This is a genomic window from Streptomyces sp. RK62, from assembly GCF_018070255.1.
Classification (GTDB): Bacteria; Actinomycetota; Actinomycetes; order Streptomycetales; family Streptomycetaceae; genus Streptomyces; species Streptomyces nigra.
The window spans coordinates 1-56876 of record NZ_JAGPYD010000007.1 but is presented as its reverse complement, the minus strand read 5'-3'; the positions used below and the strand labels follow the sequence as shown (position 1 = coordinate 56876).

At 72.1% G+C, this 56876-nt stretch carries 49 protein-coding genes, 9 tRNA genes and 1 riboswitch (1 of these 59 running past the window's edge); of the genes, 21 read left to right on the top strand and 37 right to left on the bottom strand.

Annotated features, from left to right (window positions below):
* Together KBY32_RS14820 and KBY32_RS14815 are read left to right on the top strand one after the other, a co-directional pair.
* Positions 1–1160, top strand: partial view of a N,N-dimethylformamidase beta subunit family domain-containing protein gene (locus tag KBY32_RS14820; protein ID WP_210980389.1) — the 3' portion only. 331 nt of this gene lie to the left of the window's left edge; 1160 of the gene's 1491 nt are visible here — the last part of the coding sequence; the start codon falls outside the window, past its left edge; it ends in the stop codon at positions 1158–1160.
* Between the two features lie 103 nt (positions 1161–1263).
* Entirely contained in the window at positions 1264–2163 is a 900-nt protein-coding gene (locus KBY32_RS14815; protein WP_055624910.1) for a phosphoribosylaminoimidazolesuccinocarboxamide synthase, read from the top strand.
* A gap of 7 nt (positions 2164–2170) precedes the next feature.
* Here KBY32_RS14815 and KBY32_RS14810 read toward each other — a convergent pair whose 3' ends face one another.
* The 9 genes from KBY32_RS14810 to KBY32_RS14770 form a co-directional block, all read right to left on the bottom strand.
* Positions 2171–2614: a glutaredoxin domain-containing protein gene (locus KBY32_RS14810; RefSeq protein ID WP_210980388.1), complete on the bottom strand. Its 444-nt coding sequence runs from the start codon at positions 2612–2614 to the stop codon at positions 2171–2173.
* A 68-nt stretch (positions 2615–2682) separates the two neighbouring features.
* Positions 2683–2758 (bottom strand) — tRNA-Gly (locus tag KBY32_RS14805).
* Between the two features lie 22 nt (positions 2759–2780).
* A complete protein-coding gene (locus KBY32_RS14800; protein WP_115509286.1) occupies positions 2781–3395 on the bottom strand; it encodes a response regulator transcription factor in 615 nt (204 codons plus the stop codon).
* Positions 3392–4618 carry a sensor histidine kinase gene (locus tag KBY32_RS14795; RefSeq protein ID WP_210980387.1) on the bottom strand — a complete coding sequence of 409 codons (1227 nt, stop codon included), beginning with the start codon at positions 4616–4618 and terminating at the stop codon, positions 3392–3394. Before KBY32_RS14795 ends, KBY32_RS14800 begins: the two co-directional genes overlap by 4 nt.
* A gap of 251 nt (positions 4619–4869) precedes the next feature.
* A complete protein-coding gene (locus tag KBY32_RS14790; RefSeq protein ID WP_210980386.1) occupies positions 4870–5646 on the bottom strand; it encodes an ABC transporter permease in 777 nt (258 codons plus the stop codon).
* On the bottom strand, positions 5643–6602 hold the full coding sequence (locus KBY32_RS14785) for an ABC transporter ATP-binding protein (RefSeq protein WP_210980385.1): 960 nt from the start codon (positions 6600–6602) through the stop codon (positions 5643–5645). The genes KBY32_RS14790 and KBY32_RS14785 overlap by 4 nt, the downstream gene beginning before the upstream one ends.
* Positions 6603–6738: 136 nt before the next feature.
* Positions 6739–6811, bottom strand: a tRNA-Gly gene (locus tag KBY32_RS14780).
* 80 nt (positions 6812–6891) lie between these two features.
* A tRNA-Gly gene (locus KBY32_RS14775) sits at positions 6892–6963 on the bottom strand.
* Positions 6964–7121: 158 nt separating this feature from the next.
* Positions 7122–7439, bottom strand: a complete 318-nt coding sequence (locus tag KBY32_RS14770) for an Lsr2 family protein (RefSeq protein ID WP_055624916.1) — start codon at positions 7437–7439, stop codon at positions 7122–7124.
* 335 nt (positions 7440–7774) lie between these two features.
* On the opposite strand from KBY32_RS14770, the gene purS reads away from it, so the two are divergent.
* From purS to KBY32_RS14750, 4 genes are all read left to right on the top strand, one after another.
* Entirely contained in the window at positions 7775–8038 is a 264-nt protein-coding gene (gene purS, locus KBY32_RS14765; protein ID WP_055624957.1) for a phosphoribosylformylglycinamidine synthase subunit PurS, read from the top strand.
* Positions 8035–8715, top strand: coding sequence for a phosphoribosylformylglycinamidine synthase subunit PurQ (gene purQ / locus KBY32_RS14760; RefSeq protein WP_210980384.1), 681 nt, complete (start codon positions 8035–8037; stop codon positions 8713–8715). The genes purS and purQ overlap by 4 nt, the downstream gene beginning before the upstream one ends.
* On the top strand, positions 8712–10970 hold the full coding sequence (purL, locus tag KBY32_RS14755) for a phosphoribosylformylglycinamidine synthase subunit PurL (RefSeq protein ID WP_210980383.1): 2259 nt from the start codon (positions 8712–8714) through the stop codon (positions 10968–10970). Before purQ ends, purL begins: the two co-directional genes overlap by 4 nt.
* A gap of 172 nt (positions 10971–11142) precedes the next feature.
* A complete protein-coding gene (locus KBY32_RS14750; RefSeq protein WP_210980382.1) occupies positions 11143–11940 on the top strand; it encodes a maleylpyruvate isomerase family mycothiol-dependent enzyme in 798 nt (265 codons plus the stop codon).
* Here the strand turns inward: KBY32_RS14750 and KBY32_RS14745 are convergent.
* Positions 11930–12661, bottom strand: a complete 732-nt coding sequence (locus tag KBY32_RS14745) for a peptidase E (RefSeq protein WP_210980381.1) — start codon at positions 12659–12661, stop codon at positions 11930–11932. The genes KBY32_RS14750 and KBY32_RS14745 overlap by 11 nt on opposite strands.
* Positions 12662–12774: 113 nt before the next feature.
* On the opposite strand from KBY32_RS14745, the gene KBY32_RS14740 reads away from it, so the two are divergent.
* The 3 genes from KBY32_RS14740 (at position 12775) to purM (ending at position 16289) form a co-directional block, all read left to right on the top strand.
* Positions 12775–13569, top strand: coding sequence for an META domain-containing protein (locus tag KBY32_RS14740; RefSeq protein ID WP_055624922.1), 795 nt, complete (start codon positions 12775–12777; stop codon positions 13567–13569).
* Between the two features lie 72 nt (positions 13570–13641).
* Positions 13642–15171, top strand: a complete 1530-nt coding sequence (gene purF, locus KBY32_RS14735; protein WP_055624923.1) for an amidophosphoribosyltransferase — start codon at positions 13642–13644, stop codon at positions 15169–15171.
* Positions 15172–15203: 32 nt separating this feature from the next.
* The gene (purM, locus tag KBY32_RS14730) at positions 15204–16289 is read left to right on the top strand and encodes a phosphoribosylformylglycinamidine cyclo-ligase (protein ID WP_055624924.1); all 1086 of its coding nucleotides are present in this window, start codon (positions 15204–15206) and stop codon (positions 16287–16289) included.
* Between the two features lie 75 nt (positions 16290–16364).
* On the opposite strand, the gene KBY32_RS14725 is transcribed toward purM, so the two are convergent.
* Positions 16365–16622, bottom strand: coding sequence for a DUF3073 domain-containing protein (locus KBY32_RS14725; protein ID WP_055624925.1), 258 nt, complete (start codon positions 16620–16622; stop codon positions 16365–16367).
* A 316-nt stretch (positions 16623–16938) separates the two neighbouring features.
* The gene (locus KBY32_RS14720; RefSeq protein ID WP_055624926.1) at positions 16939–18027 is read right to left on the bottom strand and encodes a Glu/Leu/Phe/Val dehydrogenase dimerization domain-containing protein; all 1089 of its coding nucleotides are present in this window, start codon (positions 18025–18027) and stop codon (positions 16939–16941) included.
* Between the two features lie 299 nt (positions 18028–18326).
* On the opposite strand from KBY32_RS14720, the gene KBY32_RS14715 reads away from it, so the two are divergent.
* Together KBY32_RS14715 and bldC are read left to right on the top strand one after the other, a co-directional pair.
* Positions 18327–19169: a hypothetical protein gene (locus KBY32_RS14715; RefSeq protein WP_210980380.1), complete on the top strand. Its 843-nt coding sequence runs from the start codon at positions 18327–18329 to the stop codon at positions 19167–19169.
* Between the two features lie 594 nt (positions 19170–19763).
* Positions 19764–19970 (top strand): developmental transcriptional regulator BldC, encoded by a 207-nt coding sequence (gene bldC / locus KBY32_RS14710; RefSeq protein ID WP_003949541.1) that lies wholly within the window; start codon positions 19764–19766, stop codon positions 19968–19970.
* 493 nt (positions 19971–20463) lie between these two features.
* Here bldC and KBY32_RS14705 read toward each other — a convergent pair whose 3' ends face one another.
* The 7 genes from KBY32_RS14705 to KBY32_RS14675 form a co-directional block, all read right to left on the bottom strand.
* On the bottom strand, positions 20464–20703 hold the full coding sequence (locus KBY32_RS14705) for a DUF6274 family protein (protein WP_210980379.1): 240 nt from the start codon (positions 20701–20703) through the stop codon (positions 20464–20466).
* Between the two features lie 230 nt (positions 20704–20933).
* A tRNA-Asp gene (locus KBY32_RS14700) sits at positions 20934–21008 on the bottom strand.
* A gap of 93 nt (positions 21009–21101) precedes the next feature.
* Positions 21102–25103 (bottom strand): ATP-dependent RNA helicase HrpA, encoded by a 4002-nt coding sequence (gene hrpA, locus KBY32_RS14695; protein WP_210980378.1) that lies wholly within the window; start codon positions 25101–25103, stop codon positions 21102–21104.
* A gap of 102 nt (positions 25104–25205) precedes the next feature.
* Positions 25206–25279 (bottom strand) — tRNA-Phe (locus KBY32_RS14690).
* A gap of 24 nt (positions 25280–25303) precedes the next feature.
* Positions 25304–25378, bottom strand: a tRNA-Asp gene (locus KBY32_RS14685).
* A 37-nt stretch (positions 25379–25415) separates the two neighbouring features.
* Positions 25416–25488: transfer RNA gene (locus KBY32_RS14680), tRNA-Glu, on the bottom strand.
* 80 nt (positions 25489–25568) lie between these two features.
* Positions 25569–27131 (bottom strand): metallophosphoesterase, encoded by a 1563-nt coding sequence (locus KBY32_RS14675; RefSeq protein ID WP_210980377.1) that lies wholly within the window; start codon positions 27129–27131, stop codon positions 25569–25571.
* 85 nt (positions 27132–27216) lie between these two features.
* On the opposite strand from KBY32_RS14675, the gene KBY32_RS14670 reads away from it, so the two are divergent.
* The 6 genes from KBY32_RS14670 (at position 27217) to KBY32_RS14645 (ending at position 34297) form a co-directional block, all read left to right on the top strand.
* Positions 27217–27567, top strand: coding sequence for a metallopeptidase family protein (locus KBY32_RS14670; protein ID WP_007493488.1), 351 nt, complete (start codon positions 27217–27219; stop codon positions 27565–27567).
* 97 nt (positions 27568–27664) lie between these two features.
* The gene (locus KBY32_RS14665; RefSeq protein ID WP_115509302.1) at positions 27665–28195 is read left to right on the top strand and encodes a hypothetical protein; all 531 of its coding nucleotides are present in this window, start codon (positions 27665–27667) and stop codon (positions 28193–28195) included.
* A 277-nt stretch (positions 28196–28472) separates the two neighbouring features.
* Positions 28473–30614 (top strand): DEAD/DEAH box helicase, encoded by a 2142-nt coding sequence (locus KBY32_RS14660; RefSeq protein WP_210980376.1) that lies wholly within the window; start codon positions 28473–28475, stop codon positions 30612–30614.
* Positions 30615–30794: 180 nt separating this feature from the next.
* Positions 30795–32918 (top strand): VCBS repeat-containing protein, encoded by a 2124-nt coding sequence (locus KBY32_RS14655; RefSeq protein ID WP_210980375.1) that lies wholly within the window; start codon positions 30795–30797, stop codon positions 32916–32918.
* 127 nt (positions 32919–33045) lie between these two features.
* A tRNA-Lys gene (locus KBY32_RS14650) sits at positions 33046–33118 on the top strand.
* 204 nt (positions 33119–33322) lie between these two features.
* Positions 33323–34297: a helix-turn-helix transcriptional regulator gene (locus tag KBY32_RS14645; RefSeq protein ID WP_247689487.1), complete on the top strand. Its 975-nt coding sequence runs from the start codon at positions 33323–33325 to the stop codon at positions 34295–34297.
* Between the two features lie 34 nt (positions 34298–34331).
* Here the strand turns inward: KBY32_RS14645 and KBY32_RS14640 are convergent, their stop codons facing one another.
* The 9 genes from KBY32_RS14640 to KBY32_RS14600 form a co-directional block, all read right to left on the bottom strand.
* On the bottom strand, positions 34332–35783 hold the full coding sequence (locus tag KBY32_RS14640) for an NAD(P)/FAD-dependent oxidoreductase (protein ID WP_210980374.1): 1452 nt from the start codon (positions 35781–35783) through the stop codon (positions 34332–34334).
* The gene (locus KBY32_RS14635) at positions 35780–36673 is read right to left on the bottom strand and encodes a serine hydrolase (RefSeq protein ID WP_247689486.1); all 894 of its coding nucleotides are present in this window, start codon (positions 36671–36673) and stop codon (positions 35780–35782) included. Before KBY32_RS14635 ends, KBY32_RS14640 begins: the two co-directional genes overlap by 4 nt.
* On the bottom strand, positions 36670–37164 hold the full coding sequence (locus KBY32_RS14630; protein WP_210980372.1) for a hypothetical protein: 495 nt from the start codon (positions 37162–37164) through the stop codon (positions 36670–36672). Before KBY32_RS14630 ends, KBY32_RS14635 begins: the two co-directional genes overlap by 4 nt.
* Before the next feature lie 39 nt (positions 37165–37203).
* Positions 37204–38247 (bottom strand): HTTM domain-containing protein, encoded by a 1044-nt coding sequence (locus KBY32_RS14625; RefSeq protein ID WP_210980371.1) that lies wholly within the window; start codon positions 38245–38247, stop codon positions 37204–37206.
* Entirely contained in the window at positions 38244–38897 is a 654-nt protein-coding gene (locus KBY32_RS14620; protein ID WP_210980370.1) for a DUF5819 family protein, read from the bottom strand. The genes KBY32_RS14625 and KBY32_RS14620 overlap by 4 nt, the downstream gene beginning before the upstream one ends.
* Before the next feature lie 11 nt (positions 38898–38908).
* Positions 38909–39226, bottom strand: coding sequence for a hypothetical protein (locus KBY32_RS14615; protein WP_055624938.1), 318 nt, complete (start codon positions 39224–39226; stop codon positions 38909–38911).
* A 46-nt stretch (positions 39227–39272) separates the two neighbouring features.
* A complete protein-coding gene (locus tag KBY32_RS14610; RefSeq protein WP_055624939.1) occupies positions 39273–39509 on the bottom strand; it encodes a hypothetical protein in 237 nt (78 codons plus the stop codon).
* A gap of 173 nt (positions 39510–39682) precedes the next feature.
* Positions 39683–40327 carry a GTP cyclohydrolase II gene (gene ribA / locus KBY32_RS14605; RefSeq protein ID WP_055624940.1) on the bottom strand — a complete coding sequence of 215 codons (645 nt, stop codon included), beginning with the start codon at positions 40325–40327 and terminating at the stop codon, positions 39683–39685.
* A 123-nt stretch (positions 40328–40450) separates the two neighbouring features.
* Complete coding sequence (locus KBY32_RS14600; RefSeq protein ID WP_210980369.1) at positions 40451–40966, bottom strand: MarR family winged helix-turn-helix transcriptional regulator; 516 nt, start codon at positions 40964–40966, stop codon at positions 40451–40453.
* 123 nt (positions 40967–41089) lie between these two features.
* On the opposite strand from KBY32_RS14600, the gene KBY32_RS14595 reads away from it, so the two are divergent.
* From KBY32_RS14595 to KBY32_RS14585, 3 genes are all read left to right on the top strand, one after another.
* Entirely contained in the window at positions 41090–42223 is a 1134-nt protein-coding gene (locus KBY32_RS14595) for a dihydrofolate reductase family protein (RefSeq protein ID WP_210980368.1), read from the top strand.
* Between the two features lie 163 nt (positions 42224–42386).
* Positions 42387–42460 (top strand) — tRNA-Met (locus KBY32_RS14590).
* Between the two features lie 302 nt (positions 42461–42762).
* Positions 42763–42920, top strand: a riboswitch (cyclic di-AMP (ydaO/yuaA leader).
* A gap of 11 nt (positions 42921–42931) precedes the next feature.
* Entirely contained in the window at positions 42932–43954 is a 1023-nt protein-coding gene (locus tag KBY32_RS14585; protein WP_115509314.1) for a M23 family metallopeptidase, read from the top strand.
* A 98-nt stretch (positions 43955–44052) separates the two neighbouring features.
* Here the strand turns inward: KBY32_RS14585 and KBY32_RS14580 are convergent, their stop codons facing one another.
* From KBY32_RS14580 to KBY32_RS14565, 4 genes are all read right to left on the bottom strand, one after another.
* The gene (locus tag KBY32_RS14580; RefSeq protein WP_210980367.1) at positions 44053–45387 is read right to left on the bottom strand and encodes a PrsW family intramembrane metalloprotease; all 1335 of its coding nucleotides are present in this window, start codon (positions 45385–45387) and stop codon (positions 44053–44055) included.
* Between the two features lie 122 nt (positions 45388–45509).
* Entirely contained in the window at positions 45510–46361 is an 852-nt protein-coding gene (gene trmB, locus KBY32_RS14575; protein ID WP_210980366.1) for a tRNA (guanosine(46)-N7)-methyltransferase TrmB, read from the bottom strand.
* Positions 46362–46884: 523 nt separating this feature from the next.
* Complete coding sequence (lhgO, locus tag KBY32_RS14570; RefSeq protein ID WP_210980365.1) at positions 46885–48093, bottom strand: L-2-hydroxyglutarate oxidase; 1209 nt, start codon at positions 48091–48093, stop codon at positions 46885–46887.
* An 89-nt stretch (positions 48094–48182) separates the two neighbouring features.
* Complete coding sequence (locus tag KBY32_RS14565; protein ID WP_055624946.1) at positions 48183–49607, bottom strand: hypothetical protein; 1425 nt, start codon at positions 49605–49607, stop codon at positions 48183–48185.
* Positions 49608–50343: 736 nt separating this feature from the next.
* On the opposite strand from KBY32_RS14565, the gene KBY32_RS14560 reads away from it, so the two are divergent.
* Positions 50344–52431, top strand: coding sequence for an asparagine synthase-related protein (locus KBY32_RS14560; protein WP_210980364.1), 2088 nt, complete (start codon positions 50344–50346; stop codon positions 52429–52431).
* Positions 52432–52474: 43 nt separating this feature from the next.
* Here the strand turns inward: KBY32_RS14560 and KBY32_RS14555 are convergent, their stop codons facing one another.
* The 5 genes from KBY32_RS14555 to KBY32_RS14535 all read right to left on the bottom strand — a co-directional run.
* Entirely contained in the window at positions 52475–53746 is a 1272-nt protein-coding gene (locus KBY32_RS14555; RefSeq protein WP_210980363.1) for a hypothetical protein, read from the bottom strand.
* Positions 53743–54957: a glycosyltransferase gene (locus KBY32_RS14550; protein WP_210980562.1), complete on the bottom strand. Its 1215-nt coding sequence runs from the start codon at positions 54955–54957 to the stop codon at positions 53743–53745. Before KBY32_RS14550 ends, KBY32_RS14555 begins: the two co-directional genes overlap by 4 nt.
* A 131-nt stretch (positions 54958–55088) precedes the next feature.
* A complete protein-coding gene (locus KBY32_RS14545; RefSeq protein WP_147304391.1) occupies positions 55089–55667 on the bottom strand; it encodes a hypothetical protein in 579 nt (192 codons plus the stop codon).
* An 8-nt stretch (positions 55668–55675) separates the two neighbouring features.
* Positions 55676–56182, bottom strand: coding sequence for a SigE family RNA polymerase sigma factor (locus KBY32_RS14540; protein WP_055624950.1), 507 nt, complete (start codon positions 56180–56182; stop codon positions 55676–55678).
* A gap of 119 nt (positions 56183–56301) precedes the next feature.
* Positions 56302–56876 (bottom strand): NPCBM/NEW2 domain-containing protein (locus KBY32_RS14535; protein WP_210980362.1); only part of this gene is annotated, 575 nt, incomplete at its 5' end.

Genomic DNA, 56876 nt, shown 5'->3' with positions numbered 1-56876 from the left:
TCTACCGCATCGGCCACTACGGCGGGGACGGCGCCGCCAAGATCACCACCAGCCCCCGGCTGTCCGGCATCGTGCAGCCCGCCCCGCTCACCGCCGACCGCACCGTCTCCTGCCACCACTGGTGGCTGTCCTGGCGCCTGCAGATCCCCAGCTACTGGAGCAACGGCGCCTATGTCGCCGTCCTCACCACCCACGACGGCTACCGCTCCCACATCCCGTTCACCGTCCGCGACAACCACCCCGCGGACCTGCTCCTGCTCCTGCCCGATGTGACCTGGCAGGCGTACAACCTCTATCCGGAGGACGGCCGCCTCGGTGCCAGCCTGTACCACGCCTGGGACGAGGACGGCCGGCTGCTCGGCGAGGACGACGCCGCCACGACGGTCTCCTTCGACCGCCCGTACGCGGGCGCCGGCCTTCCCCTGCACGTCGGCCACGCCTACGACTTCATCCGCTGGGCCGAGCGCTACGGCTACGACATCGCCTACGCCGACGCCCGCGACCTGCACGGCGGCCATGTCGACCCGACCCGGTACCGGGGCCTGGTCTTCCCCGGCCACGACGAGTACTGGTCGGTGAACATGCGCCGCACGGTTGAGCTCGCCCGGGAGAACGGCACGTCCCTGGTGTTCCTCTCGGCCAACTCCATGTACTGGCAGGTCGAGTTGGGTCCCTCGGCGTCCGGCGTCCCGGACCGCCTCCTCACCTGCCGCAAGCGCAGGGGCCCCGGCCGCCCGGTGCTCTGGCGGGAGATCGACCGCCCGGAGCAGGAGCTCATCGGCATCCAGTACGCCGGACAGGTTCCCGAGCCCCATCCGCTGATCGTCCGCAACGCCGACCACTGGCTGTGGGAGGCGACCGGCGCCCACGAGGGCGACGAGATCCCGGGCCTGGTGGCCGGTGAGGCCGACCGCTACTTCCCGCGCACCCCGCTGCCCGGCCACGAGGAGCGCATCCTGCTGGCGCACTCCCCGTACGCCGACCGGCACGGGGTGCTGCGCCACCAGGAGACCTCGCTGTACCGCGCGCACTCCGGCGCCCTGGTCTTCGCCTCCGGCACCTTCGCCTGGTCCCCGGCGCTGGACCGGCCGGGCCATGTCGACCCGCGCGTCCAGCGCGCCACCGCCAACCTCCTGGACCGCATCTGCAAGCGTGACTGAGCTCACGCGGCACGCCCCGGGAGGCCCCCGCCCCACCCCCGGTCCACAGCGCGCGTCCCGTACGGGACAATCGACGCATTGGACAGACTTACGGGGAGGAACCGTGTCCGGATTCGTAGAAAAGCCCGAACCGCTTCAGGTTCCGGGCCTGGTGCACCTGCACACCGGCAAGGTGCGCGAGCTGTACCAGAACGAGGCCGGTGACCTCGTGATGGTCGCCAGCGATCGCCTGTCCGCCTACGACTGGGTGCTGCCCACCGAGATCCCGGACAAGGGCCGCATCCTCACCCAGCTCTCCCTGTGGTGGTTCGACCAGCTCGCCGACCTGGTCCCCAACCATGTGCTGAGCACCGAGGTGCCCGCCGGCGCCCCCGCCGACTGGGCGGGCCGCACCCTCGTCTGCAAGTCGCTGCGGATGATCCCGGTCGAGGCCGTGGCCCGCGGCTACCTCACCGGCTCCGGGCTCGCCGAGTACAACGACACCCGCACGGTCTGCGGTCTCGCCCTCCCGGAGGGCCTGGTCGACGGCTCGGAACTGCCCGCGCCGATCTTCACCCCGGCCACCAAGGCCGCCGTCGGCGAGCACGACGAGAACGTCTCCTACGAGGAGGTCGCCCGCCAGGTCGGCGCGGATACCGCCGCCCAGCTGCGGCAGACGACGCTCGCCGTGTACGCGCGGGGCCGGGACATCGCCCGGGAGCGCGGCATCATCCTCGCGGACACCAAGTTCGAGTTCGGCTTCGACGGGGACACCCTGGTCCTCGCCGACGAGGTCCTCACCCCGGACTCCTCGCGCTTCTGGCCGGCCGAGCAGTGGGAGCCGGGCCGCCCGCAGCCGTCGTACGACAAGCAGTTCGTGCGGGACTGGCTGACCTCGCCGGACTCCGGCTGGGACCGGGCGAGCGAGCAGCCCCCGCCGCCGCTGCCGCAGGACGTCGTGGACGCGACCCGCGCCAAGTACGTGGAGGCGTACGAGCGTCTGACCGGCACATCCTGGAGCTGAGCGCCCCTCAGTCCCGGCCCGGCAGGGCGAGCCACTCGCGCACCCGGCGCGGATCCGGGTTGGTGTGCGGGCGCCCGGCGACGACGACCGTCGGCACGGTCTCGTCGCCGCCGTTGGCCGCCCTGACCTCGGCCGCCCCGGCCGGGTCATGCCAGATGTCCACCCAGTGCGCCCGGCGGGCCCGAGGGCCCAGCCGGAAGCGCAGCCGCAGACAGTAGGCGCAGCCCGGCCGCCAGTAGACGACGGGGCGGCCGTCGGCGTCACTGAGCCGCCGCGCCTCCTCGGCGCCGACGGACCGGGGGAAGACCAGCGGGGAGTGCACCACCGCGATCAGCAGGGACACCGCTGCCGCGGTCAGCGCCCCGGTCCGGTCCCCGATCAGGAGGAGCGCGGCCGTCAGGACGGCGCCGCCGAGCGCGAACCGGGCCGCCAGCGTCCACCTGCGTGTCATGGTCACGCACGCTAGCCGCTGCCCCGGCACACGCCAAAGGCCCCGGTCGATGACCGGGGCCTTTGCTGTGGAGCGAACGACGAGGTTCGAACTCGCGACCTCAACCTTGGCAAGGTTGCGCTCTACCAACTGAGCTACGTTCGCATGCGCCGTGGCGCGGGAACCACTATACCCAACCGCGGGAGCGCGCGAGGCGCACCGCCGCGTGCCGGTTCTCGGCGCCCAGCTTCGAGACGGCGGAGGACAGATAGTTCCGCACGGTCCCCTGGGACAGCGCGGCGCGCTCCGCGATCTCCGCCACGGGCGCCCCGTCGGCCGCGAGTTCCAGCACCTCGGCCTCCCGCGCGGTCAGCGGCGAGTCCCCGGCGGCGATGGCGTCGGCCGCCAACTCCGGGTCGACGTAACGGTTTCCGCGGTGCACGGTCCGGATGATCTCCGCGAGCCGCTGGGCGCTGACCGTCTTCGGGACGAATCCGCGCACACCCGCCTCAAGGGCCCGCTTCAGATGCCCGGGCCGCCCATGACTGGTCACGATCAGCACCTGGCACCCGGGCAGTTCGGTCCGCAGCGCTGTGGCGACCTTCACACCGTCGGCCCCCGGCATCTGCAGATCCAGGACGGCGACATCGGGCCGGTGGGCCCGCGCCATGGCGAGTGCCTCGGGTCCGTCGGCTGCCTCGGCGACGATCACGAGGTCGTCCTCCAGGGACAGCAGCGTGGCGAGCGCGCCGCGGATCAGATGCTCGTCGTCGGCCAGCAGCAGCCGTACCGGCTCGGTCATACGACGGCCTCCCGCACACCCGCTCCGGCCAGCGGCACCTCCGCCACCAGCCGGAACACCCCCTCCTCGACCCGGCCGGCCTCCAGCGTGCCGTCCACCGCGGCCAGCCGCTCGCGGAGCCCGGCGAGCCCGGAGCCCCCACCCCCGTCGGAGGCTCCGGCCGCCCCGTCGTTCTCCACCCTCAGCACCACGCGTCTCTCAGCCACCCCTACATCCACCGTGCACCGCTCGGCGTTCCCGTGCCGCAGCACATTCGTGGTCGCCTCCCGCACCACCCAGGCCAGCGCCGACTGCACGTCGACCGGCAGCCCGGCCGCCTCCCCCGTCACCTCGCACGCGATCCCGGCCGCCGTCAACACGCCCTGCGCACCGGTGATCTCGACCTCCAGGTCGGCCTCCCGATAACCCCGTACGACGTCCCGCACCTCGCGCTGCGACTCCTGCGCGATCCGCTGCACCTCGATCATCTGCTCGACGGCCTCGGGCCGCCCGCGCCGCGCCAGCTGCACGGCGAGCTCGCTCTTCAACGCGATGACGGCGAGGTTGCGCCCCATCACGTCGTGCAGATCGCGCCCGAACCGCAGCCGCTCCTCGGCCACGGCGAGCCGCGCCCGGGTCTCACGGGCCTCGTCGAGCTCGTAGACGGCCTTGAGCAGCCAGACGGAGAAGACGGCCGTGAAGGTGATGAAGCCGCAGCAGGCCAGCACGAGCAGCGCGATGACCAGCGCGCCGAGGACGGGCATCCCCGTCAGGACCGCGACGGCGCCCGCGCCGCCCGCGAAACCGGCCAGCAGGGTGTAGACGTGCCGGCGGCTGTCCAGGCCGAGCGCGATGATGCCCACACCGAAGACGATCACGACGCCGATGGCGCTGCCCGCGGCGGACCGGGCCTCCTCACCGCCCGGACCGTGCAGGGCGAGGGCGAGGGCCACGACGGAGATCAGCGCGGTGGCGGCACCGAGCGTCCACAGCGTCCGGACGGGCTGTTCCCGCCGCCCGCACACCCAGTCCACCGCCTGTGACACGGTCAGGGCGCTGATCGCCGCATGCACGCAGACCAGGAGCAACAGCACGGCGCCCGGCCCGCCCTCGATCTCGCGGATCACCGGCACCCCGGCCGCGAGGACCTCCATCACCGCGAAGAAGTGGAACGACCCCCGCGTGTACGCCTCCACCTTCGCCGGGGTGCTCTTGCCCCGCCACCACGTTCCCGGCCCGCGCATCCGCCGCTCTCCTAGGTCGTGTCCGCAAAGTCCCGCCTGCCGTTCGACGCCCGGCACGCTCCCCCAAGCTCTTCGAGCAGGGGGGACCCCCACTCGCCGCACCTGCCGGCCACCCGCGTACAACCAGTACGCGGGAGCCCGTCCGGCACTCCCCCTAGCTCTTCGAGCAGGGGGGACCCCCAGAGCACGCACCGGACGCCGCTCGGCCCGCCCTCCGGGCGGACGACGCGACTTTACGGACACGACCTAGGTCAACGCCGAGGTTCCCAGCGGAACCGTCGCCGTACAGCAAACACGGCCCCGGCCGTCCAGACCAGCGCGACGAGGACCGCGCCCAGCGTCTCGGACGCCGACAGGTCACCGGTCCAGCCACCGCGTATCAGGGTGATCACCGGGGTCAGAGGCAGCAGTTCGCACGCCGACGCCACCCGGTCGGGCAGGACCTCCAGGGGCACCAGCATCCCGGAGAAGATCATGGAGAGGAACACCACGGGCAACGTCGTGACCTGCGCACTCTCCACGCTGCGGGTGAAGGAGGAGGTCACCGCGGCGAGCGTCGCGCACAGCACGAATCCCGACAGCAGGCCCAGCACGGCGAGATGGGGAGCGCGGGGCGCGCCCACATCGAGCAGGACGGTGCAGCCGATCGCCAGCACCACACTCTGCGCGAGGCCGGTGGCCACCGCCGGCAGCGCGGCCCCGGCGAGGATCTCGGTGTCCCGCGGCTCGCCGGTGCGCAGCCGCTTGAGGACGAGTTCCTCGCGCCGGGCGGTGTAGACGCTGACGAGCGTCGCGTACACCGCGTAGAGCAGCGAGAAGCCGATGGAGGCGGGCAGGATCACCGTGCCGAGGGTGAGACCCGCCTCCGCCAGGTCCATCTGCTTCGCCGCCTCGCGTGCGCTCAGCGGCAGGACCAGCGGCACGAACAGCGCCGCGAAGAGGGTGCCCCTGCTGCGTCCGAGCAGGGTCAGCTCGGCCCGGGCCAACGACGTCATACGCCCCATCGGGGTGGTGGTCGCCGTGCTCATGCCGCGTACTCCTTCGTCCCGGCGGTCTCCGCCGCCTCCCGCGCGATGCCGAGGAACGCCTCCTCCAGCGACGCCGACCGCACGTCCAGCCGCCGCAGCTCCACCCCGGCCTGCTCGGCCCACACCAGCAGCCGGGTCGCCGCCCACTGCAGCCGGTGGGTGCGCAGCCGTACGGACCGCCCCTCGGTCTCGTGTCCGCTCACGCCCAGCTCGCCGAGCGGCGGCAGGTCGCCGAGGAAGTAGCCGTCGGGCAGTTCGAAGGTGATCCGTGAGGGCTGGGCCGCGGTCACCTCGGCGGGCGTCCCGGCCGCCGCGATCCGCCCCTCGTGCAGGATGGCCAGCCGGTCGGCGAGGTCCTCGGCCTCCTCCAGGTAGTGCGTGGTCAGCAGCACGGTGGTGCCGTCGTCGCGCAGCGCCCGCACCAACTCCCAGGTGTCCCGGCGTCCTTCGGCGTCGAGCCCGGTCGTCGGCTCGTCGAGGAACAGCACCTCGGGATCGCCGAGCAGCGCGAGCGCCAGGTCGAGGCGCCGCCGCTCCCCGCCGGACAGCTGCTTGACCCGTACGCGGGTCTTCCCGGCCAGCCCGACGAGGCCGAGCACCTCCAGCGGCGAGCGGGCGCCGCTCACACACCCCGCCCACATCCGGGCGGTCTCGGCGACGGTCAGCTCGGACGGGAAGCCGCCCTCCTGCAGCATCACCCCGGTGCGCGGCCGTACGGCGGCCCGCTCGGCGAAGGGGTCGTGCCCCAGCACCCGCACCCGCCCCCCGGCGGGCTCGGCCAGCCCTTCGAGGAGTTCCACGGTCGACGTCTTTCCGGCGCCGTTGGTGCCGAGCAGGGCGAAGACCTCTCCGCGCCGCACGGAGAACGAGACCCCGCGCACCGCCTCGAACCCGCCCCCGTAGACACGCCGGAGGTCGGTGACCTCGATCACGTGCTCGTGTTCGTTGATGTCCATGTCATCAGCGTCCCCGGCCCGGAGACCCGGCAGCAGTGCGCGCTGTCACCGATCGGCATGACAAATGTCAGAAGGACATGCGGAAACACGCGCATACGAAGAAACCCCGGTCCAGTGGACCGGGGTCTTCATCAAGAGCGGACGACGAGGCTCGAACTCGCGACCTCAACCTTGGCAAGGTTGCGCTCTACCAACTGAGCTACGTCCGCATTGCCTCCGACCGGCTCTCACCGATCGGCGCGGGCACCAGCCTACCTGATCCACAAGGATGGTCGGTACGGCGGTGCAGAGCGGGTGACAGGAATTGCACACTGCGCCTTCCCCCTGGAAGGGGGATGTTCTACTACTGAACTACACCCGCATGCTCGGCGAGCTGGACTTTTTCGGCCCCGCCCGCTGGCGTGCTCCAGACATTAGCTGATCAGCAGGGGGGTAGCGCAAGTCGGTTGTCGCACCGGCCGGCCCGCACCGCCCCGAGGGTCCGCCGGCGGGCCCTGAGGACCCGTCCCGCGGACCGGCTCACTGCGCCGAGGCGAACGCCTCGTAGACCTTCTTGGGGATACGGCCGCGGGCCGGCACCTCCATCTTGTTGGCCTGGGCCCAGGCGCGCACGGCCGCGGGGTCGGGGGCGACCTCCGTCTGCTTGTACGCCTTGCCCGACCTCGACCGCTTGCGGCCGGCCTCCACGTAGGGCGCGAGCGCCTTACGCAGTTTCTTGGCATTGGCTTCATTCAGGTCGATCTCGTACGACTTGCCGTCGAGTCCGAAGGCGATCGTTTCCGCCGCTTCTGAGCCGTCGATGTCGTCAAAGAGAGTGACCACGACCTTCTGCGCCACGAATATCGGTCCCTTCGTACGGCACGCTGACAATTCATTTGTACCGTGCCCGACAATGCAATGTGAAGCTCGACTAAATCCTTCCGCGTGTCCAAAAGCAAGAAGGAGCGGAGCGACTTCGAAGGAAGGGTGGTCGGGGGAGAGGGTCGGGCGCAATAGGCATCGGGTGTCGATCCGGGATCTTTTCCGGAACTTTTCACCGGCCGGCCCGGCGGGTGCCCGTCGTGACTGCGGTCACGTAGCTTCCTACAAGTCGACGCGCGTAGAAATTTTGTGCGGGTAGTCTGAAAGCACCTTGCAGGAACCTGCTCAGCACCACACCACCGGGAGTGCACGTGGCACGCGTCGTAGTCGACGTCATGCTCAAGCCGGAGATCCTCGACCCCCAGGGCCAGGCGGTGCAGCGCGCACTGCCGCGACTGGGTTTCGAAGGCATCTCCGACGTACGTCAGGGAAAGCGTTTCGAACTGGAAGTTGACGGACCGGTCGACGATGCCGCGCTCGCCCGCATCCACGATCTTGCGGAATCCTTCCTCGCCAACACCGTGATCGAGGACTTCACCGTCCGCGTCGAGGAAGTCGCGGAGGCGGCCAAGTGACCGCTCGTATTGGCGTCGTCACTTTCCCGGGTTCTCTCGACGACCGGGACACACAGCGCGCGATCCGTCTCGCGGGCGCCGAACCGGTCGCCCTGTGGCACAAGGACAAAGACCTCAAGCAGGTCGACGCCGTGGTGCTGTGCGGTGGTTTCTCCTACGGCGACTATCTGCGCGCCGGAGCCATCGCCCGCTTCTCGCCGGTGATGGACACCCTCATCGAGCAGGCGAAGGCCGGACTCCCGGTCCTCGGCATCTGCAACGGCTTCCAGATCCTCACCGAGGCCCATCTGCTGCCCGGCGGCATGCTCGGCAACGACCACCTGCACTTCATCTGCCGTGACCAGAAGCTGCGCGTGGAGAACGCCGGGACGGCCTGGACGACCGACTACACGGCCGGCCAGGAGATCCACATCCCGCTGAAGAACATGGACGGCCGCTATGTGGCCGACCAGTACACGCTGGACAAGCTGGAGGCCGAGGGCCGGGTGGCGTTCCGCTACCTGGACTTCAACCCCAACGGCTCGCTCAACGACATCGCCGGCATCACCAACGAGGCCGGCAACGTCGTGGGCCTGATGCCGCACCCGGAGCACGCCGTGGAGCCGCTCATCGGCAGCGGTCGCACCGACGGCCTCCCGTTCTTCACCTCGATCCTCAAGAAGCTGGTCAACGCATGAGCCGGACGCCTCTGGACACGGTCGAGCACGCGGCCGCGACCCCCGACGTCGAGCTGCCCTGGGCCGAACTGGGCCTGAAGAAGGACGAGTACGAGCGCGTGGTCGAGATCCTCGGCCGCCGGCCCACCGGTGCCGAGCTCGCCATGTACTCCGTCATGTGGTCCGAGCACTGCTCGTACAAGTCCTCCAAGGTGCACCTGCGCCAGTTCGGCGAGAAGGCCCCCGAGTCCGACGCCCTGCTCGTCGGCATCGGCGAGAACGCCGGTGTCGTCGACGTCGGCCAGGGCTACGCGGTCACCTTCAAGGTCGAGTCGCACAACCACCCGTCGTACGTCGAGCCCTACCAGGGCGCGGCCACCGGCGTCGGCGGCATCGTCCGCGACATCATCGCGATGGGCGCCCGCCCGGTCGCGGTCGTGGACCCGCTGCGCTTCGGCGCCGCGGACCACCCCGACACCAAGCGCGTCCTGCCCGGCGTCGTCGCCGGCATCGGCGGCTACGGCAACTGCCTGGGCCTGCCGAACATCGGCGGCGAGGTCGTCTTCGACGCCTGCTACCAGGGCAACCCGCTGGTCAACGCCGGTGCCATCGGCGTGATGCGGCACGAGGACATCCACCTCGCCAAGGCGTCCGGCGCCGGCAACAAGGTCATCCTCTACGGGGCCCGGACCGGCGGCGACGGCATCGGCGGCGCGTCGATCCTGGCGTCCGAGACCTTCGACGACGCCAAGCCGTCGAAGCGCCCGGCCGTTCAGGTCGGCGACCCCTTCCAGGAGAAGCTCCTCATCGAGTGCACCCTGGAGGCGTTCGCCGAGAAGCTGGTCGTCGGCATCCAGGACCTGGGCGCCGCGGGCCTGTCCTGCGCGACCAGCGAGCTGGCGTCGAACGGCTCCGGCGGTATGCGCGTCACCCTGGACGACGTCCCCCTGCGCGACTCGACCCTCTCGCCCGAGGAAATCCTCATGAGCGAGTCGCAGGAACGCATGTGCGCGGTCGTGGAGCCCGGCAAGGTCGAGCGCTTCCTCGAGATCTGCGACAAGTGGGACGTCATCGCCACCGTCATCGGTGAGGTCACCGACGGCGACCGGCTGGAGATCTACTGGCACGGCGGCAAGATCGTCGACGTCGACCCGCGCACGGTCGCGCACGAGGGCCCGGTCTACGAGCGCCCCTACGCCCGTCCGTCCTGGCAGGACGCCCTCCAGGCCGACGACGCGAACAAGCTGCCCCGGCCGGCGACGTCGGACGAGCTGAAGGACCAGGTCCTGAAGCTGGTCGGCTCCCCGAACCAGGCCAGCAAGAAGTGGATCACCTCGCAGTACGACCACTTCGTGCAGGGCAACACCGTCCTCGCCCAGCCCGAGGACTCCGGCATGATCCGCATCGACGAGGAGACCGGCCTCGGCGTCGCCATCGCGACCGACGGCAACGGCCGGTACGCCAAGCTGGACCCGTACCACGGCGCCCAGCTGGCCCTCGCCGAGGCGTACCGCAACGTCGCCACCACCGGCGCCAAGCCGCTCGCCGTCTCCGACTGCCTGAACTTCGGCTCGCCCGAGGACCCGGCCGTCATGTGGCAGTTCGCGGAGGCCATCCGCGGTCTGGCCGACGCCTGCCAGCAGCTCGGCACCCCGGTGACCGGCGGCAACGTCTCGCTCTACAACCAGACGGGCGAGGCGGCCATCCACCCGACGCCGGTCGTCGCCGTCCTCGGCGTGATCGACGACGTGGCCCGGCGCACCCCGGTCGCCTTCCAGGAGGAGGGCCAGCTCCTCTACCTGCTCGGCGACACCCGCGAGGAGTTCGGCGGATCGGCCTGGTCCCAGGTCGTCCACGACCACCTCGGCGGACTGCCCCCGAAGGTCGACCTGGAGCGCGAGCGGCTGCTGGCCGAGATCCTGATCTCCGCCTCCCGCGACGGCATGATCGACTCCGCGCACGACCTGTCCGACGGCGGTCTGATCCAGGCCGTGGTCGAGTCGGCGCTGCTCGGCGGCAAGGGCGCCCGCCTGATCGTCCCGGACGGTCTGGACGCCTTCACGTTCCTCTTCTCGGAGTCGGCGGGCCGCGCGGTCGTCGCCGTGCCCCGCTCGGAGGAGCTGCGCTTCAACGACATGTGCGGCGCCCGCGGCCTTCCCGCCACCCGCATCGGTGTCGTGGACGGCGACGCGGTCGAGGTCCAGGGCGAGTTCTCCCTCCCCCTGACCACTCTGCGCGAGACGCACGAGGCGACCATCCCGGCGCTGCTGGCGTAGTCGGCTGTACGACATGAAGGTCCCGTCCGGCCGCCGGACGGGACCTTCGTCGTCTCACCGCACGCCAGTGTCGTCCGGGGCAGTCGACGCGGGATGTCTTCCGCAGTCGATCACCCGGACGAGTTATCGAACGCCGATCCGGTCCGCGATCTCCCGCAATAGGCTGCTCCCCATGCCCCCGGCCAAGAAGCGCGCGCGCACCTACGACCCCGTCAAGATCCGCACCGCCGTGCTCGCCCAGTTCGGGCACGTCCGGCAGGCCGTCCGCGGGCTCACCGCCGAGCAGCTCGCCCTGCCGACCCGCCTGGGCGCCTGGACCGTACGGGACCTGGCCGCCCACGTGACCATGGCCGTGGAGACCGTCAGCCGGAACCTGGACCGGGACGAGCCGCGCAAGGCCGGGCTCACCCTCCGCGACTGGCCCTCGGCCACCGCCGCCCGCGCCGGGGACATCGCCGACGACACCCGCGAGCTCGCCGCCGCCCACCCCGATCTCGACGCGCTGTACGCCCGTACCGAGGAACGCCTCACCGAGCGCCTGGCCACCGCGCCCGGCGACCGGCTCCTCGACACCCGCACCGGCGTCCTGTCCCTCGCCGACTACCTGGTCACCCGTACCGTCGAGCTCGTCGTCCACACCGACGACCTGAACGCCGCCGTCCCCGGCCTGGACATCCCCTACGAGCGGCAGGCGCTCGCCGCCTGCACCCGGCTGCTCGCCGACGCGCTCGCGGTGAAGGCGCCCGGCGGTTCGACCGAGGTCCGCGTCCCGCCCTACGCCGTCGTGCAGTGCGTGGAGGGTCCCCGGCACACCCGGGGCACCCCGCCCAATGTCGTCGAGACCGATCCGCTGACCTGGATCCGGCTCGCCACCGGCCGTCTGACCTGGCAGGACGCCCTCGCGGAGGCCAAGGTCAGCGCGAGCGGCGAGCGCGCCGACCTGAGCGGTCTGCTGCCGCTCATGGGCTGAGCCCTTCGCGGCGGAGGGGGCGGCAGGGCACGGCCCGCTCGGTGGCCCCGCCCTCCCCGTCCGGCTCGACCCGGTACAGCCCCGCCCCGGGCGCCCGCGTCACCGCCTCCGTCAGCCGGCCCTCGGTGAAGAGGGCGCCGACGCCGTCCTCCACCGCCCAGCCCGGCGGCAGCGCCCCGTCCGCGACCGCCGCCCGGTAGGACGGCCGGCGTCCCGGCTCACCGTCGTAGTGCGGGCAGACCGAGCCGGGCAGCAGGCCCAGCCCGTCGGCGAGGTGGGTCAGCGGGCCGAAGGAGTCGGTGTGCGAACCCTCGGCCCAGCAGTTGGCCCCGGCGCTGATGCCGCACAGCAGCACACCCCGGTCGTACGCCTCGCGCAGCAGCCGGTCCACGCCGTGCGCGCGCCAGACGGCCAGCAGGTTCGCGGTGTTGCCGCCGCCGACGTACACGATGTCCTGGCTCAGCAGGAAGGTCCGCAGGGCCTCGTCGTCGAGCGTGCGCCGGAACAGGGGCAGGACCTCGGCCTGCACCGGACGGTCGTCGAACGCCGCGACGAAGCGCTCGATGTAGCCGGGCGCGTCGCCGCTCGCCGTCGGCACGAAGCAGATTCTCGGCCGGGCCGCGTCCACCAGCCCGAGCAGCCAGTCGTCCAGCACCCCGTCGTCGTCGGTGGAGAACCCGCCCCCGAGAAGGGCCAGACGGCGTTGCGGGCCGAGTGTCATGAGCGGGTCTCCTTCGGATCGTGCCACCGATGGCGTCCGACTCTGCCCAGGCATGAGCCCCGGCCGCAAACAAAAGGGCGGAACCGGTCCCTCGTCCCTCCCGTCCCACCGGCATGGACACTCTCGGCACACCCCGTACGAACAGGCGGCGACTGGCCCTCCTCGCCACCCTGACCCTCCTGCCCTTCGCCGCCGCCTGCGGCAGCGAGGACGCGGGCAGCGACTCGGTCGGGGCCGGGGCGAGGGCGTCCCTCTCCGACGCCCGCTGGGGCGTCGACCAGGTCACCACGGACGGGAAGAAGGACGCCGCCCCGGACACCGCCTGGCTGCGGGTCTCCGGCGACGGGAAGGTCGAGGGCAACCTCGGCTGCAACCACTTCGGCGCCCGGGCCGACTTCGCCGACGGCCACGTCGCCTTCGAGCAGGTCCAGTCGACGGAGATGGCCTGCGACGGCGTCCCCGCGGACTTCGAGCAGACCCTCGCCCGCACCCTCGCCGACGGCGACCTGACCGCCGAGGCGGACGGCGACAAGCTCACCCTCACCACGAAGGACGGCGACCGCGTGACGCTCAGCAAGCAGGAGGCGGCCCCGCTCAAGGGCACCAAGTGGACCGTGACCAGCCCCGACGCCGACGGCAAGGCCCATCTCACGTTCGACGAGAAGGCCGGCGAGGTCAGCGGAAGCCTCGGCTGCAACCGGGTGAAGGCCACCGCGACGATCCGCGACGGCAGTATCACGCTGGGCTCGGCGTCCACCACCCGAATGATGTGCGACACCTCACTCATGACGGCGGAGAAGAAGCTGCTCGGGCTGTTCGACAGCACGGTGAAGTACCGCGTCGACCACCGCACCCTCACGCTGACCAGCGAAAACGGCGAGTCTGTGACGGCTGCTGCCAGTGACTGACCCGTCACGGCTGTGCCCACCAGGGAGTTCCCCAATTCGGACCAGTGGTCGACCTCGCCTACACTCGGGGACGTGCCACGTGGTGACGGTCGACTCAATCACGATCTGCTCCCCGGCGAGAAAGGCCCCCAGGACGCGTGTGGCGTCTTCGGTGTCTGGGCTCCGGGCGAAGAGGTCGCAAAGCTCACGTACTTCGGGCTCTACGCCCTCCAGCATCGGGGCCAGGAATCCGCGGGAATCGCGGTCAGCAACGGCTCCCAGATCCTCGTCTTCAAGGACATGGGCCTCGTGTCCCAGGTCTTCGACGAGACCTCTCTCGGTTCGCTCCAGGGTCACATCGCGGTCGGACACGCCCGCTACTCGACCACCGGCGCCTCCGTGTGGGAGAACGCCCAGCCGACGTTCCGTGCCACCGGGCACGGCTCCATCGCGCTCGGCCACAACGGCAACCTCGTCAACACCGCCCAGCTCGCCGAGATGGTCGCCGACCTGCCCAAGCAGGAGGGCGGGCGGTCCCCGCGCGTCGCGGCGACCAACGACACCGACCTGCTGACCGCGCTGCTCGCGGCCCAGGTCGACGAGGACGGCAAGCCGCTCACCATCGAGGAGGCGGCCCACGAGGTCCTTCCGCAGGTGCAGGGCGCCTTCAGCCTCGTCTTCATGGACGAGCACACCCTCTACGCCGCCCGTGACCCGCAGGGCATCCGCCCGCTGGTCCTCGGCCGCCTGGAGCGCGGCTGGGTCGCCGCCTCGGAGAGCGCGGCGCTCGACATCGTCGGCGCCAGCTACGTCCGCGAGATCGAGCCGGGCGAGTTCGTCGCCATCGACGAGAACGGCCTGCGCACCTCCCGATTCGCGGAAGCGAAGCCCAAGGGCTGTGTCTTCGAGTACGTGTACCTGGCCCGTCCCGACACCGACATCGCCGGCCGCAACGTGTACCTCTCCCGGGTGGAGATGGGCCGCAAGCTGGCGAAGGAGGCCCCGGTCGAGGCCGACCTGGTCATAGCGACCCCGGAGTCCGGCACACCGGCCGCCATCGGCTACGCGGAGGCGAGCGGCATCCCGTTCGGCGCGGGCCTGGTGAAGAACGCCTACGTCGGCCGGACCTTCATCCAGCCCTCGCAGACGATCCGCCAGCTCGGCATCCGCCTGAAGCTGAACCCGCTCAAGGAAGTCATCAAGGGCAAGCGCCTGGTCGTCGTCGACGACTCGATCGTGCGCGGCAACACCCAGCGCGCCCTGGTCCGCATGCTCCGCGAGGCGGGCGCCGCCGAGGTCCACATCCGGATCTCCTCGCCGCCCGTGAAGTGGCCGTGCTTCTTCGGCATCGACTTCGCCACCCGCGCCGAGCTGATCGCCAACGGCATGACGATCGAGGAGATCGGCACCTCGCTGGGCGCCGACTCCCTGTCGTACATCTCCATCGACGGCATGATCGAGGCGACCACGATCGCCAAGCCGAACCTGTGCCGCGCCTGCTTCGACGGCGAGTACCCGATGGACCTGCCCGACCCCGAGCTGCTCGGCAAGCAGCTCCTGGAGACCGAGCTCGCGGCCGGTACGGCCGCCACGGCTGCCGCCGACGCGATCCGTCGCCCGTAAGCCCCGTATTTCCAACCGAAAGATCCCAGGCAATGTCTCCTGTGTCAGATCAGTCGGGCACCACCGGTGCCTCCTACGCGGCGGCGGGCGTCGACATCGAGGCGGGCGACCGCGCGGTCGAGCTGATGAAGGAATGGGTGAAGAAGGCGCAGCGCCCCGAGGTCCTCGGCGGCCTCGGCGGCTTCGCCGGGCTCTTCGACGCCTCCGCCCTCAAGCGCTACGAGCGTCCCCTCCTCGCCTCCGCCACGGACGGCGTCGGCACCAAGGTCGACATCGCGCGCCAGATGGGCGTCTACGACACCATCGGCCACGACCTGGTCGCCATGGTCATGGACGACATCGTGGTGTGCGGCGCCGAGCCGCTGTTCATGACCGACTACATCTGCGTCGGCAAGGTCCACCCCGAGCGGGTCGCCTCGATCGTCAAGGGCATCGCCGAGGGCTGTGTGCTGGCCGGGTGCGCCCTGGTCGGCGGTGAGACGGCCGAGCACCCGGGCCTGCTGGGCGAGGACGACTTCGACGTCGCCGGCGCCGGTACGGGCGTCGTGGAGGCCGACCGCCTGCTCGGCGCGGATCGCATCCGTACGGGTGACGCGGTGATCGCCATGGCGGCCTCCGGCCTTCACTCGAACGGGTACTCGCTGGTGCGGCACGTCCTGCTGAACCAGGCCGGTCTGGCGCTGGACGCCCGGATCGAGGAGTTCGGCCGCACGCTCGGCGAGGAGCTGCTGGAGCCCACCAAGATCTACTCGCTGGACTGCCTGGCCCTGACCCGCACCACCGAGGTGCACGCCTTCAGCCACATCACCGGCGGCGGTCTGGCGGCCAACCTGGCGCGCGTGATCCCGGACGGGCTGCACGCGATCGTCGACCGCTCCACCTGGACCCCGGCACCCGTCTTCGACCTCGTCGGCAGGACCGGCCGCGTCGAGCGCCTGGAGCTGGAGAAGACGCTGAACATGGGCGTGGGCATGATGGCGATCGTGCCGTCGGAGTCGGCCGACGCGGCCCTGGCCACGCTGGCCGACCGCGGCGTCGACGCCTGGGTCGCCGGCGAGATCACGGACCGCGGCGAGCACACGACCGGCGCGGAGCTGGTCGGCGACTACGCGGTCTGAGCGGGTTCGACCTGAGGACAGCACAGAACCCGGCCGGTGGCAGAGCCACCGACCGGGTGAGTGCTCACTGCATGGTCAAGCGCCGCGACGGTGTTGTGAAGAAGAGGGACCGTCGTCTTCGTCCTCGTCGTCGTCCTCATAGAGGTCGGCGTATCGAGAGTAGAGATCGTCCTCGTCATCCTCATCGTCCTCGAACGGCTCGCCGTTCGGCGGCTGGCTCGAAGTCGATGCGCCCAGTTCACTGGCCAGACGTGAAAGGTCCGTCCCACCGCTGTTGTACTTCAGCTGGCGGGCGACCTTCGTCTGCTTGGCCTTGGCCCGGCCGCGCCCCATGGCTCGACCCCCTCGGTGACGGGGCTCGACGGCCCCAGAGTCTGACACGCGTTCATGATCCGGAACGGACTCTCCATGGAGAGGCCGATCCGTAGGGCTTCCACGGTACCTGAGCCCGCGCCCATACGGTACGTCGCCCGCAGCACGCGCGTCTGCCCAGGACCTTCGAGGTGCCCTGTCCTCGCTGGTCAACCGCGATTTTAACCACTTATGGGCGGTCGACCCGCCGGTAGAAGTGAGAGTTCTCTCCAACCGCCCACCGGCGGGTACCGCCCGGGCCGTGCCGACGGACCCCGGGTTGCCCGGGCGCGCCGGATCAGCGGGACGCGCGGGCCTCCGCGATCCGCTGCTCGGCGATCCGGTCGGCCGCGGCGGCCGGCGGAATCCCGTCCGCCTTCGCACGAGCGAATATCGCCAGCGTGGTGTCGAAGATCTTCGCCGCCTTCTCCTTGCAGCGGTCGAAGTCGAAGCCGTGCAGCTCGTCGGCGACCTGGATGACACCGCCGGCGTTCACCACGTAGTCGGGCGCGTAGAGGATCCCGCGGTCGGCGAGGTCCTTCTCGACACCCGGATGGGCGAGCTGGTTGTTGGCCGCGCCGCAGACGATGCCGGCGGTGAGCACCGGCACGGTGTCGTCGTTCAGGGCACCGCCGAGCGCGCAGGGGGCGTAGATGTCCAGGCCCTCGACGCGGATCAGGGTGGCGGTGTCGGCGACGGCCGTCACCGAGTCCGGGTGGGCCGCGACGATCCTGCCGACGGCCTCCTCGCGGACGTCCGTGATCACGACCTTGGCGCCCTCGGCCACCAGGTGCTCGACCAGGATGTGGCCCACCTTGCCGACGCCCGCGACACCGACCGTGCGGTCCCGCAGCGACGGGTCGCCCCAGCGGTGCTGAGCGGAGGCGCGCATGCCCTGGTAGACACCGAAGGCGGTGAGCACCGACGAGTCGCCCGCGCCGCCGTTCTCCGGGGAGCGGCCGGTCGTCCAGCGGTTCTCGCGCGCCACCACGTCCATGTCGGCGACATAGGTGCCGACGTCGCACGCGGTGACGTAGCGGCCGCCGAGGGAGGCCACGAACCGGCCGTAGGCCAGCAGCAGCTCCTCGGTCTTGATCTGCGCCGGATCACCGATGATCACGGCCTTGCCGCCGCCGTGGTCGAGCCCGGCCATGGCGTTCTTGTACGACATCCCGCGCGCGAGGTTGAGGGCGTCGGCGACGGCCTCCTCCTCGGTCGCGTACGGGTAGAAGCGCGTACCGCCGAGGGCGGGGCCCAGAGCGGTCGAGTGGATGGCGATGACGGCCTTGAGGCCGCTGGCGCGGTCCTGGCAGAGCACGACCTGCTCATGTCCCCCCTGGTCCGAGTGGAACAGGGTGTGCAGGACGCCGTGTGTTACGTCGGTCACTGTGGTGACTCCTGAGTACGGGCGGCGATCGGAGCTGAGCTCCCGGGGGACCCCCGCGCTTGTGGCAGTGGGAGCCCGCGGGTGCTCGAGCATGAGATTAGACCTCCGGACACCCGGTGAACCCGCAGTGCTCGGGATCACCTCCTCCCGGAGTACAGCCGTGCGACGATTTGCATGGATTTCCCGCTCTTTCATCAGCGAGTTCTCAGCCAGTTCTCGGTGGCTCCGCACCGGCTTCCCGGCCGGTGCCGAGCGGGTTCCGGAGGTTTTCCCGGCGGACGGAGGGGGAGGGAGCAGGCGTGCCCAAGGTGTCCTCGGTGATCGTCCCGTACGCGACGTACCTGCGGGTGTACGAGCCCCTGGCCGCCTTCCCCGAGCCGGAACGCGGCCACTGGACCCGCTACGCCCGCCGCCCCGACCGTCCCTCGTACCAGGACGAACTGCGCCGCTCCCTGGCCGACTTGCTGCCCACGCCGCCCGTGCCCGTGCCGGTCCACGAGAGCAGCGACGCCTTCGTGCTGGAGGTGGACGGGGTGGTGTGCGTGTGCCCCTGGCGGACCCGGCTGCGCGGCTGGCAGGCGCTCGGGGAGCTGGGCGACGAGCTGCCGGCGCCGGTCCTGGACGCGGTCCTGCCGGAGGTCGTACGGCGGCAGGCGGCGCAGGACTACGAGCGCTGGCTGGCCCGCAACCCCGACGCGCGCCCGTGGATCCGCACCTCGACCTGGCAGGTGCCGCTGCACTGGTTCGTGCTGGTGTCGGACGGTGAGCGGCGCTTCGACAAGGGCTCCGGCGACGTGCCGCCGATGCTGCGGTACCAGACGCCGATGGTGGAGGCCCGGCGCCGGGTGGCGCGGGCCCTGCGGACGCTGAAGGAGACCATCGACGAGGGTCCGCTCATCGACGGGCTGCTGGACGTCGGCCGCTGGCTGGAGGAGTTCCACCCGCGTTCGCTGGTGGAACTGGACTACGGCGGCCTGGTGCACGCCCTGCCGGCCGGCGAGCTGGAGGGCGACCACTCGGCCGCCGACGTGGCCGAGGGCATCGAGGCGCTGCGGCTGGGCGACGGCGCGGCGGCCGGGGAGGCGTACGGGCGTCTCGTGGAGCGCTGGCGGTCGGTACGGGACCGGCGGTCCGCGAACTGAACGGCCCCCGCAGCGCGGGCCGGTGTGACGTAGCACACCACTGAGGCCATCGCGGGCCAGGTGGCATCCCCTTTGTAACGAACTGGCGTTTGACGATCCGCCCGTTTTGGGGTTTCGTGCTCGCTCTGGGTACCTGATGTCTCGTCAACATGGGGCGTAGGGCGCGATCCGGGCGTATGTCACTGGATCCCGCCAATTCGTCCAAGCGTGACGGACCGCACGTACACGGCCCTTGCGTCCCTAACCCCCCCTCGTGCCAAAATAGGACAAGGAGTCCGGGGAGGACTCCATCTCGACATTGCACGCTTTGGGGGGTCTTGGGACTCCTGGACGCCACTGTGACTGATCGTCACAGTGGCGTGACTGTCCGCTATGACATGGTCCATCGGCTTCCGTCGCTGATGAACACCTGGAGGGGCAATTCCATCGGTTTGGCCGACGCGGCTGGACAGATGGTGTAGTTGTAGTGCCGAGGACAAGCCGTTCGTCCTATAACCGACTCGACTCGCGTCCGCCATTTCGGGCAACGCGGGTCAAGGTGCAGAATTTAGAGGAAAGAACCGAGAAGGTTCGGTTCTCCCGAGGAGGCCGCTCATGACCGCTCGCACCCCTGATGCCGAGCCGCTGCTGACCCCGGCTGAGGTCGCCACGATGTTCCGCGTCGACCCCAAGACGGTCACGCGGTGGGCGAAGGCCGGGAAGCTCACTTCCATCCGTACGCTCGGCGGTCACCGCCGTTACCGCGAGGCTGAGGTCCGCGCTCTGCTCGCGGGCATTCCGCAGCAGCGCAGCGAGGCCTGAGCTCTCGCAATACCGGGCAAACCGGCGGTTCCCCCAACTCGCCGCGGCGCCCGGACCTAGCTCCAAGCGACGCGGGTTCTGCCCCAACAGAGCCCACGCCCAAGCCGTCAGAGCACTTCAGGCACGCAACAAGGGTGCGTCGTAGATCGCGCTGGACTCCGCCGGGTCCAGCGCGATCTTTTTTGTGCGCCCGCGCGCGCCCGCCCCGTGAGCCTGTGGGTGGCCTTGTCGAAGTCTGGGGAGCGCTGTCGGATCGTCTGTGCGGCCGGCCCCGGACGGTCGCTCGGAGTGGCCGGGACGATCGTTGAAGCTGGTGCAATTGCACATATTAAATTGACCCGTTGTAGGCGGGGCGTAAGCGCCGGGCTTCCAGAAACTCATTCGGTGACACCCGTCACATGCCGGGGTGCTTGTTGCCTCTGTCCTATGTGCGCTAAAGGGAGCGACGGGTTCCAGAAGCCTCTGGTGCGGCCCGAGTTGACGACGGCGGTGGTCAGGCGGGGGACGGTGTCTCCTCCGGGGCCGCCTCGTCCGCGGCGGGCCGGGCGGCGCCGGGCGTGTCGGACGTCCCGGAGACGCCGGGAGCGCCGGCAGCACCGGGCCCGCTGTCGAGGGCCAGCCGCAGCAGCCGGTGGCAGATCGGACAGTGCCGGGTCAGATGCCGGTAGGAGGTGGCGGCCGACAGGTGCGCGCGGAGCAGGGCTCGCGTCTCGTGCCTGGTCGATGCCGCCATACGCCACCTCCGCCGGGGGCCAGCCGAAAAGGGCCCTGAGTTCTGGGTACCGAGCGAATGTGACTCCGTCAAGGCGGCGTGGACGGCCGCGGGGCGGGCGTCGCCCCAGAAGCCCCCCACGTCCCTCCGGGCCCTCCAGGGCGGCGCAGAAGCCCGAGAGGGGCGGCCGCGCGGATCGTACGAGCCCACGCGAAAGGCCCGCCCCCTCGACGGGGACGGGCCTTCACTTGCGGTCCTGACGGGATTTGAACCCGCGGCCTCCACCTTGACAGGGTGGCGAGCACTCCAAACTGCTCCACAGGACCAGATTTTGCGGCGCCATTCGTGCGTTGCGCTGCGAGAAGAGACTGTACAGGAGGGTGAGCCCCGGGTCGAACTCACCCTGTGTGCAGCGTCCGTCACGGCGCCAGCGCGTCGATCGCCTTCACGATCCGCTTGTCGGAGATCGGGTACGCCGTCCCCAGCGCGTGCGCGAAATAGCTGACCCGCAGCTCCTCCAGCATCCACCGGACGTCGAGCACCGCCTGCGGCACCGGACGGCCCTGCGGCATCTGCTCCAGCAGCCAGGCGTACTCGTCCCGCATCTCGTGGACCTTCTCCATGCGCGTCGTGTCGCGCTGGACGTTCGTCGGCATCTGCTGCAGCCGGCGGTCCACCGCGATCAGGTAGCGCATCAGGTCGGGCAGCCGGCGCAGCCCCGCCTCGGTCACGAAGCCGGGCTTCACGAGGGCGTCCAGCTGGGCCCGCACATCCGCGAGGTTCGGCAGCAGGGCCGGGCTGCGCACGCCCTTCAGACGGCGCTCCGCGGCCTGCCAGGCCGCCAGCACCTGCTGGACCTGCCCCACCGCGCGCACCGTCGTGTCGACGATCTCCGCGCGCACCTTGTCGTACAGCTTCCGGTACGACTCCTCGTCCCAGGCCGGGCCGCCGAAGTCGGCGATCAGCCGGTCCGCCGCCGCCATGGCGCAGTCGTCGAACAGCGCCTGGATCGACCCGTGCGGATTCGCCGACAGACCGAGCTTCTGAGCGTTGGTCAGCTTTTCGGACGCGAACTTCGCCGGGTTCACCGGGATGTTGCGCAGGATCAGGCGGCGGGTGCCCTTCCACATCGCCTGCTGCTGCTCCGCCTCCGTGTCGAAGAGCCGCACGGACACCGTGTCGCCGTCGTCCACGAGCGCCGGGTACGCCTTCACCGGCTGCCCGGCCCGCCGGGTCTCGAAGACCCGGCTGAGGGTGCCGATCGTCCAGTCCGTCAGACCCGAGCGCTCCAGCGACTCCCCGCCCTGCCGGGACGCGGTCGCCGCGGCGGCCTGGGAGAGCGCCTTGCGCGCCTTCGGCTTCAGACGCAGCTGCAGCGCCTCCAGGTCCTTGTCCTCGGCCAGCTTGCGGCGCCGCTCGTCGACAATGCGGAACGTGACGCGCAGATGCTCGGGGACCTTCGCCCAGTCGAAGTCGTCCGCGGTGAACGGCACGCCGACCATCCGCTTCAGCTCCCGGGCCATCGTCACCGTCAGCGGCTCCTGACCGGGGACGGCCACCTCGAGGAACCGCTTCGCGAAGTTCGGCGCCGGCACGTAGTTGCGGCGGATCGGCTTCGGCAGCGAGCGGATCAGCTCCGTCACCAACTCCTCGCGCAGCCCCGGGATCTGCCAGTCGAAGCCCTCGGCGGTGACCTGGTTCAGCACCTGGAGCGGGATGTGGACGGTCACACCGTCCGCGTCCGCGCCCGGCTCGAACTGGTAGGTCACCCGGAACTTCAGCTGCCCCTGCCGCCAGGAGTCCGGATAGTCGGCCTTGGTGACCGCCTCGGCCGACTCCCGGATGAGCATCTCCCGCTCGAAGTCCAGGAAGTCGGGCTGCTCCTGCCGCTTGCGCTTCCACCACGAGTCGAAGTGCGCCCCCGACACGACGTGCTCGGGGACCTTCTGGTCGTAGAAGTCGAACAGCGTCTCGTCGTCGACGACGATGTCCCGGCGCCGGGCCCGGTGCTCCAGCTCCTCGACCTCGCTGAGCAGCCGGCGGTTGTCGGCGAAGAACTTGTGGTGCGTACGCCAGTCGCCCTCGACCAGGGCGTTGCGGATGAACAGCTCCCGGCTGACCTCCGGGTCGATCCGGCCGTAGTTCACCTTCCGCTGGGCGACGATCGGGACGCCGTACAGCGTCACCTTCTCGTACGCCATCACGGCCGCCTGGTCCTTCTCCCAGTGCGGTTCGGAGTACGTCCGCTTCAGCAGATGCCCGGCGAGCGGCTCGACCCACTCCGGCTCGATCTTCGCGTTGACGCGGGCCCACAGCCGGGACGTCTCCACCAGCTCCGCCGACATCACGAACCGCGGCGGCTTCTTGAAGAGCGCCGACCCCGGGAAGATCGCGAACTTGGCGTTGCGGGCGCCCAGGTACTCGTTGCGCCCGCCCTCCTTGCGCGCCCCCGGACCGGAGTCCTTGGACTCCTTCACGTCCTTCATGCCGATGTGCGACAGCAGACCGGCGAGGAGGGAGACATGGATGCGGTCGGCGGGAGCGTCGTTCTCGTCGAGATGGATGCCCATCTGCTTCGCCACGGTCCGCAGCTGGCTGTAGATGTCCTGCCACTCGCGGATCCGCAGGAAGTTCAGATACTCCTGCTTGCACATCCGGCGGAACGACGACGAGCCGCGCTCGCGCTGCTGCTCACGGATGTAGCGCCACAGGTTCAGATAGGCGAGGAAGTCGCTCGTCTCGTCCTTGAACCGGGCGTGCTGCTGGTCGGCCTGGGCCTGCTTGTCCGCCGGGCGCTCGCGCGGGTCCTGGATGGACAGCGCGGCCGCTATGACCATGACCTCCCGGACACAGCCGTTGCGGTCGGCCTCCAGGACCATCCGGGCCAGACGCGGGTCCACGGGGAGCTGCGCCAGCTTGCGGCCGGTCTCGGTGAGCCGTTTGCGGGGGTCCTTCTGCGCCGGGTCCAGCGCGCCCAGCTCCTGCAGAAGCTGCACACCGTCACGGATGTTGCGGTGGTCCGGCGGGTCGATGAACGGGAACTTCTCGATGTCGCCGAGGCCGGCCGCGGTCATCTGCAGGATGACGGAGGCGAGGTTGGTGCGCAGGATCTCCGCGTCGGTGAACTCCGGCCGGGCGAGGAAGTCGTCCTCGGAGTACAGCCGGATGCAGATGCCGTCGGACGTACGGCCGCAGCGGCCCTTGCGCTGGTTGGCGCTGGCCTGCGAGATCGGCTCGATCGGCAGCCGCTGCACCTTGGTGCGGTGGCTGTACCGGCTGATCCGGGCGAACCCGGGATCGATGACGTACTTGATGCCCGGCACGGTCAGGGACGTCTCCGCGACGTTGGTCGCCAGAACGATCCTGCGCCCGGTGTGCGGCTGGAACACCCGGTGCTGCTCGGCATGCGAGAGCCGGGCGTACAGCGGCAGCACCTCGGTTCTCTGCCAATCAGCGCCTCCGGCGCGGGGGTACTTCTTCTTCTCCAGCGCGTCCGCCGTGTCGCGGATCTCGCGCTCACCCGAGAGGAAGACGAGGATGTCGCCCTTCCCCTCGCCCATCAGCTCCTCGACCGCGTCCGTGATCGCCGTGATCTGGTCGCGGTCGGCGTCCTCGGAGTCCTCCTCCAGCAGCGGGCGGTAGCGCACCTCCACCGGATACGTCCGGCCGCTGACCTCGACGATCGGGGCGTCGCCGAAGTGCCGTGAGAAACGCTCCGGGTCGATGGTCGCCGAGGTGATGACGACCTTCAGATCCGGCCGCTTCGGCAGCAGCTGCGCCAGGTACCCCAGCAGGAAGTCGATGTTGAGGGACCGCTCGTGGGCCTCGTCGATGATGATCGTGTCGTAGGCGCGCAGCTCGCGGTCCGTCTGGATCTCGGCGAGCAGGATGCCGTCCGTCATCAGCTTGACGAAGGTGGCCTCCGGGTTCACCTGGTCGGTGAACCGCACCTTCCAGCCGACCGCCTCGCCCAGCGGGGTGTCCAGTTCCTCCGCCACCCGCTCGGCGACCGTGCGCGCGGCGATCCGGCGGGGCTGGGTGTGCCCGATCATGCCCCGGACGCCGCGGCCCAGCTCCATGCAGATCTTCGGGATCTGCGTCGTCTTCCCGGAGCCGGTCTCACCGGCGACGATCACGACCTGGTGGTCGCGGATCGCGGCGGCGATCTCGTCCTTCTTCTGGCTGACGGGCAGCTGCTCCGGGTAGCCGATCGCGGGCACGCGGGCGCGCCGCGCGGCGATGCGCTCCTCGCCCTTGGCGATCTCCGCCTCGATCTCGGCGAGCACGGCGGCCCGCGCCTCGGGCTTACGGATCTTGCGCGCGCCCTCCAGCCGCCGGCCGAGGCGCTGCGCGTCACGCAGCGACAACTCGGTCAGACGGGGGGCGAGGGCGCCGAGGGCGGGGGCAGGGTGCGTAGACATACGCGATCCAGGATCTCATCCCGTCGAAAACCATGGCGAATGCTTTTGTCCCGGCGGGGCACGTCGAAGCCCCCGTCGATCACTCGACGGGGGCTTCACCTGTGGCTGGGGCCGGGGTCGAACCGGCGACCTATCGCTTTTCAGGCGATCGCTCGTACCAACTGAGCTACCCAGCCGTGAGGGTCTTGCGACCTTCACTGCGGTCCTGACGGGATTTGAACCCGCGGCCTCCACCTTGACAGGGTGGCGAGCACTCCAAACTGCTCCACAGGACCTTGCGATGCGTGCAACAGTGTCGCACACCGTACTGCGTGCCCCCAACGGGATTCGAACCCGTGCTACCGCCTTGAAAGGGCGGCGTCCTAGGCCGCTAGACGATGAGGGCTATCGGCCCGCCTGGGCGCTTCTCAGCGCGTCGGGGACGTGAGAAGCATATGGGATGCCGGGAGGTATCGCCAAAACGGTTTACGGGCTCGTGCCGGGCGACGCGCTCTCGCCGTCCGGGGCGCCCGGCTGGTTCTCCTCCACCAGGTGCCGCCGCACCTCGGCGGTGGTCAGCCCGAGGCCGCCGAGTTCGATCTCGTCCCACGCCTGCAGCCGCCGGGTGTCGCGGTCGAAGTAGAGGATCGAGGTCTGGATCGGGTCGGGGTGCTTTCCCTCGACCGCACGCAGCCCGCTGCCGCCGGTGGAGCCCTCGGTCCGCAGCCTCGTGCCGTACGGCAGCACCTCGGTCGTCTGCTGGTGGATGTGCCCCGCCAGGGCCAGCGGGACCTCGCCGTCCGTCTTGCGGGCCGCGATCGGCTCGTGCGCGACCGCCACGTCCACGGGGGTGCCGGCGGCCTTCTGGTCGCGCAGGGCGCTGGCGAGCCGGGCGCCCGCCAGCTCGTTGGCCGCGTCGCCGCCGGGCGCCTGGGAGCGGTCGGGGGTGAACTGGGGGTCGCCCGTCCCGGCGAAGCGCAGCCCCCTGATGGTCACGGCCTCGCCGTCGTCGAGGACGTGGACGTTCTTCAGGTCCTCCAGATAGCTCTGGGTGACCCGGGAGTCGTGGTTGCCGCGCACCCAGACGTAGGGGGCGCCGAGGTCCTCGATCGGGTCGAGGAAGCCGTTCTCGGCGGCCGTGCCGTGGTCCATGGTGTCGCCCGAGTCGACGATCACGTCGACCTTGTACTGCGCCACCAGCGAGGCGATGATCTTCCAGCTCGCCGGGTTGAGATGGACGTCCGAGACGTGCAGGACGCGGATGGTGGTCGGGTCAGGGGCGTAGGCGGGGAGCGTCGAGGTGGCGTCGTAGAGCTTGGTCACATTGGTGACCAGACGGGCCAACTCCTTCTGGTAGACGTCGAATTCGGTGACGATGCTGCGCGCGTTGCCGACCAGGGACGGGGCGGAGGACAGCAGCCCCGAGAACTTCGGCTCCAGGACGGACTCCGGGTTCCAGGTCGCGTACGCCGTCCCGCCGGACGCGGCCAGCAGGGTCAGGGCGAGCCCGCCGGCGGCCAGGGCGCGGCGCGGGCGCCGGTACACGACCAGGCCGAGCGCGGTGGCACCGGTGACGACGGCGACGACGCTGCGCAGGGCGAGGTCGAGGGTGCCGTCGGTGACGTCCTGGGTGACTTCCTCCTGGAGGCCGGAGAGGCGTTCGGGGTGGTCGACAAGGGCCTGGGCGCGCTCGGGGTCGAGCTGGTCGACGTTGACGTCCAGCCGGACGGGCGCGATGTGGCTGGCGAACTGCAGTGCGCCGAGCGGTGAGACGTTGATCTTGGTGCCGCCGGTGAGGGAGGGCCGCAGCGTCATCGTGGTGTTCATCGGGCCGACCGGGACGCGCACATTGCCGACGACGAGCAGACCGAGCCAGGCGCCGACGAGGACGACGGCGACCAGACCGAGGGCGCGCGTCCAGGGGTGGGGCTGGGTGACGAGCTCGGGCTCGGGGTGCGGTCGGCGGGTGGCGTAGCGGTCGGCGAGGGCACGTGGTGCCCTGGGGAGATGTCCGAGAACTTTCGTGATCGCGACGGGGACGCGGGGCATTGGTGCCGTATGCCCATGTCCGGCCCCGGGTATGCGGGGCCGCCGGCGGCTCCTCGGGGGCGGTGCCGTGCCTGACAATGGGGTTGTGCTGGAGATGACGCGCGAGGAGTTCGAGGAACTGGTCGCCGAGGCGCTGGACCGGATCCCGCCGGAGCTGACGCGGCTGATGGACAACGTCGCGGTGTTCGTCGAGGACGAACCGCCCGCCGACGACCCGGAGCTCCTCGGGCTGTACGAGGGGACGCCGCTGACCGAGCGGGGCGAGTGGTACGCCGGGGTGCTCCCGGACCGCATCACCGTCTACCGGGGGCCGACGCTGCGGATGTGCGCGTCGCGGGAAGAGGTGGTCGAGGAAACCGAGGTGACGGTGGTGCATGAGATCGCCCACCACTTCGGGATCGACGACGAGCGGCTGCACGCCCTCGGCTACGGGTGAGACACGGGCCCGCGGGGCCCCGCGCGGCGCGTGTCCTCTTGTGGGCGGCGGGAGTTGGGCAGGGCGACTTCTTCGCCCGCCCTTGGAGGTGGCTCGCGTGCGCCCTCTGTACGTACCTGTCCGACTGGCCGCGACGGCCGTGGCCGTGGCCGCCGTCGCCGGCTGTATGAGCGTCGGTGACGACGGCGGAGGGGGGAGCGCCAAGCCGTCGCACTCCGCAGGGCAGCGCGGCGGCGAGGCGCCGGACGGCGGGCCCGCGGGGACGGGCGGCGGGTCGGGGTTCGGCGCGCACGCGGACGTCGACGGCAAGCGGGGGAAGAAGAAGGGCAAGGACGCCGGGAAGAAGTCCCGGAAGTCCGCCGATCCCTCCGACTCGCCGTCCGCGCGGGCGAGCGCGTCGCGGCCGGCCGGTCCCGCGCAGCCCGGCGGGACGGAGGGGCCGGGGCCCACCCGGACGGCCGAGCCGGAGCCCACCCGGACGGCGGAGCCCGAGCCCACGCCGACGCAGGATCCTGTGACCCCGACGCCGACGCCCCCGCCGGCGGAGCCGTCGTCGTCGGCGCACGAGGACACGGCACCGCAGCTGGTGCAGCGCGAGCCCGCCCCGGAGGCCCAGGCGCCCGCGTGATCTCCAGGGGGAGGGGTGTGCGGGGGACCGGCCGGGGGGCCGGTGGGGGTGGTCGGCGAGTGACGTTGCCTACATGGTTGACGGTCGGTTTGCCTTGGGGGGTGAGGGGTGCGTATGGTGGTAGATCGTTTGATCCCATTTGCCCGGCGCCACCACAGAGCGCGCCGTGTGGCGCGTACTCTCCCTTGCCGTGGCTGACCGCATTGAGGCGGTCTTATTGCGAATCACGGAGTTGACGGGCGCGTGCCGACGAGACTCCGGAAGGTTTCGCATACGCATGTCCATTTCCAGTACTGATCACGTCGTCGTGCCCGAGAACGACGAGAACGAGCCCGTCGTCGAGGCGGCCCCCGAGGTCACCTTCGCCACGCTCGGTCTCCCCGAGGGCGTCGTGCGCAAGCTCGCGCAGAACGGCGTGACCACCCCCTTCCCGATCCAGGCCGCGACCATCCCGGACGCCCTGGCCGGCAAGGACATCCTCGGCCGCGGCCGCACCGGCTCCGGCAAGACCCTCTCCTTCGGCCTGCCGACGCTCGCGCGTCTGTCCGGCGGCCGCACCGAGAAGCACAAGCCGCGCGCCGTCATCCTCACCCCGACCCGTGAGCTCGCCATGCAGGTGGCGGACGCCCTCCAGCCCTACGGCGACGTCCTCGGCCTGAAGATGAAGGTCGTCTGCGGCGGCACGTCCATGGGCAACCAGATCTACGCCCTCGAGCGCGGCGTCGACGTCCTCGTCGCCACCCCGGGCCGGCTGCGCGACATCATCAACCGCGGCGCCTGCTCCCTGGAGAACGTCGAGGTCGCCGTCCTCGACGAGGCCGACCAGATGTCCGACCTGGGCTTCCTGCCCGAGGTCACCGAGCTGCTCGACCAGGTCCCGGCGGGCGGCCAGCGGATGCTGTTCTCCGCCACGATGGAGAACGAGATCTCCACGCTGGTCAAGCGCTACCTGAGCAACCCGGTCACGCACGAGGTCGACAGCGCCCAGGGCAACGTCACGACCATGTCGCACCACATCCTGATCGTGAAGCCCAAGGACAAGGCGCCGGTCACCGCCGCGATCGCCTCCCGCAAGGGCCGCACGATCATCTTCGTCCGCACCCAGCTGGGCGCCGACCGTATCGCCGAGCAGCTCGTCGAGGCCGGTGTGAAGGCCGACGCGCTGCACGGCGGCATGACGCAGGGCGCCCGTACCCGGGTGCTGGCGGACTTCAAGGACGGCTACGTCAACGCGCTCGTCGCCACCGACGTCGCCGCGCGCGGCATCCACGTCGACGGCATCGACCTGGTGCTGAACGTCGACCCGGCCGGCGACCACAAGGACTACCTGCACCGTGCGGGCCGCACCGCGCGTGCCGGCCGCACCGGCACGGTGGTCTCGCTCTCGCTGCCGCACCAGCGCCGTCAGATCTTCCGTCTGATGGAGGACGCGGGCGTGGACGCCTCGCGCCACATCATCCAGGGCGGTGCCGCCTTCGACCCGGAGGTCGCCGAGATCACCGGCGCCCGCTCGATGACCGAGGTCCAGGCCGAGTCCGCGGGCAACGCCGCGCAGCAGGCCGAGCGCGAGGTCGCCCAGCTCACCAAGCAGCTGGAGCGGGCGCAGCGCCGTGCCACCGAGCTGCGCGAGGAGGCCGACCGGCTGGTCGCCCGGGTCGCCCGTGAGCGCGGGGAGGACCCCGAGGCCGCGGTGGCCGAGGCGCAGGCGGCGGTCGCCGAGGCCGTCGAGGTCTCGGTCCCCGAGCAGCCGGCCGCGCAGGACGTGGACCGGACCGAGCGCACCGAGGCTCCGGCGCCGTACGAGCGCCGGGACCGTGGCGGCGACCGTGGTGGTTTCCGCCGTGACGACCGCGACCGTGGTGGCCGTTCGTTCGAGCGCCGTGACGACCGCGGCGGCTTCAACCGTGACCGTGGCGACCGCGGTGGCGACCGTGGCGGTTTCCGCCGGGACGACCGGGGTGACCGTGGTGGCGACCGTGGTGGCCGTTCGTTCGAGCGTCGCGACGACCGCGGCGGGTTCAACCGTGACCGTGGCGACCGCGGCTTCGAGCGCCGTGACGACCGTGGCGGCGACCGTGGTGGTTTCCGCCGTGACGACCGCGGTGACCGGGGTGGCGACCGTGGCGGGCGTTCGTTCGAGCGCCGCGACGACCGTGGTGGCCGTTCCTTCGAGCGTCGTGACGACCGCGGCGGTTTCCGCCGGGACGACCGCGGTGCCGGCCGCTCCTTCGAGCGCCGTGACGACCGTGGCGGCCACCGGGGCAGCGACCGCCCGTTCAACCGCGACCGCCGCGACGACCGTCCGGGCTTCCGCTCCGGCGGCCACGAGCGTCCGTACGGCCGCCGTGACGACCACCGGGGCACCGGCTCCTCGTTCGGCCGCCGCGACGACAAGCCGCGCTGGAAGCGCAACGGCTGACGCCGACTGATCACCGAAGGGCCCGTACGACTCACGTCGTGCGGGCCCTTCGGCGTTCCCGGACCAGGGTGACGGTTGTTAAGATCCGCTGCCTTTGATGTGCATGTCATGAGTGGACGCGGCCGGGGGACCACGCACGGCCGCCGCCCCGCATGCGCCCTTTTCCCTGGGGAGGGACCCTTGACCCGGCGCGCCCGGATCACCACGACACTCGCCTGCCTGGCCGCCCTCGGCGCCGGCACGCTGACCACGGCGGGGACCGCGACCGCCGACACCACACCGACGCCGATCCGGACGGACGGCGTCTGGGGGATCGACTACGCGGGCGGCTTTCTGACCACCGTCGAGAACACGCCCAGCGGCAGCCAGTGGGTGATCGGCCGCGACATCTCGGCGGACGGCTCCACGGTGCTGGAGCAGACCAGCAGGGGATACGCCGACGCGTACGCGGACGGCAGCCGGATCCAGCGGGTGCCGTGCGAGGCCGGGCCGCGCGGCTGTGTGCCGATGCGCTCCACCGGCAACGGCTGGGTCGGCTACTTCCTGGAGAACGCCGCCGGGCAGCAGGTCGCGCAGCTCCGCCTCACCGAGAACTCGCTGAGCGGGACGGACGAACCGAAGGTGACCGGCGGCCGCTTCGTCGACGCCACCGGCCGCTACTACGTCTACAACGCCTCCTCCACCGGCAAGCAGTACGTCGACGCGGTGAACGCCTACCGCACGCACGACGTCCGGCGCACGCGCGCCGTCACCGCGGCGTCCGTGTGGGGTTCGATCCTGTGGACGCCCGGCACGGGCGACGGGGCCGTCACGGGCTACGACCTGGAGGCGAGGAAGACTGTCCAGACCCTCGCCACGGGCGCGCCCTGCACCGTCAAGGAGCTGCAGGTCGTGGGCCGGTGGGTCTACTGGAACTGCGGCCCGACGGGCGCGGCCGGCGTGTACGACCGTACGGCGAAGAAGACCGTGAAGGTGCCCTCCGGACCGGCCCTCGTCGGCGACGGCTACCTCGTCCGGCACGACCGGACGGCCGGCAAGCTGATGCTGACGGACTTTCACACGGGCACGGCCGCGCCCGAGCGCGCCGTCGCCGACCTGCCCGCCGGCACCACGGCCGACCAGCGGCGGCTGTCCTGGACGGTGGACAAGTTCGGCGGCGACATCGCCTACGTCGGCCAGGACAAGGCCATCCGGATCGTGCCGAGCGACGTCCCCGCGCAGCCGCTGGCGAAGATCGAGTCGGACGTGGACAGCGACGTCGTGGATCCGTCGGAACGGGCCGGAGTCCCGTACTGGGACAGCTTCTGGCAGCTCAACCGGCCCGCGCACTGGACCTTCACGGTGAAGGACGACCAGGGGCGCGTGGAGCGCACGATCAAGGGCAGCGGCGCGTCCGTCGAGGTGGAGTGGGACCTGAGGTCCGACACCGGCGCCTTCCTCTCCAACGGCCGCAAGACCTGGACCCTGACGGCCACGCCCGAGGAGGGCGGCGCCGGGTACGGCACGAGCGGCACACTCGGCTACACCGGCGGCCTGCAGGGCCACCACGACCAGGGCGGCTACCGCTACGGCGAACTGGTCACGCTCAACTCCTCCGGCGGGCTGACCCTCCAGTACACCGAGGGCAAGGGCACCTTCGACTTCAAGCGGTCCGCGTCCGGCTGGCCCTCCGGCACCGTGGCCGTGCCCTTCGGCGACATGGGCAAGGACCGGTGCGCCGAGATGCTGGTGCGCATGCCGAACGGCGAGCTGCGCCGGTACGCCGGCAAGTGCGGTGCCTCGTACACCCCGTCGAGCAGCCACACGTCCCTCGGGACCGGCTGGAACGCGTACGACGTCCTCACCGCGCCCGGCGACCTGACCGGTGACGGCCGGGTCGACCTGCTGGCCCGCAAGGCGTCCACGAAGGACGTCTACGTCTTCGCCAACGACGGCGCCGGGAAGCTGAAGGCGGGCGTCAGGATCCGCTCGGCGTGGACCGGCTACACGAAGATCGTCGGCGCCGGAGACCTGACCGGCGACGGGCACGGCGACGTCCTCGCCCGCGACAAGGCCGGGACGCTGTGGCGCTACGACGGCCTGGGCGACGGCAGGCTGAAGGACCGCGTGAAGGTCTTCAGCGACTGGGGCGGCTCGTACAACGCGATCGTCGGCGTCGGCGACATCACCGGCGACGGCCGCGACGACCTCGTGTCCCGGGACACCGCGGGCAACCTCTACCGCAACACCGGCGACGGCAAGGGCTCGTTCGGTTCCCGGGTGAAGATCGCGAGCGGCTGGCAGGGCTACCAGGGCCTCTTCTGACCCCGCCCCGCACCGGGGTGGGCGCCCCGTCCGACGGCCGCGCCCACCCCGCCGACCGGCCCGTCACCCCGATACCCGATCGGCTCGACGGCCACGTGCGGCTATGCTCGGGGTGGCACCATCGCCTGGGCCCTTAGCTCAATTGGCAGAGCAGTGGACTTTTAATCCATTGGTTGTGGGTTCGAGTCCCACAGGGCCTACGGCCACGCGGCGTCCGGGCCGGCTTCGGCCGGCCGGGGCGCCGCGTCCTTTTCGTCCCGGTGGACGGTCCAAGTCGCCCACAGGGCGCACGGGTTAAACTCCAGGCCACGAAACGGCCTGGCTCCGGGGCGGGACCGACCATCCCGTCCGTCGCGCGCCGGCCGGTCGGGTGGCGTAACGGGGGCGACGCGATGGGATCGGACATGTCTGGGCTGGGGCTCTCCGCCCCCGAAGAGGCCGTGTACCGGCACTTCCTGCGGAATCCGGACACCTCCGACGACGAGATCCACACCCTGCTGGGACTGGACCGGCGCGAGGTCGACACGAGCGTGCGCCGGCTGTGCACGCTGGGGGTGCTGCACCGGACCGGGCCGGGCGCGCTCGCGTCCGCCGACCCGGAGACCGCCGTGGAGCGCCTCACCGACCTGTGTCTGCGGGAGCTCCACCGGGAGCTCGCCCGGGTCACGCAGGCCCGGCACCTGGTGTCCGAGCTCCGCCAGGAGCAGCCCCGGGAGGCCGCCTCCGCGCCGCGCGTCGAACGGCTGGCGGACGTCGAGCGCATCCGGGCCCGGATCGACGACCTCGCCTTCTTCGCGCGCGAGGAGATCCTCTCCGTCGAGCCGTACGTCGAGCTGACACCGGAGAACATCGCCCACGCCCGCCCGCTCGACCAGCGGTGCCTGCGGCGCGGGGTGCGTATCCGCAGCGTCGTGCCGGGCACGGCGCTCGGCCATCCGCCCACCGCCGGGTATCTGCGCGAACTGTCCTCGCGGGGCGCGCAGATCCGGGTCGCGCGGACCGTCACCGAGCGCGTCCTCGTCTACGACCGGAGCACCGCCCTGGTGCCGGTGGACCCGGACGACACCGCGCGCGGCGCGCTGCTCGTCCGGGAGGAGGGGCTGGTCGCCCAGTTGCTCGCCCTGTTCGACAAGATCTGGTGCGACGCCGACCCCCTGCCGCGCCTCGACGAGAACGGCGACGACCGCGATCGTCCGACCGAGCTGGAGCAGCGGGTGCTGGAGTCGATGTGCCGGGTCAGCAAGGACGAGGTCGGTGCCCGCGAACTCGGCATCTCCGTGCGCACCTATCGGCGCCATGTGGCCGACCTGATGCAGGTGCTCGGCGCGGCCGGACGCCCGCAGGCCGCTCTGCTGGCCCGCGAGCGCGGCTGGATCTGAGCCCCGCCGGCCGCGGGACGGCCGTACCCCTCGTTCATGACGCGGGCGTGAGTGCCGGGGCCGTGCGGATGCCGAACTCGTGCCGCAGCGCGGAACGGGCCGCCCAGTAGCCGGACATGCCGTGCACGCCGGGCCCGGGCGGGGTGGACGCCGAGCACAGGTACACGCCGGGCAGCGGGGTGCGGTAGGGGTCGAACCGGGGGACGGGGCGCAGCAGCGACTGGGTGAGCGTCATGGCTCCGGCCAGGATGTCGCCGCCGACGTAGTTCGGGTTGTACGTCTCGAGGTCCGCGGCGGTGACGGCCCGTTCGGCGAGGATCGTGTCCGTGAAGCCGGGGGCGTGCCGTTCGATCGCGGCCCGGATCATCGGCAGCGGATCACGGGTGTCGCCGTTGGGCACATGGGCGTACGCCCACACAGGCCGTCGGCCCCGGACTTCGCGCGAGGGGTCGGTGACGGCGGGGTCGACGAGCATGACGAACGGTTCGGCGGTGGGGACACCGCGGGCCGCGAGGGTCTCCTGCCGCAGCATCGTGGCCCGGGTGCCGCCGAGGTGCACGGTGCCGGCGCGGCCGACACCGGGGTCGCGCCAGGGGACCGGTGCCGAGACCAGGAAGTCGGCCTTGGCCGCGCCGGGGCCGTACCGGAAGCGCGCCAGGGCCTTCGCATAGCGGGGCGGCAGCCCCTCGCGGGCCAGGGAGAGGAACCCCTTGGGTGCCACGTCCAGCAGGACGGCCCGGGTGCCGCGCACCTCGCGGAGGTCGGTGACGGGGGCCGCGGTGTGGATCCGGCCGCCGTGGGCCTCCAGATCGTCGGCGAGCGCGCGGGCGACGACGCCGCTGCCGCCCCTCGGGAGCGGCCACCCCGTGCTGTGGGCGAGGTGGCCGAGCAGCAGGGCCGTGGCCCCGGAGGCCAGGCTGGGCAGCCGTCCGACCGCGTGCGCGGCCACGCCGGTGAGCAGCGCGGCCGCCTCCTCGGTCGCGAACCCGTGGAAGGGCCCGCCGTGCCGCAGGACGCGGGGTGCCAGCAGGGCCGGTGCGGCGAGGTCGGCAGGCAGGGACCGTTGTCCGGACAGCATGAGGTCGACGACGCCGGTGCTGTGCGCGGCCAGCGGCTCCATGAGCCGGCGCCACCGGGTGCCGTCGGCGCCGAGCCCGGCACAGGTGGCGTCGAGGTCGCGGTGGGCCAGGGCGGCCGGCCGGCCGTCGAGGGGCTGGGCGTAGGCGACCGGGGGGTGGAGGAGGTCCACGCCCCGGTCGGCCAGGCCGAACGCACGGAAGAACGGCGAGGCGGCGGCCATGGGATGGACGGCGGCGCAGAGGTCGTGCACGATCTCTGCGTCGAACAGGGATGCGGTGCGCAGCCCGCCGCCGATGTCCTCGGCGCGTTCGCGGATCTCGACGCGAAGCCCCGCGCGGGCCATGGTGACCGCGGCGGCGAGCCCGTTGGGGCCGCTGCCGACGACCGTGACGTCGACGTCCGTCACAGGGCCGGCCCCTCGGTCCGTTCCCGGTCCTCCGTGGCCTTCTTCGCCTCGGCCAGCAGCTCCAGTCCCACCTTGTCCGTCCGTGCCGGACGGCCGCCGAGCCGGTGCACGACCGCCCAGGTGGTGGTCCCGGGCAGGGCCCCGACGAAGGCCGAGGCGTCCCGCGTCGCCCCGTTGTGCCACCACAGCGCGCCGGCCCGCTGCCAGGACAGCGCGGGCTCGCCGAGCGTCCGGTCGACGAGCAGGCCCTTCACGAGCTCGGCGACGGCCCGGGGTGTGGCCCACAGCCCGCCCGCGGGCAGGATCGGCCCGGTCATGGTCCAGGGGGCGCGGGGCCGCCCGAACAGCCCGCGGGCCGTCAGGGTCCGATGGGCGGGCGGGTCTGCGGTGACCTCGTCGACGCCGAGCGGTGCGAGGACGTGCCGCCGCAGCAGTTCCTCGTACGGGCCGCCGCCGGCCGCCTCCAGGGCGGCCCCGAGGACCGCGTAGCCGAGGTTGGAGTACTCCTCGCCCGCGCCCGGCGCCCGCACGGCGAGCGTGTCCAGCCGCCGGAGCACATCGCCGAACTCCTCGGCGCCGAAGCCCGCGTACGGGTCACGGGGGTCGGCCGACGACAACTGAGGGGGCAGCCGGGGCAGCCCGGAGGAGTGGTCCGCGAGCTGCCTCAGCGTGATCTCCGATCCGGCGGGAACGGCCGGAAGCCATACGGTCAGCCGGTCGTCCACGGACAGCAGGCCCGCGTCGGCCAGGCGCGCCAGCAGGGTGCCGGTGAGCGCCTTGGTGACGGAGCCGATCTCCACGTACGCGTCGAGGGCGTGGCCGCGCTCGGTCCGGACACGGCCGGTGCCGGAGATCGCGCACAGGGGGGCGGGGCGGGTGAAGAGGCTCATCCGTCCAGCCACTTCCGCAGCAGTGCCTGCCGCTCGGACGGCTTCGGGGCGGTGTCGCCGGCACCCCGCCGCCATTCCATGAGGGCCCGGGGGGACGCGCCGCCGTCGACGAACCGGGCCAGCAGCCGCTGGGAGAGGTCGAACTCCTCCTGCTCGTACGCACCGGCGGCCGCCGCGTACACGCCCAACTCCTCGGAGCCGGCGGCGGTTTCGAGTCGCAGCAGCATCGGCTCGGGGTCGCCCGTGCCGCCCATGGCCGCCGTGAGCACGACCTCCACGGCCAGCGCCAGGCGCCGGCGGGAGGCGCTGCGCACGAGGGCGCCCTCGACGGTGGCCGAGCGCAGGTCCTCCCAGGCCCATGTCCGGTGGTCCCCGGCTCCGTCCGTCTCCACGCCCTTCTCGGTCAGCCGGACGCCGAGGGCGTCGGTGCCCGGCGGGGCACCCACGTACACCTCGTCGGTGGTGATCCAGAACAGCCCGACCATGGTCACGGGCGACTCCCCTTCGCGTCGTACGTCCTGTGCGGACGGTCAGCCTGCATTCTTGGCGGCGGCCGTCCGCGCCGCCGTCACGGCGGACTGTTCCGGCCATCCGGTGCGCCTTTGTACGGACGCCGTGACCCGGTCACGGACCCGGTCCGTCAACCGGATCGCCGCGGCGAGCGGCCGGCTGAGGAAGATCAGGTCGCAGGCCACCATCGTCAGCGCGAAGCCGGTCAGGCCCATGAAGAAGGCGATCGACAGATGGAAGCCGATGGACGCCACCGCCGCCCAGGGGCGCAGCCTCGGCACGAGCACACCCAGCGGGAAGTAGACCAGGAACAGGGTGGTGGCGTAGGTGCCGACGACCACCAGCAGGTCGTTCCCGTACACCAGCCGCGAGAATCCCGGGAGTTCGAACTCGGGGATGCGCATGATGTAGAAGAGCGCCGTGCCGTCCTGCCACAGCTTGCCCTGCACCTTGTAGAGGCCGCTGGTGACGTACACGAGGCAGATCTGCGTCGCGATGGCGAGGACGCCCAGGTTGTGCAGCGGGGTCTGGGCGGCGCGCAGGCCGCCGGGCAGCCGCTCCCGCACCCGTCCGGCCAGGCCGCTCGGGAAGGAGAGCCGGTCGTAGCAGCGGGTCAGCATCAGCAGGGGGATGACGAGGTAGGCCAGGTTGTCGCCGCCGTCGAGCAGGAACTGGTTCCGCTGGTACACCGACCACAGGAACACCCAGTGCAGGGCGAGCACCGGCCGGCCGCCGACCCCCAGCGTGACCGCGAGCGCCAGCAGCATGCCGAGGTGGAAGACCAGTTCGAACCACGCCGTCGACGTGCTGACCGAGTAGAGGCTGAAGGTGCCGGTCTCGTCCAGGACGTCCGTGAAGCGGCTCCACGACTCGACGCCCGAGGGGCCGAAGAGATAGTGCCGGTCGGCGTACTGCGAGGCGTAGAACATGAAGCCGACGAAGCCGAGGAGGGCCCGGGTGCCGGAGACGCCGAGGACGGCGAACGGCGTGGCGCCGAACCGGTCGAGCGAGGCCAGGGAGCGGTCCGCCCGGGCCCGCAGCCGTGCGTGGAGCGAGGCCGTCATCGCAGTTCACCCGCCTTCAGCCAGTCGAAGTCCTGCACTCGCACGGTGTCCTTGCCCGCCTTCGCCGGAGCGTTGCGCTGGGACCAGGGCGGAAGCTCGCGCACGTACATACGGATCTGGACGCGTTCCGGATCACCGCCGCATGCGCCGGGCATCTGGGTCAGCGAGTAACGGGCCAGGAAACGGACCGCGTTGTGCTGTGCCGCCCGCTCCTCCGGCATCAGACGGACCTTGTCCGCTCCGTCCTTGCCACCGTCCTTCGCGACGTCGTCCTTGTGCTTCTCGCGCAGCCGGTCGAGCAGCGGGTCCGTCGCGTTGATGGACTGCATGGGCGCGGAGACGAGCCGGGACATGCGGGAGGGGAAGAACCTGCTCTCCTGCGCCTCGCGCACATAGGCGGTGGTGACGTCGTGGTACTCGGTGACGCTCCCGTCCCGGCAGCGGGCCCGGGCCAGCACACCGCGGTCGTCGGCGAGCGGATCCGGTGCGAAGAGCATCCAGTTCTGGACGAAGTAGGGGTTCAAATAGCCCTTCACCTTGTCGAAGTGCTGGACCTTCAACGGGGTGGCGGGGGCCTGGGAGAAGGCGGCGAGAGCGAAGTGAAGGCCCAGAAGGGCGGCGCCGCCGAGCAGCACCGCCCTCCTGGTCATGAGATGACGCGTCACTTGTCGAAGACCTCTTCGACGGACGCGCCGTTGCTGGTGGTGTCCGCCGGGGCGGAGCCGAGGCTCGCGATCCGGACCACGTTGCCGACCTGGCTGCGGATGGCCTGCGTGCCGGCCAGCGCCCGCCCGTGGACGACCGCGGCACGGGCCACGGAGCCGACCCACCGCGGCTGCTTGGCGTCGGTCTTGTGCTCGGCCGCCTGGGCGGCGGAGGTGGTCACCGAGGGCGCCGCGGCCTGGGCGGGAGCCTGGGTGGCGAGCAGGGCGGCCACGCCGCCGAGAACCACACCGGCACCGGCGATTGCCTTCTTCACTTTTGTTCTCCCGTTTTCGTTCTTCCGGCCCATCAGGTCCCTCAGGTCACTGCCACCCGTTGACCGGCCTGCACAGCCGGGCGAAGGGAGGCAGCTGGACGCGGGTGCCGGAGTGCCTTCTGCAGAGACGCTCCACCGCCCGCTCCACCAGGTCGTGCGAGGCGTGTCCATGGAGCGGCACCGACAGCACGGGCCGCTGCTCCGCGGCGGCAGTGGCCGTACCCGTCGACCCCCAGCCCATGGCCGCGGCCGCGACCAGGACGACGATCGACCTGACGCGCACCGGATGACGCCTGGACCGCGCGTTCACTTGCTTCCCCCTTGACCTGACGGGTCGTTCTGACGAGAAGAACGATGCCATCGGAACAGCAGCGTCAGGCTGGTCGCTCATGTCAGCTTCCTGCAGGATGGGCGGCACTTTCCTGCCGCGCGACCGCCTCTCGCCGGGGCCGGGCCCTACGCCAGATGCGCCCCCGCCAACTCCCCCAGCGGCAGTGTGTGCTGGGTGCGGATGACCTTGGCCCGGAGGTAGCGAACGTTGGCCGGGGTGGCGAAGACGCCGGTGGGGACGCGGTCGTGGACCGTGATGCCGAGGTCGCGCAACTGGTCGGCTTTGTCGGGGTTGTTGGAGAGCAGGTCGAGTTCGCCGATGCCGAGGGCGGTGAGCATCTGGGCGGCCGCCGTGTAGTCGCGGGCGTCCTCGGGCAGGCCCAGGGCCGCGTTGGCGGCGTAGGTGTCGAGGCCCTCGTCCTGGAGGGCGTAGGCGTCCAGCTTGTTGTAGAGGCCGATGCCGCGGCCCTCCTGGCGCAGATACAGCAGCACGCCGCCGCGCCGCGCGATGCGCTCGACGGCCTCGCGGAGCTGGGGGCCGCAGTCGCAGCGGGCCGAGCCGAAGACGTCGCCGGTCAGGCACTCGGAGTGGAGGCGGACCAGGGGGGTGGTGCCGGGCTCGGGGGTACCGAGGACGACGGCCACGTGTTCGAGGCCGTCGGCCAGGCCGTGGAAGGTGACCAGTTCGGCGTCGGCGGTGTAGCCGTCGGGGAAGCGCAGCGGGACCCGGACACGGGCGCGCTGGGTGGCGGCTGCGAGGGAGTCGGGCATGCGGGTCTCCGGGTTCCGTGCGGGCCTCTGCTTCAGATTTGAAGCAGCTTCTCGGAGAGTGACCCTACCTCGTGCTTTAACTTTGAAGCAATGACTCCGGGTCACCCCGTCCTGCGGTGTGCGTCACGAACACGGCTTCGACGCACGCCGCCGCCAGGGCACCTCGTCCCCGGCGGTCTGGCCGCGGTCGCCCTCCACGCCCGAGCCGATCGCCGTGAAGATGTCCTCCAGCTGCCCCACCTGCTCCGGGGACAGCCGGTCGAAGATCAGCGACCGCACGGTGGCCACGTGGCCGGGGGCCGCCCGCTCCAGGAGCCGCATCCCCTCGTCGGTGAGGGCGGCGACGCTGCCCCGCTTGTCCACGGGGCAGTCCTCGCGGGCCACCAGACCGTCCTTCTCCAGCCGCGAGACGCCGTACGTCAGCCGGCTGCGGGTGATCTTCAGCCGCTCCGCGAGGTCGGTCATGCGCAGCCGGCGCTCCGGGGCGTCGGACAGCGTGGCGAGAATGGAGTAATACAGATGAGGCATGCCGGCCTCCTGCTGGAGCTGCCGGTCGAGCGCGTCCTCCACGAGCGCGACGGCGGCGATGTAGGCGCGCCAGGCGCGCTGCTCCTCGGGGGTGAGCCAGCGAGTCGTCATGTGTCCAGTGTAGGTTTGTTTCAAACTTGAACCAAGCCGATCAGTCAAGCCTCGATCAGCCAAGCCCGGATCAGCCAAGCACCGATCGACCAAGCACCGATCGCCGAGCGGGAGAGCGCGCCGATGCCGTCGTACCCCTACGTCCTGCTGTCCGTCGCCGTCTCCCTCGACGGCTACCTCGACGACACCGGCCCCGACCGGCTGCTGCTGTCCAGCCCGGCCGACTTCGACCGGGTCGACGAGGTACGGGCCTCCGTGGACGCCATCCTCGTCGGCGCCGGCACCATCCGGGCGGACAACCCCCGCCTGCTCGTGAACTCCGCCGAGCGGCGCGCGGCCCGCACGGCCGCCGGCAAGCCCGAGTACCCGCTGAAGGTGACCGTCAGCGCGTCCGGCGAACTCGACCCGGCGGCCAACTTCTGGCACACCGGCGGCGAGAAGGTCGTCTATACGACGGAGAAGGGCGCCCGGCGGCTGCGCGAGGACCCCGTCGCCGCCGACGTCGTCGCGCTCGGCGACGACCTGGACTGGCGGGAGCTGCTGGTCCACCTCCGCGAGGTGCGCGGCGTCGAGCGGCTGATGGTCGAGGGCGGCGGCACCGTCCACACCCAGCTCCTGCGGCAGGGGCTCGCCGACGAGCTGCAGCTGGTGCTGGCCCCGCTGTTCGTGGGCGACCCCCGGGCGCCCCGCCTCTTCGGCCCCGGCGGGTACCAGGAGGGCCGGCTGCGCCTTGTCGAGACCCGGCGCATCGACGACGTCGTCCTGACCCGCTACGAGCCGACCGCGCCCGGCACCGGCGTCCTCCCGGCAGCCGCGGACCGGCACTGGCTCGCCCTCGCCTGCGACCTGGCCGCCGAGTGCCCGCCCTCGCCGACCGCCTTCAGCGTCGGGGCGGTCGTCGTGGCGGCCGACGGCACCGAGCTGGCGCGCGGGCACTCCCGGGAGGGCGGCGACCCGGTCGTGCACGCCGAGGAGGCGGCCCTCGCCAAGATCGCGCCCGGCGACCCGAGGCTGGCCGGCGCCACCGTCTACACCAGCCTGGAGCCCTGCACGCACCGCTCCTCCCGGCCCACGCCCTGCGCCCGGCTGATCCTGGCCGCCGGAGTGCGGCGGGTCGTGACGGCCTGGCGCGAGCCGGACACCTTCGTCACGGACGCCGACGGCAGCGGGATGCTCGCCGCCGCGGGGGTGGACGTGCTGGTGCTGCCCGAGTACGCGGGACGGGCCGCGGCGCCCAACGCCCATCTGGCGCCCTGATGCGCGCGCTGCCCTGCGCCCCGGCGCCCGATCTGATGTGACACGTCCCGCACCACGGCGACAAAAGCCCTGGTCAGAGGGGGATCGTCGGCGCGGGCAGGACGGGTGTGGCGGTAAGGCGTGTGCGGTGGGTCCCGAGAATGGCGTACAGTAGAGACATCGCCGCGGGGTGGAGCAGCTCGGTAGCTCGCTGGGCTCATAACCCAGAGGTCGCAGGTTCAAATCCTGTCCCCGCTACTGAAGACTCAGGGCCGGAACTTTCGAGTTCCGGCCCTGAGTGTTTTCCCTTCCCTGCCGCGCCCCGGCACGCTGTCACGGAACGTGAGGGAGCGAACCCCCTCCGCATAACAATTGACGTACCGTCAGCAATGGAGGAGTGGTCGTGCGCGAGTCAACTCGCCCGATTTGGGCCGCTGATGACCCGTAAGTCCAGCCGGAAAACGTTAATGATCAAGTGGAACAGCTTGGAATACGCACCCCGCGTCTATTAACGTTCGATAACGCAGCGCGGTCGTCCCAGCCGTCACAAGAGTCGGCTCCGTGCGCACACGCTTAATCCTGTAGAGGAACCGGGGAACCACCACCTTGGGGTGAATCTCGCGGATACCACCGTGGCGACACGGCACGTATACGCGCGTAGGAGACCTTCCTGCTCCGAACCCGTCAGCTAACCCGGTAGGCGAGAAGGAAGGAAAGGAGTACGCCCACGTGGCGTCGAACCGTCCTGCCCCGCAAGCCCCCTTCGTGCCGGGCCAGCGCACCGCCGACACCTTCGGCTACGACCTGCACCGCACCGACGAGGGCCCCTTCGAGGAGTGGAACCCCACCGCGGAGTCCCTCCGTCCCGTTCGCGGCAGGCACCGCGTCTCCAAGCAGCGCGGCGGGGGACTCGCCCGCAGCTCCACGGTTCTCGGCGTCGGCGTCATAGCGGCCGTCGGCGCGGGCGGCATGGCCACCGCGCAGAGCGGCAAGCCCCCGGTCGCCATCACGATGCCGGACCTGCCCCTGATCTCCGACGACGACTCCGCCGCGGACGACAGCGCCACCGCCCTCAGCACGATGGGCGAGACCGCCGAGGAGACCGCCCAGAGCGGTTCCGACGCCGGCGAGGCGCTGCGCAGCCGGATCATCGCGCAGGCCGAGCTCCAGCAGGACCAGGTCGACAGCAAGGCCGCCGCGGCCGCCGTCGCCGCCGCCGAGAAGGAGGTCGCCGAGGCGGCCGCCAAGGCGGAGAAGGAGGCCAAGGAGCAGGCCGCCGCCGCCAAGGCCGCCGCCGAGGAGGAGGCCGCCAAGAAGGCCGAGGCCGAGCGCCTCGCCGAGCTGGCCAAGCAGTACACCCTGCCGACCTCCTCGTACACGCTCACCTCGACCTTCGGTGAGGCCGGCGCCTACTGGTCGTCCGGGCACCACACGGGCCTCGACTTCGCCGCGCCGACCGGCACGCTGATCAAGGCCGTGCACTCCGGCACGATCACGTTCGCCGGCTGGGACGGCTCGTACGGCTACAAGACCGAGCTCACCCTCGACGACGGCACCGAGGTGTGGTTCGCGCACCAGTCCTCGATCAGCGTCAGCGTCGGCCAGAAGGTCGCCACGGGTGACGTCATCGGCCGCGTCGGCGCCACCGGCAATGTGACCGGTGCCCACCTCCACCTGGAGGTGCACCCCGAGGGCAGCAGCGGCGGCATCGACCCGCTGGCCTGGCTGCGGAGCAAGGGCCTCACTCCCTGAGCGCCTTCCCCGTCTGAACCCCGGCAGTCCTGACGACGACCCCCCGACGTCAGGGCTGCCGGTTCTTCGTCTGTGCCGCGCCGCCCTCCCCGACCCGTCTACCCGAGGTAGGGGTTCCAAACCGGGGCTTGCGGTCCGCCGTGGGCGTGCCCGTTCGGGGCGTACGGCTGCTGCCACCAAGTGCCGTGCGCCGCGGGCACGTACGCGGGGACCGGCCGGGTCCGCGCGGTGACCGCGTACTGCAGGGCCGGGCGGGCCCACGCGCGGCGCAGCCACAGCTCGTTCAGCAACTCGCCCTCGCGGGCCACGTAGTCCTCGCCGGCCCGGCCCCTACGGCCCCGGCGCCTGAGGAACGCCAGCGAGGTGGCGTACGCCTCGTACTGGGCGACCGCCCGGGCCGCCGGCCGTCCGCCGTGATGGCGGGCGTACTGCCGGGCCACCCGGCGGTCGCGCATCGAACCCAGCGCGAACGGCTCGGCGGGGGACAGCCATCCGGCGACGGCGTAGGCGGGCAGCTCCTCGCGGACGGTCCGCAGTTCGCGGTACCGGGTCCACAGCACCAGCCAGACCAGCAGCCCGAACGCGGGCACCATGAAGGCCGCGTACACGGCGAAGAACCCGAACTCGCCGAACGTCGAGGAGCCGTTCCACAGGGCGTGCATGCCCATCGCGAGCAGCAGCCCGGACAACGGCAGCAGCACGCGGCGCACCCGCTGGCGGTCCCCGGCCAGCGCGGCGGCGCCGAAGCCGATGCCGGTGAGCACGGTGAACAGGGGGTGCGCGAAGGGCGACATGACGACGCGGACGAAGAAGGTCGCCGCGGTCACCGAGGCGATGCCGCTGCCGCCGGACAGCTGGTCGGTGCCGAAGGCGGTGCCCAGATAGAGGATGTTCTCGGTGAAGGCGAAGCCGGTGGCGGTGACACCGGCGATCACCACGCCGTCGAGGATGCCGCTGAAGTCCCGGCGCCGGAAGAGGAAGACCAGCAGGACGGCCGCCGCCTTCGCCGTCTCCTCCACGACGGGCGCTATGACCGTCGCGCCCAGGGTGTCCGCGTGGGACGGGTCGGCGGTCGCGGTCGCTATCCAGCGGGTCGCGAAACTGTTCGCCACGATCGCTATGAGCGCCGCCGCGCAGGCCCCCCAGGCGAAGGAGAACACCAGATTCCGCCAGGGGCCCGGCTCGACGCGGTCCAGCCAGCGGAAGGACGCGACGAGCAGCGGGACGGGCAGGACCGCGAGGCCCAGCCCGACCAGGAAGCCCTCCGTGCCGGTCTGTTCGCGCACCAGGGCCAGGATGACGAGCCCGGACAGCGCCAGCAGGGTGCTGAGCGCGGCGTAGGGCACCCATCGGCGCTGCCACCAGTGCGCGTGCCGCAGGGCCCCGCCGGCGGGGGCGGGGGGATGCGTCGGGTACGGGGGGCTGGTGGCCACGGCATCGACCCTAACGAGACGGGGGCGCCGCCCGCAGCGGCGCGAGGGGGCCGGGGCGCCGGTGAGGGGGGTGGTGTCGGTGGTGCTGTGTGCTCTCGTACGTGCTGTTGCGCCCGCTGCTCCTACCGCTGTACGCGGCGGAAGAGCAGGTCGTTCACCACATGACCCTTGTCCAGTCCCTGGCCTTCGAAACGGGTCAGCGGCCGGTGCGCGGGACGCGGCGCGAAACCGCCCCCGGGCTGGGTGTTTTCGAACTCCGGATGGGCCGTCAGCACGTCCAGCATCTGCTCGGCGTACGGCTCCCAGTCGGTGGCGCAGTGCACCAGCGCGCCCGGCTTCAGCCGGGTGGCGGCCAGGTCCAGGAACGCGGGCTGGATGAGCCGCCGCTTGTGGTGCCGCTTCTTCGGCCAGGGGTCCGGGAAGTAGACGCGCAGCCCGTCGAGGGAGTCCGGCGCGAGCATCTCGCGGAGCAGGATGATGGCGTCGCCGTTGCCGACGCGGACGTTGCTCAGGCCGTGGAGCTCGGCGAGGTTGAGCAGATTGCCCTGGCCGGGGGTGTGCACGTCGACGGCGAGGATGTTGGTGTCCGGGTCGGCGGCGGCCATCTGCGCGGTGGCCTCGCCCATGCCGAACCCGATCTCCAGCACGACCGGGTGGTCGTTGCCGAACAGCTCGGCCAGGTCGATGACGCGCTGCCCGTCGATGTCCAGGCCCCACTGGGGCCACAGCCGCCGCAGGGCATCCGCCTGGCCGGTGGTGACCCGGCTGCGGCGCGGCTGGAAGCTGCGGATCCGCCGCTCGAAGTGCGACCCGGCCGGGTCGGGCTTCGGCCCCTCGGGGAACCGCGGCTCCCCCTTGGCCCGGGCGTGCGGGACGGGGTCGCCGGGGGTGCGGGGGCCCTGCTCGCCGGGGGCGCCGGAGGAGACGGGGGCCCCGGGCGGGGCGGCTTCGGGGGCGTTGCGGAAATCAGACACAGTGGCATCGATTTTACGTGCTTCCCGACGCCGCTACTTTGGGCTGGGGGCCTGGCTCGGGCGGTCTGAGGGTGCCGCCCTTGGGCTGCGGGCCGGTCTGGACGGCCCCGAAGGTGCCGCCGTCGGGCTGCGCGGCAGACTGCCCCAGGGTGGCCGCCTTGGGGGCTGCGGGCCCGGGCCGAGCGGCCCGAAAGACCCGTGGGCCCGGAAGACCCGAGGGCTCGAAGGTCCCGTGAGCCCGAGCGGCCCGAGCGGCCCGAGCGGCCCGAGCGGACTGGGCGGCCTGGGCGGCCCGAGGGTGCCGCCCTTGCCCCGCGGGCCCGGGCCCGAGCGGCTCCAAGGACCCGTGAGCCCGAAGGCCCGTCGACCCGAACGGCCTGAACGGCCTGAACGGCCTGAACGGCCTGAACGGCCTGAACGGCCCGAAGGCCTCGTCGGCCCGAACCGCCCGAGGATGCCGTCCTTGTGTCGCGGGCCCTGGCCTGAGCGGTCCGGGCGCCTCGGACGGCCCCGGGCGCGCGGATCAGGCGGTCGCCAGTGCCCCCAGTGCCCGGCGGGCCACCTCGCGGCCGATCGGGAGGGAGGCCGTCGCCGCCGGGCTCGGTGCGTTCAGTACGTGGACGGCGCGCGGGCCCTCGCGGATCAGGAAGTCGTCCACCAGCGAGCCGTCCCGCAGGACCGCCTGGGCCCGGACCCCGGCCGCCGCCGGCTCCAGGTCCTCGGGCTCCACGGCGGGCAGCAGCCGGCGGACCGCGTCCGTGAACGCCGCCTTGGACAGCGACCGGCGCAGCTCGCCCGCCCCGTACCGCCAGTGCCGGCGGGCCATGCGCCACGCCCCGGGCCAGGCCAGCGTGGTGCCGAGCTCCCGGGGCCGTACGACGCCCCAGCCGTAGCCCTCGCGGGCCAGCGCCGGCACCGCGTTCGGGCCGATGTGCACGCCGTCGTCGATGCCCCGCGTGAGGTGCACGCCGAGGAAGGGGAACGCCGGGTCCGGCACCGGGTAGACCAGGCCGCGCACCAGCTCGGGCCGCCTCAGCGTGTAGTACTCGCCCCGGAACGGCACGATCCGCGCCTCCGGGTCGTCGCCGGTCAGCCGGGCCAGCTCGTCGCAGTGCAGCCCGGCGCAGTTCACCAGGACGCGGCCACGGACGATGTCCCCGCGCGTGGTGCGCACGGCCACCCCCAGGGACGGTCTGCGGTCGACGCGCTCGACGTGGGCGCCATAGCGGATCTCGGCGCCGGACGCCTCCGCCAGCCGGCGGGCCACCCCGGTGAAGTCGCAGACGCCGGTGGTCGGCACATGCAGGGCGGCCAGGCCCCGTACCTCGGGCTCGTGCTCCGCGATCTGCGCGGCGCCCAGCTCGCGCACCGCGATGCCGTTCTCCCGGCCGCGCTGGGCCAGGGCGTGCAGCCGGGGCAGCTCCTCGCGGCCGGTGGCGACGATCAGCTTGCCGGTCACGGCGTGCGCGACGCCGTACTCCGCGCAGAACTTGACCATCTCGGCGGCGCCCCCCACCGCGTACCGGGCCTTGAGGGACCCCGGGCGGTAGTAGACGCCGCTGTGGATCACGCCGCTGTTGCGTCCCGTCTGGTGGCGGGCGGGGCCGGGCTCCTTCTCCAGCACGGTCACCCGGGTGCCCGGCGCCGCACGCGTGACCGCGTACGCCGTGGCCAGCCCGACGATCCCGCCGCCCACCACGAGCACGTCACAGTCGAGCCCGAGCGCCCGCACCCGCACCACCTCCCGGCTTCGATGATGCCCTGCCCCACTGACAGCGCGGTCGAACCCGGGAGGCGCGCCCCGTGGGTGTCATGAGCCGCTCAGGCCGGCGTCATGAGCAGCGGGCGGGCCCGCTCCCGCAGCTCCACGACCCGTGGCTCGTCGCCGTACGGCTCCAGGCGGTGCAGCAGGTCCTTCACGTACTCGGTGGTGCGCGCGGACGATATCCGCCCGGCGACCTCCACGGCCCGCACGCCCTGCTCGCACGCCGCGTCGAGGTTGCCCGACTCCAGCTCGGCGACCGCCGACACGACGAGCCGCAGCCCGTGCGAGCGCACGAACTCCTCCGTCGGCTTCGACAGCGCCTGCTCGGTGAAGCGCCGCACCTGCCGGGGCGCCTTCAGGTCCCGGTAGCACTCGGCGGCGTCCGCGCAGAAGCGGTCGTAGGAGTAGAAGCCGAGCCACGACGGGTCGTGGTCGCCCTCGCGGGAGCGCTCCAGCCAGCCCTCGGCCGCCTTCAGGGCGGCACCGGCCGCCTGGGCGTCGCCCGCGCGCGCGTGGGCCCTCGCCTCCACCAGGCGGAAGAAGCTCATGGTGCGGGCCGTGGCGAGGCCGCGGTTGCGCTCCAGGGCGGCCTGCGCGAGGTCGACGCCCTCGTCGCCGAAGCCTCGGTAGGTGGCCTGGAGAGACATGGAGGCCAGCACATAGCCGCCGAGCGGCACGTCGGCCGCCGCGCGGGCGAGCCGCAGCGCCTGGATGTAGTACCGCTGCGCGGCCTCCTGCTGACCGGTGTCGAAGGCCATCCAGCCCGCGAGCCGGGTCAGTTCGGCCGAGGCCCCGAACAGGGCGCGGCCCACTTCGTCGGAGTACGAGCCGAGCAGCAGCGGCGCCGCCTCCACCCGTAAACACTCGGGGACCATGGAGGAACGCCAGTCGCCGCCCCCGTACTTGGAGTCCCAGCGTCTGGCGTCCTCGGCGGCCTCGCGCAGCTTCTGCACATCGCTGTGGCCGACTTTGAGCGGTGCCCCGGAGCCCTCGGACGGGCCCACCTCGCGGGCGACCGACGAGTCGGCCGGTGTTATCAGCCACCGGGACGCGGGGGTCGCGTACGCGCTCACGGCGAACGAGCCGGCCAGGGACTGCCAGATGCCGCCGGAACCGGCGCGGCGCCCGGCCAGGTCGAGACGGTAGAGCTCCGTCGCCGACTTCACCGCCTGTCCTACGTCCCGGGGGAAGGCGAGGCCCACCTCCGGCGCGGGGTCCGCGTCCGCCAGGCCGATCTCGTGGAGCGGCACCGGGCGGCCGAGTTTCTGGCCGATCGCGGCGGCGATCAGGTGCGGGGCGGCACCCTGCGGCACCATGCCCTTCGACACCCAGCGCGCCACCGACGTCTTGTCGTAGCGAAGTGTCAGTCCCCGCTGGGCGCCAAGGTCGTTGACGCGCCGCGCGAGGCCGGCGTTGCTGATTCCCGCGAGGGCGAGAACGGCGCCGAGTTTTTCGTTCGGCCCGCGTTGCTCCCTGGACATGCGCCACCCCTCGACACAGACGGCTGCCGCTCTGGCATAACCGCGCGGCATTCGTAAACCCAGCGTAGTTCGCCGCATCCCAAGCGTTAAGGGGCATTCTTCCGGATGGCGGGATTGTGGTCCGCACTCAAGTGCGCACCCCCTACGCACAGTTGTGCCGTGCTCCCGCTGTGTGGCCGTGCGCCCGCATGTGCGCTCTTCTCCGGCCACCGGGGGAGCGGTTCCATGGATCTCGCGTGGGTCGGCCCGCTGTACTGGATCCAGTGGGCTGGGGGATTCCGCCGCCTCCATCCCCGCGGGCGGCGGAACGGTCCGGGGGGCGCACTCCGTTCCCCGGACTGCGCGCGCGACGAGCACGGCGAGTAGTCCGCAGGGGTTGCACGGAGTGTGCGTAAGCCTGCCCCTACAGCGCCGATTTGGCCGAAAACCGACCACGCCCCGTACGGGTGATTTCCGCTCTCACCATGGAAGTTGAGGGCGCGAAAGGCGTTTTCAGGGAGCGTACCGGGGGCGCATTCAGGTCGCGGATGATGGCCGATCCACCCCTGCCACCAGCCCGATCGCCCCTGCCCGTACGGCAGTTGGGGTCGCGCGCGACCTGGGCGGGGGGCGCGGACACGGGCGCATTCAACGACGCCGAGCGGCTCCGTCGCCGCTCCGGCGCGCCTCCTTCATGGCAGCATGGTGACCCGGTTCATACCGTGCACCTGGTTGTCCACAGCCTGTGGAGGCGTCGATGCGGTGGTTGGTGGGATGGAGCAGCACCGCCGCGGTGGCCGCCGGAATCGACTCCGCCGGCGCCACCGGGCCCGACGGCGAGACCGTGCACCCGGTGGGCTCCCACCTTCTGTGGGGTGATCCGGACCCGCTGTGGGCGGTCGGCGACTGGCGCCCCGACGAGGTGCGCGTGGTCAGCGCCGACGCCCAGAACCGCATCGCGGTCCTCGGCACCTGCGGAGCCAGCGACGAGCAGCTGCGCCTCGGTCTTTTCGCCGCGCGGGGGGGCGCACTGCGGCATCTGACGGCCTGGCCCGGCAGCTACACCGCCGTCGTCCAGGTCGGCCGCCGGGTCACGGTGTGCGGCGACCTCGCGGGCGCCCGGCCCGTCTTCTACACGCCCTGGGCCGGTGGCACCGCCTACGCGACCGCCGCCCTCCCGCTCGCCGACCTCATCGAGGCCAACCTCGACTTCGGGCACCTCGCGGCGCTGCTCGCCGCCCCCGACGTACCGGCCGCGGTGCACGACTCCACCCCGTACGACGGCGTACGGCGCATCCCGCCCGGGCACGCGCTGATCCTGCGCGCCGGGGCGCGTGAGATCGCCGGGTACGAACCCGTCGCCTCGCTGGCCGTGGCGGCACCCCCGGCCGACCCCGACAGCGCGGTGGACGCCGTACGCGACGCGCTGGTGGACGCCGTACGCGCGCGTCTGTCCGCGCCCCGCCATGTGCCGGACATCGACCCGGGACCGGTACCGGGAATGGGCCCCGCCGAGCGGCGCGCCGCGCGCGGGATGCCCGTCCCCGGCATCGGCGCCGACCTGTCCGGCGGACCCGCCTCCGGCACCCTCGCCCTGCTCGCCGCCGGCCTGCCCGGGATGCCGGGCACCGTCCTGGGCCATGGCACCGGCGCGGGCGAGCGGCTGCTCGCGGTCACCTTCAACGACCTCGCCGTCGGCGGCCGCGAGGCCGAGCTGGAGCGGGCCGGCGCCCTGGCGGCCAACCCCCGTCTCCATCACGTCGTGGTGGCGGGCGGCGACGACACCCTGCCCTACGCCGACCTGGACGGACCGCTCACGGACGAGCCGGGGCCCAGCCTGGTGACGGCGGCCCGGCACCGCGCCCGCCTCGCGTCCGGCAGCGCCGACCACTTCACCGGCTATGGCGCCCGGCAGGTCCTGGACGCCCACCCGGCCCGCCTCGCCGACCTGCTGATGGACCGCAAGCGACGGCATCTGGTGCGCCCGGTCGCCGCGCTGACCAAGGCGGACGGCTCGGTGCTGGTCCCCGCGCGCGTGTACGGCGCGGCCCGCAAGCTTGCCCGCACCCCGTACGGCGCGGGCCTGGAGACGCTGGCCGCCCGGCTGATGGACCACCGCTTCGAGGAGCCGGGCGGTGCGGTGGGGGCCTCGCTCGCCGCGCTCACCTGGGCCAGACCCGGCCCGGCGGCCCGCTGGCTGACCGGGGAGGCACTGGCTGAAGTATCGGTTCGCCTGCAGTCGGCGACGCATCGCAACGGCGTCGGCCCCGGCCAGCGCCCCGGCGACTACCGCGCACGGGCGGCCCTCGCCCGGCACGCCGCCGACATCCGTGTCCTGGAGCAGGCCGCCGAGATCCGCTCCCAGCGTCTGCACACCCCGTTCCTCGACAACCAGGTCGTCCGCGCCTGCCGGGCCCTCCCTGAGGCGCTGCGCGTACAGCCCGGCGCCCGTGCCTCGATCCTGCGCCGGGTCCTGGAGGGCGCCGGTGTGGCCGACCTCCCGCCCGGCTGGGGCGCCACCTCGCACGCCCCGGCGGCGGTGGCGGCCCGCACCGGCCTCAGGGTGGCGGCCGAACCCCTGATGGACCTCTTCGGCAGCCCACTGCTCGCCCAGGCCGGCCTGGTGGAGGCCCGGGTGGTCCGCAAGGCCCTGCGGTCCGCCGCCGAGGGCGAACCGCTCCCCCTGGACGGCCTCGCCGACCTGGTCTCCCTCGAACTCTGGCTCGGCCGCCTGCTGTCCCGCCGGGGCACCTGCTGGACCGGCACCCCGGCCCGCGCCCGTGCCGTACCGGCGGGCATCCGGCCGAAGCGCGGCGCCCTGGGGGCGGGGGCGGCGGGCCGGTAGGCGGACCGGCCAGGACTCGTCAGGACACGGGCCTGGGAGCCGGTCAGGGCACGCCCAGCTCGAAGAGCACGTAGCCCGCGTACGACCCCGACGCCACTGCCGCCATGCCGAGCAGCCCGCACAGCAACGGCAGGCTCAGGGTGCGCAGTTTCAGGGCGAGCGGCACGAACAGCGGGAACGCCGGGAGCAGATAGCGGGAGACGTTCCCGAAGATCTGCTGGCTGCCGAGGACCAGGGCGAAGGTCAGCACCGTGTAGACGACCAGCACGGACGGCGGGCGCAGCCGGATCAGCAGCGCGATCAGCGCCAGGCCCAGCAGGACGACGATCACCCCGATCAGGTCGGGGACGGGGAACGCGAAGAGGTAGTCGCGCCGGCCCACCGCCACGTTCGCGAAGACGTCGAGGGTCTGCTCGCCGTAGTCGAAGGTGTGGGCCCAGGCGCCCTTCTGCAGCACGAAGTAGCCGTCGAGCCGGCCCATCCGGTCGCCGACGTACAGCAGATAGGTGCCCAGCCCGAGGGGGGCGAGGAGGATCGCGGTGAGCGGGCGGGACAGGTCGCCGTCGTGGCGGCGGTGCAGGGTCCGCAGCGCGGCGACGGTGAGCGCGGCGATCAGGGCCACCGAGGTGGGGCGGCTCAGTCCGGCGGTGAAGGTGAGGACGCCCGCGGTGAGCCAGCGGTCGTTCATCACGGCGTGGCAGACCCACACCGCGAGGGCGACGTACAGGGACTCCGAGTAGCCCGACCACTCGGTGCCCGAGCCGGGCCAGACCGCCCACAATCCGGCCGCGGCGAGCCCGGCGCGACGGCCGCCGAAGCGGGCGGCGACGGCGTGGATGCCGAGCGCCGCGACGAACGACGACACGATCGACACCAGCAGGCCGGCGCCGTACAGGCCGAGACCGGTGATGTCGGAGACCAGCCGCATGGTGGCCGGGTACAGCGGGAAGAACGCCGCCGAGTTGCCCTCCAGGGTGATCAGGCCCTTGGCGTCGGGGATCCGGACCAGCGCCGGGTCGTACCCATGGGCGGCGATCTGCTGGTACCACCAGCCGTCCCAGCTGGCCAGGACGTCCCACGCGTGTTCGCCGCCGCCGAAGCGCGGGTGCTTGCGGCGGAAGTCGCCCGTGGAATCGAGCAGATGCAGGAAGACCAGGAAGCCGATCAGCTTCAGGCCGCCGTACAGGACGATGACCGGCAGATGCTCGCGGGCGAGCTCCGCGGCTCTGCGCCGCACGCCGTCGAGCCGGTCCCGGCCGGTGCGGTCGGAGGGTACGGCGGCGGGCTGGTCGACGGGGGTCAGGGTGGCGTTCACGCGCGCGCCTCCGTGCCGCGCCGGCCCGCCCGGAACACCCACACGCGCAGCAGCAGGAACCGCAGCAGGGTCGCCCCGAGATTGGCGGCGACGAGCACCACGAGCTCCGTGGCGCGCGCGGCGTCCGGCGCGACACCGTGCAGGACGGCCAGCGAACCGCTGGTCAGCGCCAGACCGACGAGGAACACCAGCAGGCCCTTCGCCTGGTGGCGCAGCGCCCCGTCCCGTCCGCGCACCCCGAACGTCAGCCGCCGGTTCGCGGCCGTGTTGGCGAGCGCGCACAGCAGCAGCGCGACCGCGTTGGCCGCCTGCGGTCCCGCGGCCGGCCGCAGCAGTCCGTACAGCAGCACATAGCCCAGGGTGCTGACGGCCCCCACGGCACCGAACCGCAGCAACTGCCCCGCCAGACCGTCCGGTTGCCCGTCCTCGCGCCGGCGCAGCCGGGCCGTGGGAAGGGTGCCCCGGGCCAGCGCCGCGCCGATCCGGGCGATGCCGCGCAGGTCGGCCAGCGCCGTCGCCCAGATGTCGACCCGGCTGTCGGGGTCGTCGACCCAGTCCACCGGCACCTCGTGGATCCGCAGGCCGGCCCGCTCGGCGATCACCAGCATCTCGGTGTCGAAGAACCACCCCGAGTCCTCGACCAGCGGCAGCAGCCGCTCGGCGACATCCCGCCGCACCGCCTTGAACCCGCACTGCGCGTCGCTGAAGCCGACCGCGAGCGTGGAACGCAACAGCGCGTTGTAGCAACGGGAGATGACCTCCCGGCGCGGCCCGCGCACCACCCGCGAGCCACGCGCCAGCCGGGTGCCGATCGCGATGTCGGAGTGCCCGGATATCAGCGGGGCGACCAGCGGCAGCAGCGCGGCGAGATCCGTCGACAGATCCACGTCCAGATACGCCAGGACCGGCGCCTCGGACCGCGACCACGCCGTGTGCAGCGCCCGGCCGCGCCCCTTCTCGGCCAGCCTCAGCCACTCCGTCTCCGGCAGTTCCTCGGCCAGGCGGGCCGCGATCGCCGGGGTCGCGTCCGTGCTGGCGTTGTCCGCGACGGTGATCCGGAACGGGTACGGGAAGGTCTCGCGCAGATGGGCGTGCAGCCGCCGCACGCTGCGCTCCAGGTCCGCCTGCTCGTTGTGGACCGGGACGACCACGTCCAGGACCGGCTCGCGCTGGTGCGCCGGGAGCGGCGTCCGGAGCGGCAGATGATCCATCAGATTTGTCACGTTCCATCCAGGTTCGTTCTCTGGCGCAGGGCATGCCGAAGGCGCGCGTGGCATCACGGGGTGACCTGCCGCGGTGAGTGGTCGGGGTCGGGGGCCGGGGGGCCGGTCGGCGGGGGCGGCTAGAAGAGCTCCCCCGAGGGCGGCGCGGAGACCTCCGTGTTGCTGGGCTGCCCGTCCGGGGTGTTCGTGGGCGGGCTGGTGTCCCGGTCCGGCGGCGCCTCGGTGTTCGTGTCCGCGTCGCCGTCCGACCCGGCCTCGGTCTCCGTCCCGCCGCCCCGGTCCTTCTCCTCGTTCTCGGTCCGGGTGGGGTCGGCCGTCGGGGACTCACGGCCGGCCGAGGGGGCGGTGGTCGACGGCGCGGAGTCGTCGGCGGAACCGGTGGGCGACTCCGGCGGCGACTCGGTGGGGCCGGAGAGCTCGGGCGAGGGGGTGGGGCCGGGGGTCGCCGGGGCCGTCGCCGGGCGCGGGAACGGGCCCTGCGGATGCTCGTCGCCCCGGTCGTGGGGCAGCGCGAACCAGGCGAAGCCCAGGCCGATGCCGACGACCGCCAGCACCGAGCCGGCGGCCCGCTTCACCGCGCGGACGCGCCGGTGGGCCCGCACCCCCGCGTGCAGCCGCACCTGGTGCTCGGGCTCGAAGGGGGTGTGCTCCCGGGAGTCGCGCATCATCCGCGCCAGCTCCCGCTCGAAGTGGTCCATCGGCTTCTTCACCCCACCGGCTCGATCACGTCGGACAGGAGGCGGCGCAGCCGTGCCACGCCCCGCGAGGCGTGCGACCGCGCGGTGCCCACCGGGCACCCCAGCACCTCGGCCACCTGCCGCTCCGACAGGTCCTGGTAGTACCGGAGCACCACCGCGGCCCGCTGCCGCGCCGGCAGCTGGGCCAGCGCGGCCTCCAGCCGGGAGCGCTCCACGACCGCGGCGGACACGTCACCGGTCCCGGGCAGGTCCGGCAGCTGCTCGACCGGCCGCTCCCCCCACCAGCGCCGCCGCGCCGACCGGGCCGCCGCGCGCACCAGCACCTTCCGTACGTACGCCTCCGGCGCCTCCTCCGCGATCCGGGGCCAGACGAACCACAGCTTGACCATCGCGTCCTGGAGCAGGTCCTCGGCCCGGTGCCGATCGCCACCCACGAGGAGACGGGACAGGTGGAACAACGCCGACCAGCGAGCTGCCACGAACCCGTCGAACCCTTCGGCCCGACTCTGCTCCACGCCCACCGTCCCCTGTCGCCACCGGCCCCCTACATTCAGGGAAAGACACTGGGCAGGCCGAAACGATGCACTGGATTCGTGTGATCCGGGTTACACCGGAGGGGTGCTGCCGAACCGGGTCAGGAGCAGCGGAACTTGGAGTCCGCCCAGTCGGCGGGCAGCAGGGTGTCGAAGGCGCCGTGCGGCTCCACGACCAGCCGTACGGTCCGGCGCCCGGTCAGGTCGACGTGGACGGGCACGGCGGCGGCACCCGCCTTCACCGTGCCGGACCGCCACAGCCGGACCCCGTCGGCGTGCACCGAGAAGGAGAACCGGCCGAGCCCCAGCGTCGAGTCGTCGACGCCGACCCGCGCCTCATAGGCGTCGCACCGCCGGTTGAGGTCGATGGTGACGGAGGACCGGCCGTTGACGGTGACGCCGTGCGCGTAGTGCCGGCCCGCGATCGACAGCCCTTGCCGCTGCCACACCCAGCTGCTCTCGGCCAGCCGCATCTCCGGCCCGCTGCCGTCACCGGTGAGGTCGTACGCCAGCTCGTCCCACCGGTACTCGGCCGGGGCCGGCGGGGGAGGAGGCGTGGGCGTGGGTGTGGGTGTCGCGGCCGGGGTGGTCGGCGCGGGAGTGCGGGGCGGCTCGGGGGCGGGCGGAGCCGGCTTCGCGCTGGGCGTGCGGGTCGGCGGGGGGGAGGGGGTCGGGG

Bases quoted from the DNA above. Each gene is read 5' to 3' on its own strand.
- KBY32_RS14810 (WP_210980388.1), bottom strand. From the start codon at position 2,614: ATGACACGCAGGTGGACGCTGGCGGCCCGGTTCGCGCTCGGCGGCGCC.
- KBY32_RS14800 (WP_115509286.1), bottom strand. From the start codon at position 3,395: ATGACCGAGCCGGTACGGCTGCTGCTGGCCGACGACGAGCATCTGATC.
- KBY32_RS14795 (WP_210980387.1), bottom strand. From the start codon at position 4,618: ATGCGCGGGCCGGGAACGTGGTGGCGGGGCAAGAGCACCCCGGCGAAG.
- KBY32_RS14790 (WP_210980386.1), bottom strand. From the start codon at position 5,646: ATGAGCACGGCGACCACCACCCCGATGGGGCGTATGACGTCGTTGGCC.
- KBY32_RS14785 (WP_210980385.1), bottom strand. From the start codon at position 6,602: ATGGACATCAACGAACACGAGCACGTGATCGAGGTCACCGACCTCCGG.
- purL (WP_210980383.1), top strand. From the start codon at position 8,712: ATGAGCCGGACGCCTCTGGACACGGTCGAGCACGCGGCCGCGACCCCC.
- KBY32_RS14750 (WP_210980382.1), top strand. From the start codon at position 11,143: ATGCCCCCGGCCAAGAAGCGCGCGCGCACCTACGACCCCGTCAAGATC.
- KBY32_RS14745 (WP_210980381.1), bottom strand. From the start codon at position 12,661: ATGACACTCGGCCCGCAACGCCGTCTGGCCCTTCTCGGGGGCGGGTTC.
- KBY32_RS14740 (WP_055624922.1), top strand. From the start codon at position 12,775: ATGGACACTCTCGGCACACCCCGTACGAACAGGCGGCGACTGGCCCTC.
- purM (WP_055624924.1), top strand. From the start codon at position 15,204: ATGTCTCCTGTGTCAGATCAGTCGGGCACCACCGGTGCCTCCTACGCG.
- KBY32_RS14725 (WP_055624925.1), bottom strand. From the start codon at position 16,622: ATGGGGCGCGGCCGGGCCAAGGCCAAGCAGACGAAGGTCGCCCGCCAG.
- bldC (WP_003949541.1), top strand. From the start codon at position 19,764: ATGACCGCTCGCACCCCTGATGCCGAGCCGCTGCTGACCCCGGCTGAG.
- KBY32_RS14705 (WP_210980379.1), bottom strand. From the start codon at position 20,703: ATGGCGGCATCGACCAGGCACGAGACGCGAGCCCTGCTCCGCGCGCAC.
- hrpA (WP_210980378.1), bottom strand. From the start codon at position 25,103: ATGTCTACGCACCCTGCCCCCGCCCTCGGCGCCCTCGCCCCCCGTCTG.
- KBY32_RS14675 (WP_210980377.1), bottom strand. From the start codon at position 27,131: ATGCCCCGCGTCCCCGTCGCGATCACGAAAGTTCTCGGACATCTCCCC.
- KBY32_RS14660 (WP_210980376.1), top strand. From the start codon at position 28,473: ATGTCCATTTCCAGTACTGATCACGTCGTCGTGCCCGAGAACGACGAG.
- KBY32_RS14645 (WP_247689487.1), top strand. From the start codon at position 33,323: ATGTCTGGGCTGGGGCTCTCCGCCCCCGAAGAGGCCGTGTACCGGCAC.
- KBY32_RS14635 (WP_247689486.1), bottom strand. From the start codon at position 36,673: ATGAGCCTCTTCACCCGCCCCGCCCCCCTGTGCGCGATCTCCGGCACC.
- KBY32_RS14625 (WP_210980371.1), bottom strand. From the start codon at position 38,247: ATGACGGCCTCGCTCCACGCACGGCTGCGGGCCCGGGCGGACCGCTCC.
- KBY32_RS14620 (WP_210980370.1), bottom strand. From the start codon at position 38,897: ATGACCAGGAGGGCGGTGCTGCTCGGCGGCGCCGCCCTTCTGGGCCTT.
- ribA (WP_055624940.1), bottom strand. From the start codon at position 40,327: ATGCCCGACTCCCTCGCAGCCGCCACCCAGCGCGCCCGTGTCCGGGTC.
- KBY32_RS14600 (WP_210980369.1), bottom strand. From the start codon at position 40,966: ATGACGACTCGCTGGCTCACCCCCGAGGAGCAGCGCGCCTGGCGCGCC.
- KBY32_RS14595 (WP_210980368.1), top strand. From the start codon at position 41,090: ATGCCGTCGTACCCCTACGTCCTGCTGTCCGTCGCCGTCTCCCTCGAC.
- KBY32_RS14565 (WP_055624946.1), bottom strand. From the start codon at position 49,607: ATGTCCAGGGAGCAACGCGGGCCGAACGAAAAACTCGGCGCCGTTCTC.
- KBY32_RS14560 (WP_210980364.1), top strand. From the start codon at position 50,344: ATGCGGTGGTTGGTGGGATGGAGCAGCACCGCCGCGGTGGCCGCCGGA.
- KBY32_RS14550 (WP_210980562.1), bottom strand. From the start codon at position 54,957: ATGGATCATCTGCCGCTCCGGACGCCGCTCCCGGCGCACCAGCGCGAG.
- KBY32_RS14545 (WP_147304391.1), bottom strand. From the start codon at position 55,667: ATGGACCACTTCGAGCGGGAGCTGGCGCGGATGATGCGCGACTCCCGG.